53 protein-coding genes (2 of these 53 only partly in view) are annotated in these 54,748 nt (G+C 68.3%); 27 read left to right on the top strand and 26 right to left on the bottom strand.

The window, feature by feature from the left end; translation table 11 throughout:
* The 5 genes from DIE03_RS13405 to DIE03_RS13425 form a co-directional block, all read right to left on the bottom strand.
* Window positions 1-254 carry the 5' portion of an MFS transporter gene (locus DIE03_RS13405; RefSeq protein WP_124450940.1) on the bottom strand. Its footprint begins 1,069 nt before the window's first position, so the window shows 254 of its 1,323 coding nt (coding positions 1-254); it begins with the start codon at window positions 252-254; its stop codon lies beyond the left edge, outside the window.
* Between the two features lie 10 nt (window positions 255-264).
* A complete protein-coding gene (locus DIE03_RS13410) occupies window positions 265-1,317 on the bottom strand; it encodes a porin (RefSeq protein ID WP_124450942.1) in 1,053 nt (350 codons plus the stop codon).
* 87 nt (window positions 1,318-1,404) lie between these two features.
* Window positions 1,405-2,205 (bottom strand): enoyl-CoA hydratase/isomerase family protein, encoded by an 801-nt coding sequence (locus DIE03_RS13415; protein ID WP_124450944.1) that lies wholly within the window; start codon window positions 2,203-2,205, stop codon window positions 1,405-1,407.
* Complete coding sequence (locus DIE03_RS13420; protein ID WP_124450946.1) at window positions 2,202-3,422, bottom strand: CaiB/BaiF CoA-transferase family protein; 1,221 nt, start codon at window positions 3,420-3,422, stop codon at window positions 2,202-2,204. The genes DIE03_RS13415 and DIE03_RS13420 overlap by 4 nt, the downstream gene beginning before the upstream one ends.
* An 86-nt stretch (window positions 3,423-3,508) precedes the next feature.
* A complete protein-coding gene (locus tag DIE03_RS13425) occupies window positions 3,509-4,291 on the bottom strand; it encodes a crotonase/enoyl-CoA hydratase family protein (RefSeq protein WP_124450948.1) in 783 nt (260 codons plus the stop codon).
* A gap of 134 nt (window positions 4,292-4,425) precedes the next feature.
* On the opposite strand from DIE03_RS13425, the gene DIE03_RS13430 reads away from it, so the two are divergent.
* The 4 genes from DIE03_RS13430 to DIE03_RS13445 all read left to right on the top strand — a co-directional run bounded on the left by DIE03_RS13430 (window position 4,426) and on the right by DIE03_RS13445 (window position 6,984).
* Complete coding sequence (locus DIE03_RS13430) at window positions 4,426-5,193, top strand: IclR family transcriptional regulator (RefSeq protein WP_124450950.1); 768 nt, start codon at window positions 4,426-4,428, stop codon at window positions 5,191-5,193.
* 89 nt (window positions 5,194-5,282) lie between these two features.
* Window positions 5,283-6,335 carry a CaiB/BaiF CoA-transferase family protein gene (locus tag DIE03_RS13435; protein WP_124450952.1) on the top strand — a complete coding sequence of 351 codons (1,053 nt, stop codon included), beginning with the start codon at window positions 5,283-5,285 and terminating at the stop codon, window positions 6,333-6,335.
* 129 nt (window positions 6,336-6,464) lie between these two features.
* Window positions 6,465-6,713, top strand: coding sequence for a type II toxin-antitoxin system Phd/YefM family antitoxin (locus DIE03_RS13440; protein WP_124450954.1), 249 nt, complete (start codon window positions 6,465-6,467; stop codon window positions 6,711-6,713).
* Window positions 6,703-6,984: a type II toxin-antitoxin system RelE/ParE family toxin gene (locus DIE03_RS13445; protein WP_124450956.1), complete on the top strand. Its 282-nt coding sequence runs from the start codon at window positions 6,703-6,705 to the stop codon at window positions 6,982-6,984. The genes DIE03_RS13440 and DIE03_RS13445 overlap by 11 nt, the downstream gene beginning before the upstream one ends.
* A gap of 40 nt (window positions 6,985-7,024) precedes the next feature.
* Here DIE03_RS13445 and DIE03_RS13450 read toward each other — a convergent pair whose 3' ends face one another.
* Window positions 7,025-7,468, bottom strand: a complete 444-nt coding sequence (locus DIE03_RS13450; RefSeq protein ID WP_011353771.1) for a PaaI family thioesterase — start codon at window positions 7,466-7,468, stop codon at window positions 7,025-7,027.
* A 270-nt stretch (window positions 7,469-7,738) separates the two neighbouring features.
* Between DIE03_RS13450 and DIE03_RS13455 the strand changes: the two genes are divergently transcribed.
* Window positions 7,739-9,358 carry a methyl-accepting chemotaxis protein gene (locus tag DIE03_RS13455; RefSeq protein WP_124450958.1) on the top strand — a complete coding sequence of 540 codons (1,620 nt, stop codon included), beginning with the start codon at window positions 7,739-7,741 and terminating at the stop codon, window positions 9,356-9,358.
* Here the strand turns inward: DIE03_RS13455 and DIE03_RS13460 are convergent.
* Window positions 9,331-10,440, bottom strand: coding sequence for an AGE family epimerase/isomerase (locus tag DIE03_RS13460; protein WP_124450960.1), 1,110 nt, complete (start codon window positions 10,438-10,440; stop codon window positions 9,331-9,333). The genes DIE03_RS13455 and DIE03_RS13460 overlap by 28 nt on opposite strands.
* 115 nt (window positions 10,441-10,555) lie before the next feature.
* Here DIE03_RS13460 and DIE03_RS13465 point away from each other — a divergent pair, with 115 nt between their 5' ends.
* From DIE03_RS13465 to DIE03_RS13475, 4 genes are all read left to right on the top strand, one after another.
* Complete coding sequence (locus DIE03_RS13465) at window positions 10,556-11,254, top strand: MgtC/SapB family protein (RefSeq protein WP_124450962.1); 699 nt, start codon at window positions 10,556-10,558, stop codon at window positions 11,252-11,254.
* 92 nt (window positions 11,255-11,346) lie between these two features.
* Window positions 11,347-12,723 (top strand): flagellar hook-length control protein FliK, encoded by a 1,377-nt coding sequence (locus DIE03_RS13470; RefSeq protein WP_124450964.1) that lies wholly within the window; start codon window positions 11,347-11,349, stop codon window positions 12,721-12,723.
* Between the two features lie 175 nt (window positions 12,724-12,898).
* Window positions 12,899-13,054 (top strand): hypothetical protein, encoded by a 156-nt coding sequence (locus DIE03_RS38245; protein WP_185658149.1) that lies wholly within the window; start codon window positions 12,899-12,901, stop codon window positions 13,052-13,054.
* A 167-nt stretch (window positions 13,055-13,221) separates the two neighbouring features.
* Window positions 13,222-13,701: an N-acetyltransferase gene (locus tag DIE03_RS13475; RefSeq protein ID WP_124450965.1), complete on the top strand. Its 480-nt coding sequence runs from the start codon at window positions 13,222-13,224 to the stop codon at window positions 13,699-13,701.
* Window positions 13,702-13,840: 139 nt separating this feature from the next.
* Here DIE03_RS13475 and DIE03_RS13480 read toward each other — a convergent pair whose 3' ends face one another.
* From DIE03_RS13480 to DIE03_RS13490, 3 genes are all read right to left on the bottom strand, one after another.
* Window positions 13,841-16,936, bottom strand: a complete 3,096-nt coding sequence (locus DIE03_RS13480) for a heavy metal translocating P-type ATPase (RefSeq protein ID WP_124450967.1) — start codon at window positions 16,934-16,936, stop codon at window positions 13,841-13,843.
* A 190-nt stretch (window positions 16,937-17,126) separates the two neighbouring features.
* The gene (locus DIE03_RS13485) at window positions 17,127-17,450 is read right to left on the bottom strand and encodes a type II toxin-antitoxin system HicB family antitoxin (protein WP_124450969.1); all 324 of its coding nucleotides are present in this window, start codon (window positions 17,448-17,450) and stop codon (window positions 17,127-17,129) included.
* A complete protein-coding gene (locus DIE03_RS13490) occupies window positions 17,447-17,698 on the bottom strand; it encodes a toxin HicA (RefSeq protein WP_124450971.1) in 252 nt (83 codons plus the stop codon). The genes DIE03_RS13485 and DIE03_RS13490 overlap by 4 nt, the downstream gene beginning before the upstream one ends.
* Before the next feature lie 269 nt (window positions 17,699-17,967).
* On the opposite strand from DIE03_RS13490, the gene DIE03_RS13495 reads away from it, so the two are divergent.
* Window positions 17,968-19,404: a DUF1254 domain-containing protein gene (locus DIE03_RS13495; protein ID WP_124450973.1), complete on the top strand. Its 1,437-nt coding sequence runs from the start codon at window positions 17,968-17,970 to the stop codon at window positions 19,402-19,404.
* A gap of 148 nt (window positions 19,405-19,552) precedes the next feature.
* Entirely contained in the window at window positions 19,553-23,359 is a 3,807-nt protein-coding gene (locus tag DIE03_RS13500) for a DUF748 domain-containing protein (protein WP_124450975.1), read from the top strand.
* 53 nt (window positions 23,360-23,412) lie between these two features.
* Here the strand turns inward: DIE03_RS13500 and DIE03_RS13505 are convergent, their stop codons facing one another.
* Window positions 23,413-23,634 (bottom strand): hypothetical protein, encoded by a 222-nt coding sequence (locus DIE03_RS13505; protein WP_124450977.1) that lies wholly within the window; start codon window positions 23,632-23,634, stop codon window positions 23,413-23,415.
* Window positions 23,635-23,884: 250 nt separating this feature from the next.
* Here DIE03_RS13505 and DIE03_RS13510 point away from each other — a divergent pair, with 250 nt between their 5' ends.
* The gene (locus DIE03_RS13510; RefSeq protein WP_124450979.1) at window positions 23,885-25,567 is read left to right on the top strand and encodes an alkaline phosphatase family protein; all 1,683 of its coding nucleotides are present in this window, start codon (window positions 23,885-23,887) and stop codon (window positions 25,565-25,567) included.
* 81 nt (window positions 25,568-25,648) lie between these two features.
* Here the strand turns inward: DIE03_RS13510 and DIE03_RS13515 are convergent, their stop codons facing one another.
* On the bottom strand, window positions 25,649-26,545 hold the full coding sequence (locus DIE03_RS13515; protein ID WP_124450981.1) for a LysR substrate-binding domain-containing protein: 897 nt from the start codon (window positions 26,543-26,545) through the stop codon (window positions 25,649-25,651).
* Between the two features lie 162 nt (window positions 26,546-26,707).
* Here DIE03_RS13515 and DIE03_RS13520 point away from each other — a divergent pair, with 162 nt between their 5' ends.
* The 6 genes from DIE03_RS13520 to DIE03_RS13545 all read left to right on the top strand — a co-directional run bounded on the left by DIE03_RS13520 (window position 26,708) and on the right by DIE03_RS13545 (window position 31,394).
* A complete protein-coding gene (locus DIE03_RS13520; RefSeq protein WP_124450983.1) occupies window positions 26,708-27,559 on the top strand; it encodes an ABC transporter permease in 852 nt (283 codons plus the stop codon).
* Between the two features lie 7 nt (window positions 27,560-27,566).
* Entirely contained in the window at window positions 27,567-28,610 is a 1,044-nt protein-coding gene (locus DIE03_RS13525) for an ABC transporter ATP-binding protein (protein WP_124450985.1), read from the top strand.
* Between the two features lie 26 nt (window positions 28,611-28,636).
* Entirely contained in the window at window positions 28,637-29,725 is a 1,089-nt protein-coding gene (locus tag DIE03_RS13530) for an extracellular solute-binding protein (protein ID WP_034187686.1), read from the top strand.
* A 10-nt stretch (window positions 29,726-29,735) separates the two neighbouring features.
* Entirely contained in the window at window positions 29,736-30,566 is an 831-nt protein-coding gene (locus tag DIE03_RS13535; RefSeq protein WP_124450987.1) for an ABC transporter permease, read from the top strand.
* Window positions 30,567-30,642: 76 nt separating this feature from the next.
* A complete protein-coding gene (locus DIE03_RS13540; RefSeq protein WP_124451139.1) occupies window positions 30,643-31,098 on the top strand; it encodes a TIGR00725 family protein in 456 nt (151 codons plus the stop codon).
* Between the two features lie 101 nt (window positions 31,099-31,199).
* Entirely contained in the window at window positions 31,200-31,394 is a 195-nt protein-coding gene (locus DIE03_RS13545) for a YqaE/Pmp3 family membrane protein (RefSeq protein ID WP_124450989.1), read from the top strand.
* Between the two features lie 142 nt (window positions 31,395-31,536).
* Here DIE03_RS13545 and DIE03_RS13550 read toward each other — a convergent pair whose 3' ends face one another.
* Window positions 31,537-32,442: a LysR substrate-binding domain-containing protein gene (locus DIE03_RS13550; protein ID WP_124450991.1), complete on the bottom strand. Its 906-nt coding sequence runs from the start codon at window positions 32,440-32,442 to the stop codon at window positions 31,537-31,539.
* Between the two features lie 194 nt (window positions 32,443-32,636).
* Between DIE03_RS13550 and DIE03_RS13555 the strand changes: the two genes are divergently transcribed.
* Window positions 32,637-33,236, top strand: coding sequence for a hypothetical protein (locus DIE03_RS13555; RefSeq protein WP_260434875.1), 600 nt, complete (start codon window positions 32,637-32,639; stop codon window positions 33,234-33,236).
* Between the two features lie 170 nt (window positions 33,237-33,406).
* On the opposite strand, the gene DIE03_RS13560 is transcribed toward DIE03_RS13555, so the two are convergent.
* From DIE03_RS13560 to DIE03_RS13570, 3 genes are read right to left on the bottom strand one after another with little or no spacing between them, the layout of a single operon-like run.
* A complete protein-coding gene (locus DIE03_RS13560; protein ID WP_034187692.1) occupies window positions 33,407-33,586 on the bottom strand; it encodes a hypothetical protein in 180 nt (59 codons plus the stop codon).
* Complete coding sequence (cydB, locus tag DIE03_RS13565) at window positions 33,558-34,565, bottom strand: cytochrome d ubiquinol oxidase subunit II (protein ID WP_124450995.1); 1,008 nt, start codon at window positions 34,563-34,565, stop codon at window positions 33,558-33,560. The genes DIE03_RS13560 and cydB overlap by 29 nt, the downstream gene beginning before the upstream one ends.
* A gap of 29 nt (window positions 34,566-34,594) precedes the next feature.
* The gene (locus DIE03_RS13570; RefSeq protein ID WP_124450997.1) at window positions 34,595-36,007 is read right to left on the bottom strand and encodes a cytochrome ubiquinol oxidase subunit I; all 1,413 of its coding nucleotides are present in this window, start codon (window positions 36,005-36,007) and stop codon (window positions 34,595-34,597) included.
* A 464-nt stretch (window positions 36,008-36,471) separates the two neighbouring features.
* On the opposite strand from DIE03_RS13570, the gene ltaE reads away from it, so the two are divergent.
* A complete protein-coding gene (ltaE, locus tag DIE03_RS13575; RefSeq protein ID WP_124450999.1) occupies window positions 36,472-37,485 on the top strand; it encodes a low-specificity L-threonine aldolase in 1,014 nt (337 codons plus the stop codon).
* 104 nt (window positions 37,486-37,589) lie between these two features.
* On the opposite strand, the gene DIE03_RS13580 is transcribed toward ltaE, so the two are convergent.
* The 3 genes from DIE03_RS13580 to DIE03_RS13595 all read right to left on the bottom strand — a co-directional run bounded on the left by DIE03_RS13580 (window position 37,590) and on the right by DIE03_RS13595 (window position 39,850).
* Window positions 37,590-37,802 carry a DUF1059 domain-containing protein gene (locus DIE03_RS13580; RefSeq protein WP_124451001.1) on the bottom strand — a complete coding sequence of 71 codons (213 nt, stop codon included), beginning with the start codon at window positions 37,800-37,802 and terminating at the stop codon, window positions 37,590-37,592.
* Window positions 37,803-37,961: 159 nt separating this feature from the next.
* Entirely contained in the window at window positions 37,962-38,867 is a 906-nt protein-coding gene (locus DIE03_RS13585) for an HTH-type transcriptional regulator ArgP (protein WP_124451003.1), read from the bottom strand.
* Window positions 38,868-39,247: 380 nt separating this feature from the next.
* Window positions 39,248-39,850, bottom strand: a complete 603-nt coding sequence (locus tag DIE03_RS13595) for a hypothetical protein (protein ID WP_124451007.1) — start codon at window positions 39,848-39,850, stop codon at window positions 39,248-39,250.
* A 1,485-nt stretch (window positions 39,851-41,335) separates the two neighbouring features.
* On the opposite strand from DIE03_RS13595, the gene DIE03_RS13600 reads away from it, so the two are divergent.
* Entirely contained in the window at window positions 41,336-42,406 is a 1,071-nt protein-coding gene (locus DIE03_RS13600; RefSeq protein WP_124451009.1) for a rhodanese-like domain-containing protein, read from the top strand.
* A gap of 123 nt (window positions 42,407-42,529) precedes the next feature.
* The gene (locus DIE03_RS13605) at window positions 42,530-43,189 is read left to right on the top strand and encodes a glutathione S-transferase family protein (protein ID WP_124451011.1); all 660 of its coding nucleotides are present in this window, start codon (window positions 42,530-42,532) and stop codon (window positions 43,187-43,189) included.
* A 101-nt stretch (window positions 43,190-43,290) separates the two neighbouring features.
* Here the strand turns inward: DIE03_RS13605 and DIE03_RS13610 are convergent, their stop codons facing one another.
* Both DIE03_RS13610 and DIE03_RS13615 read right to left on the bottom strand, forming a co-directional pair.
* Window positions 43,291-43,983 (bottom strand): phosphatase PAP2 family protein, encoded by a 693-nt coding sequence (locus tag DIE03_RS13610; protein WP_124451013.1) that lies wholly within the window; start codon window positions 43,981-43,983, stop codon window positions 43,291-43,293.
* A gap of 436 nt (window positions 43,984-44,419) precedes the next feature.
* Window positions 44,420-45,652, bottom strand: a complete 1,233-nt coding sequence (locus DIE03_RS13615; RefSeq protein WP_124451015.1) for an MFS transporter — start codon at window positions 45,650-45,652, stop codon at window positions 44,420-44,422.
* A gap of 101 nt (window positions 45,653-45,753) precedes the next feature.
* Between DIE03_RS13615 and DIE03_RS13620 the strand changes: the two genes are divergently transcribed.
* A complete protein-coding gene (locus tag DIE03_RS13620) occupies window positions 45,754-46,752 on the top strand; it encodes a LysR family transcriptional regulator (protein WP_124451018.1) in 999 nt (332 codons plus the stop codon).
* 14 nt (window positions 46,753-46,766) lie between these two features.
* On the opposite strand, the gene DIE03_RS13625 is transcribed toward DIE03_RS13620, so the two are convergent.
* A complete protein-coding gene (locus DIE03_RS13625) occupies window positions 46,767-47,405 on the bottom strand; it encodes a 2-hydroxychromene-2-carboxylate isomerase (RefSeq protein WP_124451020.1) in 639 nt (212 codons plus the stop codon).
* A 148-nt stretch (window positions 47,406-47,553) separates the two neighbouring features.
* Entirely contained in the window at window positions 47,554-48,372 is an 819-nt protein-coding gene (locus DIE03_RS13630; protein ID WP_124451022.1) for an IclR family transcriptional regulator, read from the bottom strand.
* Window positions 48,373-48,544: 172 nt separating this feature from the next.
* On the opposite strand from DIE03_RS13630, the gene DIE03_RS13635 reads away from it, so the two are divergent.
* The 4 genes from DIE03_RS13635 (at window position 48,545) to DIE03_RS13650 (ending at window position 53,337) form a co-directional block, all read left to right on the top strand.
* Window positions 48,545-49,531, top strand: coding sequence for a hydroxymethylglutaryl-CoA lyase (locus tag DIE03_RS13635; RefSeq protein ID WP_124451024.1), 987 nt, complete (start codon window positions 48,545-48,547; stop codon window positions 49,529-49,531).
* Entirely contained in the window at window positions 49,528-50,820 is a 1,293-nt protein-coding gene (locus tag DIE03_RS13640) for a CaiB/BaiF CoA-transferase family protein (protein WP_124451026.1), read from the top strand. The genes DIE03_RS13635 and DIE03_RS13640 overlap by 4 nt, the downstream gene beginning before the upstream one ends.
* 83 nt (window positions 50,821-50,903) lie before the next feature.
* Window positions 50,904-52,211, top strand: a complete 1,308-nt coding sequence (locus DIE03_RS13645) for an MFS transporter (protein WP_124451028.1) — start codon at window positions 50,904-50,906, stop codon at window positions 52,209-52,211.
* 1 nt (window position 52,212) lies between these two features.
* On the top strand, window positions 52,213-53,337 hold the full coding sequence (locus DIE03_RS13650) for an amidohydrolase (RefSeq protein ID WP_124451030.1): 1,125 nt from the start codon (window positions 52,213-52,215) through the stop codon (window positions 53,335-53,337).
* Window positions 53,338-53,352: 15 nt separating this feature from the next.
* Here DIE03_RS13650 and DIE03_RS13655 read toward each other — a convergent pair whose 3' ends face one another.
* From DIE03_RS13655 to DIE03_RS13665, 3 genes are all read right to left on the bottom strand, one after another.
* Complete coding sequence (locus DIE03_RS13655; protein ID WP_124451032.1) at window positions 53,353-53,829, bottom strand: SRPBCC family protein; 477 nt, start codon at window positions 53,827-53,829, stop codon at window positions 53,353-53,355.
* Window positions 53,830-53,956: 127 nt separating this feature from the next.
* A complete protein-coding gene (locus tag DIE03_RS13660) occupies window positions 53,957-54,442 on the bottom strand; it encodes an SRPBCC family protein (RefSeq protein WP_124451034.1) in 486 nt (161 codons plus the stop codon).
* A protein-coding gene (locus DIE03_RS13665; protein WP_124451036.1) for a helix-turn-helix transcriptional regulator crosses the window boundary here: on the bottom strand, window positions 54,414-54,748 show its 3' portion. It continues 31 nt past the right edge of the window; only the last 335 of its 366 coding nucleotides appear in the window; the start codon falls outside the window, past its right edge; it ends in the stop codon at window positions 54,414-54,416. The genes DIE03_RS13660 and DIE03_RS13665 overlap by 29 nt, the downstream gene beginning before the upstream one ends.

A 54,748-nucleotide genomic window follows, 5' to 3' on the forward strand; every position in this document is an offset into this window, starting at 1 on the left:
AGCGCGTTGCTCGGAATCTCGAACGCCATGTAGCCGATGAAGAAGATGCCCGCGCCGAGCCCGTAGACGGCGTCGGAGAAGTGCAGTTCGGCCGCCATCTGCGCGTGCGCGAATCCGATGTTGATCCGGTCGATGAACGACAGCGTGTAGCAGAGGATCAGGAACGGCAGCAGCCGGCGAGAGATCCGCCGGTAGAGCGCCTGCGTCGCGCGCTCGTCGATGGCGGCCGCGTGAGTGGAAAGGGTTGGGGTCATGGATACTCCGTCAGAAGCGGTGGACGATGCCGAGCGCGAACACCTGCTCGGTGCCGCCCGGTTGCGGCTGCAGGCCGACCACGACCGTGTTGCGGGCGGCGCCGCCGTTCTTCATGTACAGATAGCGCGCGTAGAGCGACGTGCGCTTCGACAGCGGATGGTCGTAGCCGGCGCCGAGCGCGGTCGCGTCGTTCGCCGAGCCTTTCACGTCGCGGCGCACGATCGAGACGAGCAGGCGATCGAGCGCACCGACGTTGATCGATGCGCCGGCGCTCGCGGTCGAGAACGCGGGCAGGTGCGGCGCCGTTCCGACGCCGTACAGGAACGCGGCGTACAGCTTGACGCGCGCGAACGCGTAGTTGGCTGCGAACACGTAGTGTCGCGTCGTCGACGGCGAGACGACGGGCGCCAGGGTGCCGGCCGACGTGTCGCCCTGGAAGCCGGCGCCGAGGTAGAGCCCGCCGATCCGGTACTGGAGCCCGGCGCCGTAGTTGCGCCCGGCCTGCGTCGACAGCGCGTTCGGCGTCGGAAAGCCGTACGTGGCCATCACGCGCAGGCCGTTCCAGTCGGGGCTCAGATACGACGCCGCCTGGTTGAAGCGCGGAATCGGCGGCGTCGTGTTGCTCGTGATCGTGTCCGTCGACGTCGCGAGCAGCGCAAGCGGCGACAGCCGTTCGTTGAGCCCGAACGGATCGCCGTCATAGACGACGTAGAACGCGGGCGTGTATTGCCGGCCGAGCCGGAGGTCGCCGTAGCGCGTGTTCTGCAGCGACACGTAGGCCTGCCGGTAGAACAGCGTGCCGCCCTGGAACGATCCGTCGGCCGGCGAGAAGCCGCTTTCCAGCACGAACTTCGTCGACGTGCCGCCGCCGAGATCCTCGACGCCTGTCAGTCCGAGGCGGCTCGTCGACGAGCCGCCGCCGCTTTGCCGCATGCTCGACAGGCTGCCGATGCGATCGAATTCGACGTAGCTGTCGACGATCCCGTACAGCGTGACCGACGACGCGTGTGCCGACGTGGCGCACAGCACGCACGCTCCGATCAGGAGTGCTTTCCGTTGCATGAAGGTGTCTCCTTTCCATGTCTTTTTTGTGGCGCGCCCGCGTTCTGGGAGCGGTTGCGCGCGTGGTGCCGCCGTGCCGTGTCGGGTTCAGCGCCCCTTGAATACCGGTTTGCGCTTCTCGAGGAACGCGCGGGCACCTTCGATCCGGTCCTCGCTCGCATAGACGTCGGGGCCGACGTCCAGCCGCAGCGCAGCGGCCACCGGCAGCCCCTGGCTGCGCGTCGCGGTTTCCTTGATGCGGCGGATCGTGAGCGGCGCGTTAGCGGCGATCGTCTGCGCCAGTTCGCGCACGGTGTCGTCGAGTGCGGCGCCGGGGACGACGCGGTTCAGCAAGCCGGCGCGCTGCGCTTCTTCGGCATCGAAGCGGCGGCCCGTGAACAGCAGCTCCATCGCGATCGCGCGCGGCAGCATGAGCGGCAGCAGTACGCTCGCGAAGTTCGCACCCATCCCGACCCGCGCTTCGGGCAGCGCGAAGGTCGCGTGATCGGCCGCGATCCGCAGGTCGCACGCGAGCGCGATTTCGCAGCCGCCGCCGATGGCGTGGCCGTTGATTGCCGCGATCGTCGGCTTGCGCAGTTCGAGGATCAGCTCGTGCACGTTGCGGGCGAGCCCGCGCATTGGCTGCATCCCACGTATCTCGGGATCGCCGAGATCGACGCCCGCGCTGAACGCGCGTTCGCCCGCGCCGCGGATCACGATGACGCGGATCGTCGGGTTGTCGTCGAGCGTGACGAGTTCGTCGCACAGGCGCCGGATCGCTTCGGCGGACAGCGCATTGGCGACATGTGGACGATGGATCGTCAGCCATGCGATGCCGTCGTCGTCGTTGCGCAGGATCGACGGCGCGTCGTCGCCCGTCAGCGAGGAAAACGAGCCGGATGCGCTCATGACGTGCTCCCGGTGGCGTCGGCGCGCGTGTCGTGGAGCACGCCTGCCAGCCGCAGCGCATCCCGGCGCGCCGCGTCGATGCCGAGCGCGTCGAGCACGGCGTCAGTATCGGCGGCGAACGACTGGGGCGGCCGGCGTATCGAGCCGGGCGTGCGCGACAGTTTGGCCGGAACGCCCGCGCCGGTATACGTGTCGCTCTTGATGAACATCGCGTTGCGGGCCGCCTGCGGATGGTTGAAACCATCGGCGATGGTGTTGACCGGCCCCGTCGCGACGCCGGCGCGCATCAGTCGATCGACGACCTCGTCGGCGGGCAGCTCGCCGGTCAACTGCCCGATCAGCGCGTCGAGCGCATCGCGGTGCGCGACGCGCTGCGCGTTGGTCGCGAAACGCGGATCGCGGGCGAGCTCGGGCACGCCGAGCGCTTCGACCATCCTTGCGAACGTGCGGTTGTTGCCGGCGCCCGTTGCGACCGGCTTGTCCTTGCACGGATAGACGCCGTACGGCGCGATCGCGGCATAGACGTTACCCGTCGCGACGGGCACCTCGCCGGTCGCCATCCAGCTCGTGCTGACCGGATGCAGCATCGACAGCGCGGTGCTGAACAGGTCGATGTCGACATGCTGCCCGAGACCGGAGCGCGTTCGTTCGACCAGCGCCAGCAGGACGCTCGACACGGCACTCAGGCCGGCCGCAAAATCGACGACAGGAAACGGCACCTTGAGCGGCACGCCGCCCGGCTCGCCGTTGATCGACATGAAGCCGGCGAGGCCCTGCGCGACGGCGTCGTAGCCCGGAAACCGCGCGAGCGGGCCGTCGGTGCCGTATCCGGAGATCGAGCAGTGGACGAGGCGCGGGAAGCGTTCGCGCAGGCAGTCTTCGTAGCCCATGCCCCAGCGTTCGAGCGTGCCCTGCTTGAAGTTGTCGATCAGCACGTCGGCTGTTTCGAGCAGACGGAACAGCACGTCGCGTCCGTCGGGATGCGACAGGTCGAGCGCGAGATTGCGCTTGTTGCGGTTGAGTCCCCAGTAGTAGCTGGACAGGCCGTTCGGCATCGCGGGCCCCCAGTCGCGCGTTTCGTCGCCCTGCGGCGGTTCGATCTTGATGACGTCCGCGCCGTGGTCGGCGAGCGTCTGCGCGCAGAACGGTCCCGCATAGACGCGGCTCAGGTCCACCACACGCACGCCTGCGAGCGCGCCTTCGTTACTGCTGGTCATGACGATGTCTCCTTCGATGTGGATTCGATGCGCCGGCAGGCCGGCACGCACCGGCTGCGCGGCCGTGATGCGTCGCGGTCGCGGGTTCAGCCGCGTGCGGCGAACAGTGCGTTGACCGCCGCGCGATGTTCAGGGGTCGCGTGCGCGAACGCCTGGTACGACGCGGACAGGTCGAGCAGCGTCTCGAGACTCGCGTGGCGGCCTTCGCGCAGCAGCCGCTTGGTCAGGCGCAGCGCGGTGCCTGAATGACGGGCGATGCGGCCGGCCAGCTCATGGGCGTGCGCGAGGAGATCGCCGTCGGGCACGACGCGCGACACGAGCCCGCAGCGCAACGCTGCCTGCGCGTCCAGCGCATCGCCCGTGAACGACATTTCCGCGGCGACGGCGGCGCCGACGATCTGCGGCAGGAACCATGCGCCGCCGTCGCCGGGCACGAGGCCGAGGGCGATGAAGCTCTCGGCGAAGCGCGCGCGGTCGGCAGCGATGCGGATGTCGCACATGCACGCGAGATCGGTGCCGGCGCCGATCGCCGGGCCGTTGACCGCCGCGATGGCAGGCACTTCGAGATGCTGGAACGCCTGTGCAAGGCGCTGGATCCCGCGGCGATAGCTGGTCCGGATCGCGGCGGGATCGTGCGGGTCCGATTCGATGAACGCGCGCATCGCCTTCACATTGCCGCCCGACGAGAACGTCGTGCCGGCGCCGGTCAGGACCAGCACGCGGATCGATTCGTCGCGGTTCGCGTCGTCGCAGCATTCGGTCAGTGAGTCGATCGCATCGGTGTCCGAAATGGCGTTGCGGGTTTCGGGACGGTTCATCGTGACGGTCAGGATCGGGCCCTGCCGTTCACGGATCAGAAAGGCTGCCATGGTGTCTCCGTGTGTTCCGTGCCGCGGGACTTCACGCCGCGGGCCGAAGCCTAGTATCGTCACGACGGTTGGCGGCGGGAAATTCCGTTCCACATATGTGGAAGGCCCGTCCCGGTAGCTGCGGAGAGGGCGGGATGAGCGGAAACGTGGTCAAGAGCGCGGCGCGCGTGTTCGAGGTGCTGGAACTCTTCAGCACCTTGCAGAGGCCGCTGAGCGTGCGCGAGATCGCCACGCGCTGCGGGTATCCGGGGTCGAGCGCGGCGGCGCTGCTGACCAGCATGAAGGCACTCGGCTATCTCGCGTACGACGACGCCACTCACGCGTATGCGCCTACGGCACGGCTCGTCAATCTCGGCGAGGCGCTGGTCGATTCGGCGGCCGGCAGCCGGCGACACTGGCATGCCGTCGCGAAGCGGCTGGCGGCACGCACGCACGAGGCAGTCGTGATCGCGGTGCAGAGCGATCTGTACGTGCAGTACATCGATGCGGTGGAGGGCTCTCATACGATTCCGATCCAGTTCTACGCGCCGATCGGCACGCGTCGCGAGATCTGCATGTCGGGGCTCGGCTGGGCGCTGCTGAGCCTTCAGCCGGACAGCGCGATCCGCCGGCTCGTGTCGCGCAGCATCCGCCGGATCGGGAAGTCGGGCAGGACGATCGACGAGGATGTCGTGCTCGACAAGGTCGAACAGACGCGCCGGCTCGGCTACTCGTATTCGGCACATACGGTCACGCAGGGCGCCGCGATGATCTCGATGGTGATCGCGGACGGCTGGAACGGCCTGCCGCTGGCGATGGGGGTGGCCGGGCCCGTCGAGCGGATCGACGCGCGTCGCGACGCGATCGTGAAGGCGATGCGGGAGGCGCTGGACGCGCAGCGTCGGGATGCGGCGGCTGGCTGATCGGACGAGGCGGACGCGCGCAGGCATTCGCATAGAATCGGGAGGTTTCGCCGCTCTTGTGCCGGCTGCATTTCAGCGAGGTCGTCGCCATGTCATTGAACGCGCCGCTTGCCGGCATCCACATCGTCGAATTCGAAGGTCTCGGCCCCGGCCCGCTCGCGGGCTGGATGCTCGCCGGGATGGGCGCGCGGATCACGCTGATCGCGCGCCCGTCTGGCCGCACGAGCGCGCCGGATGCGCTGCGGGCCCGCGACGGCGACCTGCTGCGCGAAGGCAAGACGATCGTCGAGCTCGACCTGAAGGCGCCGGCCGGCCGCGCCGCCGCGCTCGACCTGATCGCGCAGGCCGACGCGCTGATCGAGGGCTTGCGGCCCGGCGTGATGGAGCGGCTCGGCCTCGGGCCCGACGATTGCGCGCGCCGCAACCCGAAACTCGTGTACGGGCGGATGACCGGCTGGGGCCAGCACGGCCCGCTCGCGGCCGCGGCCGGGCACGACCTGAACTACGTCGCACTGACGGGGCTGCTGTCGCTGTCCGCGCCGCGCGACGGCCGGCCGGGCGTGCCGCCGACCGTCGTCGGCGATGCGGGCGGCGCGCTCGGGCTCGCGTTCGGGATCGTCTGCGCGTTGCTCGATGTGCTCGGCGGCGGGCCGGGGCGCGTGGTCGACGGCGCGATCGTCGACATCGTGTCGATGCTCGGTTCGCTGGCGCTATGGGCACGCGCGAACGGGCAGCTCGACGGCGCGCAGCCGAGCCTGTTCCACGACGCGCCGTTCTACGACGTGTATCGCTGCGCGGATGGCGAATGCGTGACGATCGGCGCACTCGAGCCGCCGTTCTATGCATTGCTGGTCGAGCGCCTCGGGTTGACCGACATCGATCCCGCGTCGCAGTACGACCGGGCGCGCTGGCCCGCACTGAAGGCGCGTTTCGCGGCAGTGTTCGCGCAGCAGCCGTCCGCGCACTGGCGCGCGCTGCTCGAAGGCACCGACGCGTGCTTCGCGCCGGTGCTGAGCGTGGCTGACGCGGCCGTGCATCCGCACAACGCGGCGCGCGGGATCTATCGGACGGATGAACACGGGAACGTGCGGGCGAGGGTGGCGCCGCGGTTCTTGCCGTTGGCGGGGGAGGAAGCGGAATAGGCGCGGCGTCAGGGAGCCGACTTCCGTTTGTCGATGGCCGGGTGTCGAACGCATCGAGAGTGCCGATTTTGGTACTAAATTTAGTATCAAATCAAGTACAATTGATGTTCGATCGAACAAGGAGCAGATATGCCCCACACCATTCTGGCAAGCGTGACGGCTAGCGTTTCGGAGCTGAAGCGGAATCCGATGGGAACCGTTGCCGCCGGCGAGGGTTTTCCGGTCGCGATCCTGAATCACAACGAACCCGCGTTCTACTGCATTCCCGCGAAGACGTGGGAGGCGATGGTCGAACGTCTGGAAGACATTGAAGACAATGTGTTGGCCGATTCGCGCGCCAGGGAGAAGGTCGTCAAGGTCAAGCTGAATGACCTTTGAACTCGCCTTTCTCGACTCCGCATTGAAGGAGTGGAAGAAGCTCGATCGCTCCGTGCGCGATCAATTCAAGGTCAGGCTCGCCGAACGGCTCGAGCATCCTCGCATCCCGTCAGCCAAATTGCACGGCCACCCGGATCGCTACAAGATCAAGCTGCGCGGTGTCGGTTATCGCCTCGTCTACGAAGTGCGCGACGCGGAAGTCATCGTGCTGGTGGTCGCGGTGGGCCGCCGCGAGCGTGATGCGGTCTATCTGGCTGCGATGAAACGCTAGCGCGACAGGCAGCGCGGCATCGATGCCTGCGCTCGGCAATTCACGCCGTTTCCTCCGGCGCATCCGGCATCTTGCCGTCGCCGACGCGGTTGATCGTGCCTTGCGCGATCGCGACGAGCCGCTCGTGGTCGCCGTCGATGACGAACACATGGCACTGGCACGTCGCCTGATGCCGGCCCGCGTAGACGAGCTTCGCGCGGGCGACGAGCGTGCCGTTCACGGCCGGCCGCAGATAGTTGATCTTGTATTCGGCGGTGATCACGCGCGGGCCGAGCACGAGCGCGCCGGCGAACGTCAGCGCGTTGTCCGCGAGATAGCTGATGACGCCGCCGTGCACGAAACCGTGCTGCTGCCGAAGTTCCTCGCGCACCGGCAGGCACAGCGACACTTCGTTGTCGCCGATATGCATCAGCTCCGTGCCCAGCAGCATGCTGAACGGCTGCGCGCGCAATGCGCCGCGCGCGTGGTCCGTGATGTCGGTCATTGAACTTCCTTCGCAATGAGTGCCCGCTTGCGCTGAACTCTAGGAAGGGGGCTCCGGATAAGCAAGGAAATTCGTCCGCGTTTCGTGCAAATTCAGAAGCGATGCGACGCGATTATTGCGTCAAATACCGAAGATCTCGCGGTTTGCAGGCGATTCCGCGGGGATGCGCGGGCAACGCGAACTTTGCCGCCTTCCATTCCTAAAGTCCGACGAAGAAATGCCGCTAATGCCGGGGCATTGCCTCATCGTCCGCTCTCCAGGAATCTCCCCATGTTCGGAAAAATCAAGCTCGCGTCGGGTCTGCTCGGCGTGTTGACCGTGTTCTGCTTCTTCCTGCTCGCGATCGAAGCGCTCGGCTTCTGGACGCTCACGTCGACGCGCAGCGGCGTCGACGATCTGTCGAACGTCGCGATCGCGCAGGTCGATGCGGCCAGCCGGGCGACCGAGCAACTGCTCGACGCGCGCATCAACCTGTCGCGTGCGGGCACGCGGATGGTGCGCGGCGGCCCGAAGCCGGAAGACATCATCCGCCATGCGGGCGCGTCGCTCGCGCAAGCGGACAAGGCGTTCGCCATGCTGACGGCCGCGCAGGCGGTCGACGACACGAACCGCGCGCGCGTCGCCGCGCTCACCGAGCGCTATCGCGCGCTGCGTGGCGCGCTGGGCGAACTCGTGCAGTTCCTCGACGCCGACAACATCCAGGCCTTCCTCGACCAGCCGACGCAAAGCATCCAGGATGCCTATATCGCCGAACTGCACCGCTTCACCGACTATGGCAGCGCATCGAGCCGCGCGGCCCTCGACACGATCGACGGCGGCATGCGCTGGTTCAAGTCGGTCGGCATCGTGCTGCTGGTGGCGATGCTCGCGGCGAGCGCCGCGATCTACGCGGCTGCACGGCGCGCGGTCGTCGCGCCGCTGGAGGAAGCCGGCCGTCATTTCGAGCGGATCGCGCAGGGCCGGCTCGATGAAGCCGTGCGGGCCGGCGGCGTGTTCGAGATCGACCGCATGCTGCGCGGCCTCGCCACGATGCAGACGAGTATCGCGGGCACCGTGCGCACGGTGCGCCACGCGTCCGACGCGATTCACCTCGGCGCGGGCGAGATCGCGGGCGGCAACGCCGACCTGTCGGCGCGCACGGGCACGCAGGCCGCGTCGCTGGAGGAAACGGCCGCAAGCATGGAGGAACTGACCGCGACGGTCCGGCAGAACACCGACAGTGCACGCGCAGCCAGCGCGCTGGCCGATGCGGCGCTCGAAGCGACGAGCCACGGCGGCGGCGTGGTCGACAGCGTGATCGACCGGATGCGCGGCATCGCGCAGAGCTCGGGGCGGATCGCGGAGATCATCTCGGTGATCGACGGCATTGCCTTCCAGACCAACATCCTCGCGCTGAACGCGGCGGTCGAGGCCGCGCGGGCCGGCGAGCAGGGGCGCGGTTTCGCGGTGGTCGCGGGCGAAGTGCGCTCGCTCGCACAGCGCAGCGCGCAGTCGGCGAAGGAGATCAAGGCGCTGATCGAAGATTCGGTCGCGCAGATCAACGGCGGCGCGGAGCTCGTGGAGCGCGCCGGCGACGCGATGCGGACGGTGTCGGCGTCGATCACGCGCGTCGTGCAGACGATGTCGGAGATCACTGCGGCGTCGGTCGAGCAGACCGTCGGGATCGAGCAGGTAAACCAGGCCGTCACGCAGATGGACCAGCTGACGCAGCAGAACGCGGCGCTGGTCGAGGAAGTCGCGGCGGCGGCCGCGTCGCTGAACGACCAGACCGCGCACCTGATGCAGGCGGTGTCGGTGTTCGAGCTGGGTGACGGACGCGCCGCGCACGGCGAGCGCGCGGCGCCGTCGTTCGCCGGGACGCCTTACGAACCGGCCGGCAGCGCCGCGTAGGCGGTCGCGAGGTGGTAGGGCGTCGTCGACGGCATGTCGGCGCGCGCGACCTGCCCGTCCGCCGTCTTGCACTCGAACCAGCCGCGCGGATGCAGGAAGCGCGCGGCGAACCGCTCGATCTGCCGCGCGAGCGGCGCGGAGGCCGGCGTGCCGCCGTGCGTCGCGAGCGCACGCAGGTATTCGGTCTGCGCCCAGATCCGCTGCGTGCCGTCGATGCACGCGCCTTGCGCGTCGAGCGCCGCGCACACGCCGCCCGTCTGCGGATCGACGCCGTATTGCTCGGCGAACGCGAACGCGCGCGACAGCGCGGCGGGAAGGCCCGTCTGCGCGAGTCGCGTGCCGGCCGCATCGACCAGGTAAAACCACTCGAACTGATGGCCGGGCTCGAAACGGTTGTCGGCCGCCCCGAGCGGCAACTCGGCGACGCAGCCGGTCGCCGCATCGACGAACGTGCGCTCGACGGCGTGCGCGGTGCGCGCGAGCGCGTCGTCGAACGCCGCGTCGCCGAATGCGTCGGCGGCCGCGAGCCACGCTTCGGTCAGGTGCATCAGCGGATTCTGCAGCGCACCGCTGCCGGAGGGCGAGAAATCGGCATGGCGGGCCGCGTCGAGCAGCGCGTCGCCGGGGTGCGGCGCGAAGCGGTCCTGGATCAGCGCGGCGGTTTCCTCGGCCACCGCGCGCGCGGCGGCGTCGCCCGACGCCGCGTGCCAGGCGGCGCACGCGAACACGATGAACGCGTGCGTATAGAGATCCTTGGTCGTATCGAGCGGCGCGCCTTGCGCGTCGACGCTGTAGATCCAGCCGCCGTGGCGCGCGTCGCGGAAGCGCCGGCACAGTGCGTCGAACAGTGTGGCCGCGTGCGCGGAATCGCCGGCCTGCGCGAACACGAACAGTTGCCGCGCGCACGCCATGGCGCGATAGCGGGTGACGGGCAGCGGCGCGTGGGTGGCCGGATCGACGGCCTCGAACGGCAGTTGCAATGTCTGGTCGAACCCTGAACCCCGCCAGATCGGCAAGACGACGTGCGCGAAATGGTGGCGCAGCTGGGCGGCCTGGGCGGAAGCGGAGTCGGAAACGGGCATGACGGGGTTGAGCGCTTGGATCGAAACGTGTCGGCGCGGCCCGGAGGATCGGCGCGGCCGGGGCCAAGGATAAAACATTCCGCGCGGCCGGCACCAGAAAAAGGAGAGAAAGCGGATGCTCAGCAACCTGGAACTCGTGATGCGGCTCGTTCTCGCGGCGGCGCTCGGCAGCGTCATCGGCTTCGAGCGCGAGCGCCTGTCGTGGGCGGCCGGCCTGCGCACGCACATGCTGGTGTGCGTCGGCTCGACGCTGATCATGATCGTGTCGGCGTTCGGTTTTGCCGACGTGCTCGGCCGCAGCGACCACATCGTGCTCGACCCGTCGCGGATCGCCGCGCAGGTCGTGTCGGGCATCGGCTTCCTCGGCGCGGGCTCGATCCTGCTGCGCGGCGAGATCGTGCGCGGGCTGACGACGGCCGCGAGCCTGTGGTCGGTCGCCGCGATCGGCCTCGCGGTGGGCGGCGGGCTCTACGTCGCGTCGATTTCCGCGACGATCATCATCCTGATCATCCTGGCCGGCATCAAGCCGCTGGAGCGGCGCTACTTCACGGTGCGCCAGCGGCGCCAGCTCGCGCTGACGGTCGTGAGCGGCGCCTTGACGTTCGATTCGCTGCACGCGGCGCTCGGCCCGTCGAGTGCGCGCGTGAAGCAGTTCATCGTGCAGCGTGCCGACGACACCGGCGAGCACGACGAAGTGCGCATCGCGCTCGCACGGGTATCGGAACTCGAATACCAGGCGATCTGCGACAAGCTGCGTGCGCTGAAGGGCGTCACGCGCTTCGAAGAGGGCAACGGGCTGTCGGGCGACGAATAGGCTGAATCGGCAACGGACCATGCGACAATGGCCGATCACCGATTCCGTTCGACATCCGGCTCCGCGCCTGCGGGCCCCGCCATCCGATTTCCATGACCGAATCCGTTTCCTCGCCTCGCCCCCGCTCCCGTTCCATTCGTTCGTCGACCCGTTCCCGCCGGCGCTCGGCCGCTGCCGCGGGCAGCACGTCCGCGAGGGCGACGGCGCGGCCCGGCAATGCGCCGGCCGGCGATGCGCCGCGGGATGAACGGACGCTCGACCTGTTCGGCGATCCGGTGCTCGAGCCGGGCGAGCGTGCGCCGGTTGCGGCGCGCGACGAGGCCGTCGCGGAAGCCGACGCGGCGGCGGGTGCCGCGGACGGGCGCCAAGCCTCGCTGGACGGGTTCAGCGTGCCGGAGGGGGCGGCTGCGGCCTCGGCCGGGCACGCGGAAGCGGGATCGGAAGGTGCGGCGACGCCGGATGTCGTGGTGGCAGGCGAGGGTGTTGCGACGCCGGAAGGTGGTGCGACCGCGAACGTCGACGGCGCATCTGCCGGTGGCGGCGCCACGAAGGCAGCCGATTTGCCTGCGGCCGATGGCGTGGCAACGAAGGCTGGCGTGCCTGCGGCCGACGCCGCCGTGAAGGTGGCGGCCACGCTGCAATCGGCTGATGTCGCTGCGGCGAATGCGGCCGAAGCGCCACCGGCGGATGCCGAAGTCGCGAAGCCGGCCGCCGAGGTGGCGGCCGTCAAATCCCGCGAAGGAAAATCGGCCGGCGATGCCGTGAAGGAGCGCCGCCCGTCGTCGGGCGGCAAACGCCGGGCGGCTGCCGGCGCCAGCGAAGCGGCGCCGATGCAATCCGCGCCGGCTGCGACGAGCGTCGCCGCGGTACCGGAAGCGGCTGAATCGACCGGCTCGCCGGACGTTGCCGCCGCGCCTGCCGCGCCACAGACGCCGGTACAGTCCGCCGAGCCGGCAATTGCCACGAACTCCGCGCCCCCCAGGGAAGCGACCGCGCAGCCTGACATTGCGCCGCCACTCGTTGCCCAGCCTGTGGCTTCCGCTGCGTCCTTCGTCACGAAGCCGTCGGCGGAACGCACGCAACCGGCCGCGCCGGTCTTCGACCCGGACACGCACCTGCGCCCGCTGACCGACCGGTTCGCCGCGCTGCAGGCCGACGTGGACGGCCTGACGCACGCGGCCGATCGCGAGATGCGCCGCGTCAACCGCCTGCTGTTGGCGCTGGCTGTCGTCGTGCTGGCCACGCTCGTCGCGCTGGTGCTGCAAACGCGACAGATCGCGCACCTGAAACAGGACGTGGCCACGAAGCAGCAACGGATCGATCGCCTCGCGGCCGATCTGTCGACGCAGCAGGCGACGCTGATGACGCTCGAGGAACACCACGAAGCGCTCCTGTCGCAAGTCGACCGGCTGCAGCGCACGGCGAACCGCGAGGCGGCCGTCGCGAAGCGTGCTCGTCGCACGCGTTAATCGTTTCGACCCTATCCTGAAAGCCCGACGGAGCAAGGATCGCCGTTCCGCGGCGGCGATCGGCTGTCGCGCGCCTGCGGCAAACTGATGCGGCTCACTGGCAGAGTTCAGGGAAAACCCTTAGAATGGAGGTCATCTAAGGGAAAACCCTAGTCACATCTGTCAGGAGTCTCACATGAGCTTCATCCTCGCCCTGCTGCAAAAGATCGACGACCTGTTCGTGTCGCCGCACCTGCCCCTCGACGCCGAATACTCGTACGCAGCGCGTCATGCCGAAGCCGAGCGCGTGCGCCGTGCGCATCTCGTGCCGATCGTCCTGTACCGTCGCTGATTCGCTGATTCGCTGATTCGCTGATTCGTTGATTCGCTGATTCGCTGATTCGCTGATTCGGCGCGGCGCTCGCCGCACCCGCCTGCCCGCTTTCCACCGCCGCATTGCGCGCCGGTGCGACCGTCCCGCTACACTGGAAGTCCGATTCCCTCGACGGCGACCGGGCCATGCTGCAGATGCGGCCGATGACGGCCGGCGAATTCCATGCGTACCGCACGCGAGCCATCGACGGCTATGCGCGCGATCTCGTTTCATCCGGACAAAACGCTGCCGAAGACGCCGCCGATCGTGCGCGCGCCTGTTTCGACACGCTGCTGCCGGACGGCCTGCTGACCGCCGGCCAGATCCTCGTGATGCTCATCGACGGCGCCAGCGGCGACGCGGTGGGCGACCTCTGGTACGCGATCGTGCCCGAAGGGCCGAACCGCACGCTGTTCATCTACGACCTCGACATCGTCCCGTCCCGGCGCCGCCAGGGCTGGGCCACGCGCACGCTCGATGCGCTCGACGCCGAGGCGCGCCGGTACGGCGTCACCGAGATCGGCCTGTCGGTGTTCAATCACAACACGGCGGCCCGCGCGCTGTATCGCGCGTGCGGCTTCGCACCGATCACGACGACGTTGATCAAGCCGGTCGTTTCGGACTGAATTCACCGGCGCGGTACGCGCTACCGATCCGGCGTGCCCCAACCGGCCGACGTCGACAATCCTCCCGAACCTTACTGCTGGCTGCTGGCCGATGGCCGATGGCCGAACGGCCACTCTGCCGTCCGGCCATCGCCGCGCATCAGCGTGCGCGGCCTTTCCATCTCCGCAGCAGCAACGCGTTGGTCACGACGCTGACGCTGGAAAACGCCATCGCCGCGCCCGCGATCACCGGGTTCAGCAAGCCGAATGCCGCGAGCGGCACGCCGACCAGGTTGTAGACGAACGCCCAGAACAGATTCTGCTGGATCTTCCGGTACGTGCGCTTGGAGATGTCGATCGCGTCGGCGACGAGCGCCGGGTCGCCGCGCATCAGCGTGATGCCGGCCGTGTGCATCGCGACGTCCGTGCCGGTCGCCATCGCGATGCCGACATCGGCCGCGGCGAGCGCGGGCGCATCGTTGATCCCGTCGCCGACCATCGCGACGACCCCGCCGTGCGTGCGCTTCAGCTCGGCGACGACGCGCGCCTTGTCGTCGGGCAGCACTTGCGCATGCACTTCGCCGATGCCGAGCGACGCCGCGACGGCCGCCGCGCTGCCGCGGTTGTCGCCGGTCACGAGCGCGCTGACGACGCCGCGCGCCGACAGCGCCGCGATCGCGTCGCGGGCGCCCGGCTTCACGGTGTCGCCGAACGCGATCAGCGCGAGCAACGCGCGCGGCGCATCGGCACGCATCAGCCACGAGATCGTGTTGCCGGCGCGTTCGAGTTCGGCTGCGCGGGCGTCGAGCTCGGGCGGCACCGCGAGGCCGAGCTCGTCGCGCCAGCGCGTGCTGCCGAGCGCGAGCAGGTGCCCGCCGACGCGCGCTTCCACGCCGCGTCCGGCCACCGCGCGCGCGTCGACTGCGACGGCCGGCAGTGTGGTGTCGCCGCGCGCGGCCACGTCCGCATCGTGTGCCGCGACCACGGCCCGCGCGAGCGGATGGTCGCTCTGGCGCTGCACGGCCGCCGCGAGCGCGAGCGCTTCGTCGCGCGGCAGGCCGACGGCTTCGAAGGCCGTCACCGACGGCTTGCCTTCGGTCAGCGTGCCGGTCTTGTCGAATGCGATCACGGTCGTGCGCTGCGCGAGTTCGAGCGCTTGCGCGTCCTTGATCAGCACGCCGTGCCGCGCCGCGACGCCGGTGCCTGCCATGATCGCGGCGGGCGTCGCGAGGCCGAGTGCGCACGGGCAGGCGATCACGAGCACCGCGACCGCGTTGAGGATCGCGGTTTCCGTCCCGGCGCCGGCAATCAGCCAGCCGGCCAGCGTCAGCACCGCGATGCCGAGGATCGCCGGCACGAACACTTCGCTGACGCGATCGACGAGCCGCTGGATCGGCGCCTTCTCGGCCTGCGCGGATTCGACGAGGCGGATGATGCGTGCGAGCGTCGTTTCCGCGCCGATCGCGGTGGTTTCGACGACGAGCGCGCCTTCGCCGTTGATCGAGCCGGCCGTGACGAGGTCGCCGTCGTCTTTCGGCACGGGCAGGCTTTCACCGGTGATCAGCGATTCGTCGATGTGCGAGCGGCCCGACACGATCCGGCCGTCGACGGGCACGCGTTCGCCCGGCCGGATGCTGACCTGCGTGCCGACGCGCACCTGCGCCAGCGGTACGTCGCGTTCGACGCCGTGCTCGATGACGCGTGCGCGGTCCGGGCGCAGCGCGTTCAGCGCACGGATGGCCTCGGTGGTCTGGCGCTTCGCGCGCGATTCGAGCCATTTGCCGAAGCGCACGAGCGTGACGATCACGGCCGACGCCTCGAAATACAGGTGGCCGTGATGCGCGGGGTCGCGCAGCAGCATCCACAGGCTCAAGCCATACGCGGCCGACGTGCCGAGCGCGACGAGCAGGTCCATGTTGCCGGTGCGTGCCTTCACCGCATGCCAGGCTGCGCGGTAGAAGCGTGCGCCGAAACCGAACTGGACGATCGACGCGAGCACCAGCTGGAGCCAGCCCGGCAGCATCAGGTCGATGCCGAACGGCGCGACCAGCATCGGTGCGACGAGCGGCGCGCTCAATACCGCCGACCAGATCACGAGGTTGCGTTCGCGAACGGCCTCGCGACGCTTGCGGGCGTCGGGGTCCGGTGCGGCGCTGGCCGGCTGCGCGTCGGTGCCGGTCGTGGCGCCGGCTGACGGCGCGGCGGCGAGTGATGCACGGTAGCCGGCTGTGGTGACCGCCGCGATCAGCGTGGCGGCATCGAGTGCGCCGGCGCCGTGCACCGACGCGCGCTCGGTCGCGAGGTTCACGGATGCACGCGCGACGCCCGGCACGGCGGCCAGCGCTTTTTCGACGCGGCCGGCGCAGGACGCGCAGGTCATGCCGCCGATGTCGAGTTCGAGGTCGGTGGAGGCGGGCGAGGCTGCGGGCGGCGTGGCGACGGCGACCGGTGTCGCGCCGTAGCCGGCCTGTTTCACCGCTTCGGCGAGCCGTGCGGCGGATACGTCGGCCGACGCGTCGACGGTGGCGCGTTCGGTCGCGAGGTTGACCGACGCGTGTGTGACGCCCGGTACCTTCGCCAATGCCTTCTCGACGCGCGACACGCACGATGCGCAGGTCATCCCGTCGATATCGAGTTCGATGCTGGCGGGTGCGGCGGGTGCGGCGGGTGCGGCGGGCGTGGCAGGTGTAGCGGGGACGGCGGTCGGAAGCGTGAGATCGGCCGCCGTCGGCGTCGCGTCATAGCCGGCCTGCTTTACGGCATTCGCCAGTTGCAACGCGGAAACGCCAGCCGATACGTCGACGGTGGCGCGTTCGGTCGCGAGGTTGACCGACGTGCGCGTGACGCCCGGCACCTTCGCCAGCGCCTTTTCGACGCGCGACACGCACGATGCGCAGGTCATGCCCTCGATATCGAGTTCGATCGTGGCAGCGGTGGGGGGAGGTTCAATCGCTGCCGACGGTGTTTCGTCGCGCTGCGCAGGTGCCGCAGGCGCGGTCGCAACGGCTTCGACCGCCGCTTCACGCACGGCCGCGCCGTAGCCGGCCGCACGGATTGCATCGACGAGCCGGCCGGCTTCGACCGTGTCCTGCGCGGTGACCGTCGCCGCCTGCGTGTCGAGATCGACCGCCGCATCGACGACGCCCGGCACGGCGGCCAGCGCGCGCTGCACGCGGCCCGTGCAGCCGCCGCAGTGCATGCCGTCGACGCTCAGTTCGATCGTTTGCAGCGCTGCGGAGGCAAGTGGTTCAGTCATGTCGGATTCCCCAAAAGCGCGGTTCGAGCCGCGAATGGTTCCAGTATCAACATTCCCATGATGGCAAGGTCAAGCGTCGGCGACGATGCGACGCATGTCGATGTACACAGCGTGTCACAACGTGAAAAAAACGATCGCCCGGCTTCCAGACGGACAGCCGGGCGGTCGTGCGTTGCGCTTGATTACGTGGTCAGGCGCAGAGCTTGGCGCTCGCGAGGCGATTCAGGCTGACGCCTTGCTCGGCGGCCTGGATGACCAGCGCACGGTGCGCCTGTGGCGGGATGCGAACCTTGAATTCGCCGCTGTAGGTGCGGTCGGCGATCGGATCGGGCACCTTCTCGCCGTTCGTGGTCATGTCGCGCACGACATCGGCGACGAGCCGGCGAATGCCCGTCAGCGCGCCTTCCGGCGTGGCGTCGAGCCACGAAAGAGACGGAAACTCCGCACAGAGGCCGACGTGCTCCCCGTCCTCCGGGGACCACGTTACGCGGTACGTAAAGTGGTCTTGGGTCATGATTTCTGTTCCTTCGGTCGATCGAGCGCGTCGAGAACCTGTCGCACCGGGTACGCCTTCGCTTTCCCGCGATCATGCTGGATATTCACTCGAGGATCGCCTTGCCACGGTGTCTTGAAAATAGCGTGGCTGGAACCCGATTGGCGGGCCGCTCCGAAGTGTGCCTCGCAGACCTTGAACAGGTCGTTGAAACGCACATTCGCGGGCTCGCGCCCCATTTGATCGTGGATCTTCCATTCGCTTGCCATAGCAAATGGTGTCAATAATGACACCATTTGTCAGCGCTGGTCACGAACCCTCTGTCACCGCCGTTCCCGCCGGCAACCGAACTAGCGCCCGCCCTGTTATTCGGCATATTGGGGGATGCCCTTAGGCGCTATGATACCGGCCTGACATCAGCGCCCACCGTTGCGAACCGTAGCGAGACGGTATCCGGGCAGGCTGGGGTGCCTTGCATTCGCCGTTCGCGAGACGAACAAGGCGTTGACTGAAAAGAACGATATTCGGCCAGTAATCGATGATTGAAAACCTGCAGGAATCAGTTTCTCTGCGGCGCGCGTGCGCGTCGCTGGCCTTGGCGGCATTGCTCGCCGGGTGTGCGTCGCAACCGGACGCGATCCAGCGGAAAACCGGCTGGATGCGCGCGGAAGTCGCCGACTCCTATGTCTATGCGTATCCGCTCGTGCTGATGGACGTCGCGAAGGAAGCGGCGACGGGCGGCGACGGCGCGCAACCGGGGCAGGCGCCGCTCAACACGCTGCGCCACGCGCAGGCGCTGCCGCCCGTCGGTGCGGTCAATCCGCCGCTGCCGGGCGTCGATACCCTCGACTCGACCGGCTGGCTCGACGTCGCCGCCGAACCCGTGATCGTCACGCTGCCCGACACGCGCGGCCGCTACTGGGACGCGCGCGCGCTCGACATGTGGACGAACGTGCTGTGGTCGTCGTCGACCATCGCAGTACGCACGGCACGCGGCGGCGCGCGATCGCAAACGATTGCGTTTGCCGCGAAGGGCTGGCAGGGCACGCTGCCGAAGGGCGCGCTGCGGGTCGACGTGCCGTCCGCCAACGCGTGGCTCGAAGTGCGGCTGCAGACGAGCGGGGGGCGCGACCTCACGGACGTGAAGAAACTGCAGCGCGCGATTCGCGTGGTGCCGCTGTCTGTATACACAGGCGCGGCGCGCGGCGCGTCGGTCGCGGTTCATGCGGGCAGCGCGCCTTCCGAAGCGGCGGGCGGCGGCACGCCGGCCGAGCAGGTGGCCGCGCTCGACCCGAAGGCGTTCTTCACGCGCTTCGCGCAGGCGCTGCAGGACAACCCGGCGTCGGCCGACGATGCGCACGCGCAGGAACTGCTCGGCGACATCGGCGTGACGGCCGGCTATCCGGTGCTGTGGACCGGCGACCGCCTCACGGCGGCGACGGCCGGCGTCGCCGAGGCGCGTGCGCGGCTCGCGACGCCGCCGTCGAACCTGCTGAACGCGAACGGCTGGAACTGGATCGGCGACACGGCCGGCAAGTACGGCCAGGACTACACGCTGCGCGCGTACGCGGCCTACTCGCAGTTCGGCACCGCGACGCGCGACGACGAGACGCTCGCGGTCGTCCGCGTCGACAGCGACGGCCATCCGCTGAACGGTGCGAACCGCTACGTGCTGCATTTCGCGCCGGGCGCGCTGCCGCCGGCCCGCGCGTTCTGGACGCTCACGCCGTACACGACGAACGGCGCGCTGCCCGACGTCGGGTCGGCGCGTCGCTCGCTCGGCGATCGCGACCGGCTGCGCCGCAACCGCGACGGTTCGATCGACATCGTCGTGTCGGCGTCGCCGGGTGGTGCGCACGCAGGCAACTGGCTGCCGGCGCCGCGCACCGATTTCGCGCTCGCGTTGCGCCTGTATGCACCGAAGCCGCAGGCGAGCGACGGGTCGTGGATGCCGCCCGTCGTCGTCCGGAAATGAACGGATGACCGGCGCCACTGTCCGACCGGCGGGCGCGACGGCGCCCGAACCCCGTACCGTCACCTCCTGAGCCTATACTTTCGGGATAGCGTGCGCGGCCGCCCGGTTGTCCGGCGCGGCCCGGCATCCATTCCCGAGGCATTCAAGCATGGCAAGCGCAGACAAAGAAACCATATCCTCGACCCTCCATGCCCTCGGTGGCGTTGCACGTTCACGTCGGACCCGGCGTATCGGTATCGGCGTGCTGATCTTCCTCGTATTGTTCGGACTGCTCGGGTTCTTCGCAGCACCGCCATTGATCCGCCATGTCGCCGAACAGCAGTTGAGCAAGCAGCTCGACCGGCCGGCCACGATCCAGCGGATCGCACTGAACCCGTACACGCTGAACCTCGAAGCCGACGGCATCCACCTCGGCGAGCGCGGCGGCAAGGGCGACTTCGTCGACATCGGCAAGCTCGTCGTGAGGCCGTCGTGGTCGTCGCTGTTCCGCGGCGCGCCGATCGTCAATGAAATCCGGCTCGATTCGCCGCGCTTTCACATCGTCCGCTACGACGCGCAGCGCTTCAACTTCACCGACCTGATCGAGAAATTCTCCGCGCCGTCGCCGAAGCCCGCAAGCAAGCCGACGCAATTCTCGGTGTCGAACATCCAGGTCAACGACGGCCGGATCGACTTCGACGACCGCCTGCTGAACGAGCAGCACGTCATCGACAACTGGACGCTCGGCATTCCGTATATCGCGACGCTGGCGTCGAAGACCGACATCTTCGTCGAGCCGAAGCTGCGCGCGCGCTTCGACGGCAGCCCGATCTCGATCGACGGCAAGACCAAGCCGTTCGCGCAGTCGCGCGAATCGGAGATCGCGCTGAAGTTCGATCGCCTCGACGTGCCGAAGCTGATCTCGTACGTGCCGGCGAAGCTGCCGGTGGTCGTGACGAGCGGCCTCTTGAGCAGCAACCTCGCGGTCAATTTCGTGATGAGCGGCGAGACGCCCGCGCTGCGCGTGTCGGGCACCGTCGACCTGAACGACGCGAAGGTGACGGACCATGCGTCCGCGCCGCTGTTCGCCGCGCGCGGCGTGCACGTCGCGGCAGCCAGCCTCGAGCCGCTGCGCAACGCGATGCACTTCGACGAGATCCGGATCGACCAGCCGGTGGTCGACCTGGCGCGCGACAAGCAGGGCGTGCTGAACGTCGAGAAGCTCGTCGCGCAGCCGGCCGCCGCCCCGAAGGCCGAAGCCGGCAAGCCGGCCGCATCGGCCGCCGCCGCTTCCGGTGCCGCCGTCGCCGCGGCCAGCGGCGCCAGGGCCGACAGCGCCGCCGCCGCGAAGGAAGCGCCGCCGCTCGACCTGACGATCCGTCATTTCGCGATCGACGGCGGCACGGTCAACGTCGACGACCGCGTGCCGGCGACGCCGACCGCGATGTCGCTGACGAAGCTCGCCGCGACGCTCGACGGTTTCTCGCTGCAAGGCAAGACGCCCGCGAAATACACGCTGTCGACGTCGCTGTCGCGCGGCGGCGACGTGAAGGCCGAAGGCGCATTCAATCTCGCGGACAAGCAGGCCGACACGAAGCTGACGGTCGCCGCGCTCGCGCTGCCGGCACTGCAGCCGTACCTCGGCGAGGCGACGCGCGCGCGCGTGCTCGACGGCACGCTCGGCGCGACCGTCAACGCGAAGACCGACTGGGGCAAGACGCCGCTCGCCGCGGAAGTCGCCGACAGCACGATCGGCCTGAAGTCGCTGAAGATCGCTGCACCGGACAACAAGGCGCCGGCAATCGTGCTGCCCGACGCGAGCGCGAAGATCGCGAAGGTGGACGTCGCCGCGCGCATCGTGGAGATCGCAAGTGTCGACGCGAGCGGGCTCGCGCTCGACGTGAAGCGCCTGAAGGACGGCAAGATCGACCTCGCCGCGCTGGCCGAACCCGCGCAGGCGGCGGTACCGCAGCGCACGGTCGCGCGCAAGGCGCAGGCCGCCGCGCCGTCGTGGCACTACCGGATCGACGCGCTGAACGTGAAGGATTCGTCCGCGAACTTCACCGACCTGTCGACGCCGCGCCCGGTGAAGCTGGCGATCAAGCCGCTGGAGCTGTCGGTGCAGAAGCTGAGCGACGACATGACGAAGCCGCTGCCCGTGCAGTTGAAGGCGACGCTGAACCGCAAGGGCTCGCTGAACGTGACGGGCGACGTGACCGCGCAGCCGCTGAAGCTCGGCCTGAAGATCAACGGCAACCGCCTCGACGCGGCCGCGTTCGAGCCGTACTTCGGCAGCGCGCTGAACGCGACGATCGCGAGCGCGCTGCTCAACGCGCAGGGCAACCTGACGTTCGCGCAGGTGAAGGACACGCCGCGCGCGACCTATCGCGGCGACGTCGCGCTGGTCGACGTGCGGATGCTCGACAAGGCGACGTCCGACCCGTTCGCGGGCTGGCGCTCGCTCGCGCTGTCGAACCTGAAGGCGAACTACGACGAGAAGGGCACCGACGTCGATGCCGCGCGCGTGACGTTCTCGAACTTCTACGGCCGCGTGCTGCTCGATGCGCAGGGGCGGCTGAACCTGAAGGACGTGGTCGCGAAGGAGTCGGGCCCCGCGCAGTCGCTCACGCGCGACGCGAGCAAGGGCGAACCGGTGCCGCTGTCGCCGGGCATGACGCCGCCGGCCGCCGCGCAGGCTGCATCGGCTGCCGCCGCCCAGCAGGCATCCGTGCCGGCCGCTGCGCCCGCGACCGTGGTCGTGAAAGCCGCGCCGCCGCCGCAGAACCCGGTGCGGATGCACTTCGGCCAGCTGCTGCTCCAGAGCGGCCGCGTGACTTATACCGACAACTTCATCAAGCCGAACTACACGGCGAACCTGGTCGCGATCAACGGGACGGTCGGCGCGTTCGGCACCGATTCGACGACGTCCGCGCCGGTCGACGTCGCCGCGAACCTCGCCGGCAACGGGCCGATCTCGATCAAGGGCTCGGTGAACCCGCTGATCGAGAAGCCGGCGCTCGACCTGACGGCGACCGCGCACGACATCGAGCTGACCAACCTGACGCCGTACTCGGCGAAGTACGCCGGTTACCCGATCACGAAGGGCAAGCTCAACGTCGACCTGCACTACCAGCTCGCGAACGACCAGCTGTCGGCGAACAACCACATCTTCATCGACCAGCTCACGTTCGGCGATCACGTCGAGAACGACACCGCGACGAAGCTGCCGGTGAAGCTCGCGATCTCGCTGCTGAAGAACACGCGCGGCCAGATCGACGTGAACCTGCCGGTGTCGGGTTCGCTGTCGAACCCGGAGTTCAGCGTCGGCGGACTGATCTGGCATGCCGTGCTGAACCTGATCGCGAAGGCCGTCACGTCGCCGTTCACGCTGCTCGCGAATGCGTTCGGCGGCGGCGGCGAGGATCTCGGCTACGTCGAGTTCGCGCCGGGCACCTACGAGCTGACCGACGCGCAGCAGAAGAAGCTCGACACCGTCGTGAAGATGCTGACCGAGAAGCCGTCGATCCGCCTCGACCTGATCGGCCGCGTCGACCCGGCGCAGGACACGCCGGGGCTGCGCGACGCGTACGTCGAGCGGCTGGTGCGCCAGCAGAAGCTGAAGGACGTGGTCGGCCAGGGCGAGAGCATCGATCCGATGTCGGTGAAGGTCGACAAGGCCGAATACTCGAAGTACCTGGCGCGCGCGTACAAGGCCGCCGACTTCAAGAAGCCGCGCAACCTGGTCGGCCTGCAGAAGACGCTGCCCGATGCGGACATGAAGCAGGCGCTCGCCGATCACGCGCCGGCCGACGACAACGCGCTGCGTGCGCTCGCGCAGCAGCGCGCACAAGCCGTGCGCCAGTACCTCGACGGGAAGATCGATTCGAGCCGCGTGTTCGTCGTCGCGCCGAAGCTCGACGCGAAGGGCATCTCGGACAAGGGCGCGACGACGCGCGTCGACTTCGGGCTTCAGTAAGTCTTGCCGTCATCCGCCGCCGCGCCCGCATCCGCCGGGCGCGGCGGTTTTTTTCAGCGCGCGGCGATCGCCGGTTCGCGCTTGTCCAGTTCCTTCCTCGCGGCCAGCGGCAGACGCGCGTCGTCCCACTGCGTCAGCCATTCGATTTCCTTCGTGGTGAACACCGGCCCGTGGTTGCGCAGCGCGTACTGCAGCGCGTCGACGACGTGGTGGCGAATGATTTCGGGGGTACGTGCATCGTCCAGCACGAACCGGAGAGCTTCCAGGGTCGACATAGTCGTGCTCCGGGTCAGGGAAAACCCTTTATTACACGCCAATAGTCGCCGGCCAAGTCGAAAAAAATCCCGCCGCACGGGCCGGTGCACGCGACGGCCACCCATTGCGACCGATTCGTATCGCTTGCGATTGGTTACGTTTGACAGACAACAGAAAGCCGCGCTTCACGTGGCCGCCGCACGATCCGGCGATATTTTGCGCGCCTGATGGCAAGTCGTGCAGTTCAACGTCAATCGATGAGGTGGGGTGATGATTTCCAGGTTCGTCAAGCAACGAAAAATGGCGGTGATGGTGGCGGGCGCGCTGGCGCTCGCAAGCGTGGGCGCATATGCGGCGCAGCAGGACGGCAACAGCCAGGGCGAGGACAACGGCAACGGCCGTGCGAGCCGCGTCGTGAAGCACGTGCTGCTGCTGAGCATCGACGGCCTGCACGAACAGGATCTCGCGCGCTGCATCGGCGCGAACACGTGCCCGAATATCGCGGTGCTCGCGAAGAGCGGCGTGACGTACACGAATGCGTACACGCCGGGCCTGTCGGATTCGTTTCCGGGCCTCGCGGCACTGGTGACGGGCGGCTCGCCGAAGACGGCCGGCCTGTTCTACGACGTGTCGTATGACCGCAACCTGTATGCGCCGAGCGACACGACGTGCTCGGGCAAGCAGGGCTGGAACGTCGTGTTCGACGAGACGACCGGCATCGACGCGCAGAACGGCGGCGCGCTCGTGCATCTCGACGGCGGCGGCGCGTTCAATCCGCAGGCGATCCCGCATGCGAAGGTCAACGGCCAGTGCGTGCCGGTCTACCCGCACAACTACGTGAAGACCAACACGGTGTTCGAGGCCGTGAAGGCCGGCGTGCCGAACGCGCACACCGCGTGGGCCGACAAGCACGCGTGGGGCTACGACTGGCTGAACGGCCCGTCGGGCACCGGCGTCGACGACCTGATGCGCACCGAGATCAACTCGATCGACCCGGCGACCAACACCGCCTACACCGACGTCTATTCGCACACCGCCCGCTTCGACAACCTGCACGTGCAGGCGCTGATCAACCAGATCGGCGGCCGCGATTCGACCGGCACGAAGACCGCGCCGGTGCCGACGCTGTTCGGCGCGAACTTCCAGACGCTGAGCGTCGCGCAGAAGGCGCCGGTCGCGAAGGGCGGCGGCTATCTCGACGCCGACTTCACGCCGAACGGGCAGGTCGCGAACGCGATCACGTATGTCGATGACGCGATCGGCCACGTCGTCGCGGCGCTGAAGCAGGCGAACCTGTATTCGTCGACGGCGGTGATCGTCACGGCGAAGCACGGCCAGTCGCCGAGCGATCACACGAAGCTCGTGAAGAACGGCGACACGCTGACGAAGCTGCTCGAAGCGAACAACTTCATCGATCCGAACGGCAACTTCGGCCAGAACAACACGACGACGGGCAACCTGAACGACGGTTCGGGCCTGGTCGGCACGGGCTTCGTGCAGACCGACGACGTCGGCCTGATCTGGCTGCGCGACCGCAGCCAGCGCACGGCCGTGGTCGAGAAGCTGAAGGCGAACCTGGGCTGCAACGCGCCGGGGATCTGCGCGGACGGCCCGCAGGCTTACGTGCTGTACGGCGCGGCGCTGGCCGACCGCTTCGGCGATCCGGCCAACGGCCGTACGCCCGACATCGTCGTCCAGCCGAATCCGGGCGTGATCTACACGTCGAGCACGAAGAAGGACGAGGAGCACGGCGGCAACGCGCCGGACGACAGCCACCTCGGCCTGCTCGTGTCGTACCCGGGCGTCCATCGCGCGCGCACCGTGAACGATCTCGTCGGCACGAAGCAGGTTGCGCCGACGATCCTCGGGCTGCTCGGCGCCGACCCGCGCCTGCTGCATGCGGTCGTGGCCGAGAACACGCACGTGCTGCCGGGGCTCGGTATCGGGCGCTGACGCGGGATGCCGGATGCCGCCGCCGGGCGGCGTCCGGCGCAGGGCGCGCGCGGCCGTGCGGCGGCGCGCGCCGTTCCCGGCCTACGCACGTCCCGATTCGTCCAGCATCCAGTCCCTGAACCGCCGCAACGCATCGCTCGTGTCGAGGCGCTCCGGCGCATAGCAGAGATAGTGCCCCTGCGCGTCCACGTCGACCGGTGCATCGAACGGCTCGACCAGCGTGCCCGCCGCGAGGTTGTCGAGAATCAGGAAGCGCGGCACGAGGGCGATCCCGAGCCCGGCCTGCGCGGCCTGGATCAATACCGAATACTGCTCGAAGCGCGGCCCGGCCAGCGCGTTCATCTGCGACGCGCGATGACGCTCCGCCCATGCGGACCAGGCGATCTCCGCCTGTTCGTGCACGAGGCGCGGCGCCGCGACCGCGTTGGCGGGCGCGTGCAGCGCATGCCGCTCGGCGAATTCGCGCGAGCAGACCGGCACGAAGGTCCGCCCGCCCAGATAGTCGCTTCGCACGCCGTCCCATCCCCCGTCGCCGTAGCGGATCGCCGCGTCGAGTCCGAACGGAAACACGTCGCCGGGCGCGAGATGGCGGCGAAAACTCAGCGTGACGTCCGGTGCCGTGGCGAGAAAGCGCGTGAGCCGCGGCAGCAGCCACTTGGTCGTGAACGTCGGCACGCTCGCGATCGTCAGCAGGTCGCTGTTCTCGCGTGCGCTCAACAGTTCGATCGACGCGTTGCCGATTTCGCGCAACGGCCCGACGACGCGTGCGTGATACACCTGGCCCGCACGCGTGAGCGCGAGGCCGCGCCCCTCGCGCACGAACAGCTTCACGCCGAACAGTGCCTCGAGGTTCGCGATCTGCCGGCTGACCGCGCTCGGCGTCAGGCCCAGTTCGCGGGCCGCGTAGGAGAAGTTCAGGTACTTCGCGGACGCGGCGAATGCGTGCAGCTCCGCCACGTTCGGATACAGGTGCTTCATGGCGGGCTGTTCCGTCCTTGCACAGGTCGATGCGCGCTTTTTACGTTTTTTTCATGACGATGCCATGTCGAAACCGCACACTGCGCCGGCTTCGACAACGCAAGCGGGCCCCGTCCGGCGGGCGTCGTGCGAGGTATTCCCCGATCGTCAGCGAGTGAGTTCATGCATCCGTCAACCGCCCCGGCATTGGCCGACGGTGTTCCGATTCGTCGTAACAGAGCGGCGCATCCGCGTGTCGGCCGCCTGTTGCTGCAGGCGCTGCTCGCGGTGTTCGCGCTCTACCTGCTGCTGCCGATCGCATTGCTGCTGATCGGCGCGGTAGGCGAATCGTGGACGAACACGTTGCTGCCCACCGGCGTCACCGGGCACTGGTTTGCAGACCTGGCCGCGAACCGGAGCTTTACCCGCGCGTTCGGCGTGAGCTTCATCGTGGCGCTGGCGTGCTGTGCGCTCAACGCGGCGATCGGCCTGCCGCTCGCGTATGCGCTGCATCATCGCGCGCAGGCCGGCGGCGGGTTCGCGACGCGCATCGTGATGCTGATGCCGGTCGCCGTGCCGGCGCTGACGCTCGGCTTCGGCTACATCGCGATCTTCAGCGGCGACACGCTGCCGTGGCTCGGCACGTTGCCGCTGATGATCGCGGCGCACGCGGTGCTGACCTTGCCGTACCTGCTGCAGACGCTGCTCGGCGACTTGCGCCACCTCGGCCTCGCGCGGCTCGAGGCCTGCGCGGCGACGCTCGGCGCGACGCCGCTGCGCCAGTTCGTCACGATCGTGCTGCCGAACCTGCGGCACAGCCTGTTTTCCGGCCTCGTGATGGTGGCCGCGCTGTCGATCGGCGAATTCCAGATCTCGAACCTGATCGCCGGCTTTCGCTACCGGAACTATCCGATCGTGTTGCTGCAGGCGTTCTACGGCGCGACGGGGATGGCGTGCGCGGCCACCGTCGTGCTGCTCGTGCTCGCCGTGCTCGCGACGCTCGTGTCCGTCGGCACCGTGCAACGTCTGAAGTGAGTCATCCATGAGCCTCGAATTCGAACACGTCAGTTTCCAGTATCCGGGCGCCCGTCATGGCGTCGACGACGTCACGCTGTCCGCCGCGCAGGGCGAACTGCTCGCGGTGATGGGGCGCAGCGGGTCCGGCAAATCCACGCTGCTGAGGCTCGCGGCCGGGCTGCTCGACGGCTGGCGCGGCCGCATCGCGATCGGCGGCGACGACGTGGCCGGCGTGCCCGTGTGGCGGCGCGAAGTGGGGATGGTGTTCCAGCACTACGCGCTGTTCCCGAACCTGTCGGTCGTCGACAACGTCGCGTACGGGCTGCGGATGCGCGGCGTCGCGGCCGACGTCCGGCGCCGGCGTGCGCTGGACATGCTCGAGCGGGTCGGGCTGTCGGCCCATGCGGCGCGCGGCGTCGCCATGCTGTCCGGCGGGCAGCAGCAGCGCGTCGCGCTCGCGCGGGCGCTCGTGATCGAGCCGAAGCTGCTGCTGCTCGACGAGCCGCTCGCGGCGCTCGATGCCGGCATCCGCCATCAGCTGCGCGACGAGATCCGCGCGCTGCAGCGCGCGTGCGGCGCGACGACGCTGTTCGTCACGCACGACCAGGACGAAGCGCTGAGCATGGCCGACCGCGTCGCGATCGTCGACGGCGGCCGCGTGCTCCAGGCCGGCACGCCGCGCGAGCTGTACGAGCGCCCGGCCACCGCGCAGGTCGCGCGCTTCGTCGGGCATTCGACGCTGCTGCGCGGGCGGGTGCTCGCGCACGGCGAAATCGACGTGAGTTTCGCGACGCTGCGCGCGGAAACGGGCGCGCATCGGGCGGGCGACGAAATCGCGGTGCTGGTGCGGCCCGAGCACGTGCAGGCTGATCCGCCGGCACAGAGCGCGAACCGCATCGAAGGCCGTCGCGGGGAAGTGCGTTACTTCGGCGCGACGCAGCGCTACGACTTCATTCCGGACGGCTCGGCCGACGTGCTGCTGTGCGAAGGGCGCGAGCCCGCCGCGCGCAGCATCGCGATCGACCCGTGCCATCTGCTCGTGCTGCCGGCCTCGCCGGACGCGCGCTGACCCTTTTCGTTCAACGGAGATTCACGATGCTTGCAGGCTCCCCTCTTGTGAAGGCCATGCGCGCCCGCGTGCTGGCGCTGTGTGCGCTCGCGGCGCTCTCTTGCGCGGCGGCGCAGGCCGCGCCGCTGTATCCGGGCGAAGACGCGCTGTACGCGAAGGCGGCCGACGAAGGGCTCGTCGTGTCGTTCGATACCGGCCCCGAATGGGCGAACTGGAAGGCGCTGTTCGCCGAATTCCGCAAGCGCTACCCGAAGGTCGAGATCACGTACAACGACATCGGCTCGGCCGCGACCGTCGTCGCGCTCGACAAGTCGCGTCGCCGTCCGCAGGCCGATACCGCGTACTACTTCGCGGCATCGGCGCTCGATGCCGCGGGCAAGGACGTCGTGGCGCCGTTCCGGCCGGTGAACTTCGACAAGCTACCGGGCGTGTTTCGCGCGACCGATGGCCGCTGGTTCGCCGTGCATTCGCTGAACATCGCGTTCCTCGTCAACCGGAAGCTCGTCAAGAACGTGCCGCAGCGCTGGTCCGACCTGCTGAAGCCCGAGTACCGCAACGCCGTGGTCTATCTCGACCCGCGCTCGACCGGGCAGGGCCAGGTCGCGGTGTTCGCGGCCGCGTATGCGAACGGCGGCAGTGTCGAGAACCCGAAGCCTGGCGCCGACTTCTTCGGCAAGCTGAAGCAGGCCGGCAACGTGCTGCGCGTCGAGGGCACGACGCCGTACGCGAAGTTCGTGAAGGGCGAGATCCCGATCCTGATCGGCTACGAGAACGACGGCCTCAAGGCGAAGTATGCGGACGGCATGGGCGACGCGGCCGACATCGTGATTCCGCAGGACGGCAGCGTGTCGGCGCCCTATGCGATGAGTCTCGTGAAGAACGGCCCCAACCCGTCCGCCGCGCAGCTCTGGCTCAACCTCGTGATGAGCGACGTCGGGCAGGCGCTGTTCGCGCAAGGCTATGTGCGTCCCGCGGTGCCCGGCACGCCGGTCGCACCGGAGGTCGCGGCGAAGCTGCCGAACGCGCCGCAGGTGCGCCCGCTCGATGTCGCGAAGGCGGCGGCGCGCAAGGCCGAGGTCGACCAGCTCTGGTCGCAGGCCACGCTCGGCCAGTAAGGGGCGCGGGATGCAGGTTTCGTTACCGGAACGCGGCGTGCTGCGCCGCTTCGGCGCGCTGCCCGCCGCGGCCTTGCTCGCGGTGTGCTTCGTGCTGCCGCTCGCCGCGCTGGTCGATGCGGCGTGCGCAGGCGGCGGCCGTGCGTTTGCGGCGGTGTGGCGCGATCCGCTCGTCGCCGACGCGATCGCGCGCTCGCTGGCGCTGGCGATCGGCGCCGGCACGCTGTCGGTCGGCGTGGGCGTGCCGGTCGCATTCGCGCTGGCCGGGCAGTCGCCGGCGCGCCGCCACTGGTCGCTCGCGCTGCTCGGCGTGCCGCTCGCGTTCTCCGGGCTGGTGATCGCGTACGGCTTCATCCTCGCGTTCGGCCGCGCGGGCTTCGTGACCACGCTGCTGGCCGCGCTGGGCGCCGATCCGACCTTGGTCGGCGGGGCGATCTACACGATGCCGGGGCTCGCGGTCGCCTACGCGTACTACCTGATTCCGCGTGTCGCGCTGATGATCTATCCGGCGCTCGCGAATCTCGACCGGCGGCCGCTCGAGGCGGCGCTGACGCTCGGCGCACGGCCGTGGCGGGCCTGGCTCGACGTCGCGTGGCGCGAGCTGTGGCCGTCGGTCGCGTCCGCCTGGTGCCTCGTGACCGCGATCGCGCTCGGTACCTACGGCACGGCGATCGCGCTGGCGGGCACGCAGATCAACATCCTGCCGCTGCTGATGTACCTGAAGCTGTCGGACGGGCAAACCGATTTTTCGCAGGCGGCCGTGCTGTCGATCGTGCTGACGGCCATCTGTACCTGCGTTCTGGCACTGGGAGAAGGTCTTGTTCGCCAACGACGTCATTGAATGCGCGTGGTCCGAACCGGCGCGCGACGCGCTCGCGCGACTGGCGCAGCGGCAACGCGGCGTGCACCGGCACCGGATGCCGGTCGGCCTGATCGGCCCGCGCGACGCGACGGACGAGCAGATGCGGGTCGCGGAACGGATTGCGCACGCGGTGGCGTCGACGGGCGTCGCGCTCGTCGGCGGCGGCAAGCAGGGCGTGATGGAGGCCGCCGCGCGCGGCGCGCACGCGGCTGGCGGCTGCGCGATCGGGCTGTTGCCCGAGGACGATGCGACGCTCGCGAATCCGTACCTGAGCGTCGCGCTGCCGACCGGGCTCGGCATCACGCGCAATGCGCTCGTCGCGCGTGCGTCACTGTGCCTGATCGCGGTCGGCGGCGGGCTCGGCACGCTGTCCGAAATCGCGCTTGGGCTGCAATGGGGCAAGCCGGTGTTCACGATTTGCGGCGCGCCGCAGGTGGCGGGCGTCGAGTGCTTCGACGAAGCAGACGGGCTCGTCGCGCGCGTCGCGCAGTGGCTGGCCGATTCGGCGTAGCGCAAGCGGGCGTGTGGCGGATGCAGGCTTGAAATGAAGGGCGCAACCCGCCATATTGGCTGCGCATCACCCGTTCAACGACGCACCGAGAGGATTTGTTCATGCGCCTTCTGCTTGCCCTGCTGCTGCCGTGGTTCCAGTTTTTCACGATCGGCCGCCCGATCGCCGGGATCATCTGCCTGCTCCTGCAAATCACGATCATCGGCTGGCTGCCGGCCGCGATCTGGTCGGTGTATGCGCTGAGCCAGTACAAGACCGACCGCAAGATCGAGGCGGCGTTGCGCGAGCGGCGGTGAACGGCCATCGCGGCAGGGTGATCCAGCCGCGCGGTTCGCATTTGGCAGATTGCCGTAGCAATCTGCCTGACGGCGCCGGTCACAGACACGACATCGGCGCAGCTTCTCCCTGTTCGCGTACGCAGGTAACGCCCACCGCCGGCTACTGCGGAGGCGGCCCGTCCAGTTCCTCGGCCCGCGCGAACAGCCAGTCGACGAACGTGCGCAGCGCCGGATCGTCGTCGTTGCGGTACAGGCAATGAAACGGCGGCCCTTCCAGGTGGACTTCCGGAAACAGTGCGATGAGCCGTCCGCTCGCGAGATCGTCGCGCACCACCGCGCGCGGCGCGAGGCATACGCCGAGCCCGCTCGCGGCGGCCTGGACCAGCAGGAAGAACTCGCGATAGAACGGCCCGCGCAGCGTCTCGGTGACGTCCGTGCCGGCCCGGTGGAACCAGTATTGCCATGCCTGCGGCAGCCCCGCGTAGTGGAGCAGCGGCGCATGGCGCAGGTCCGCCGGCACGCGCGCCTGTTCGAGCACCGGATGGCCCGGCGCACACACGGGTAGCGCGACATTCGCGAGCAGCGGGCGCGACACGAAACCCTTGCGGCGCAGCTCCGGCGTATAGCGGCGGATCACGATGTCGCACGTCTCGTCGATCTGGTCGTGCTCCACGTCGGCGCTCGTGACGAGCTGCACGTCGATGTCGGGATGTGCGGTCTGGAACACGGCCAGTTGCGTCAGCAACCATCCATGCGTGAACGACACGGATGCATTGACCCGGATCGACTGGCCGCCGACGGGCTCGAACATTTGCCCGGTCGCTTGCGCGAGCCGGCCGAGGCAGCTCGCGACGTCGACGAGGTAATGCCGCGCGCGCGGCGTGAGCCGCAGCGAACGCCCGTCGCGTTCGAACAGCTTCTGCCCGAAGAACGATTCGAGCACGCGGATCTGCTGCGCGATCGCGCTCTGGGTGACGTTCAGTTCCTCGGCGGCGAGGGTAAGGCTCTGCAGGCGGCCGGCAGCTTCGAAGCTGCGCAGCGCATTCAGAGGCGGCAATCGGCGCATCGTGAGATCTCGAAGAAAAGCTACACAGTGGGTCTAAAAATCTCGTTTGTCGCGGCTTGGGCGCGTCCCTATGATGGCGCCGACAGGAGAAAACCGCGATGACGATCATAGCGCCACCCGATTGCCGATCAACCGGAATTCGCCGCCGTCTTCGCGACCGGCGCGCGGCGCGGCGCGGGATACGCGGCACGGCCGTGGCAGCGGTGCCGCCGGTGCGCGGTGGCGGTGCGCTGGCGCTCGCCTGCGCCGGGCTGCTCGCGCTGACCGGGTGCGCGGCGAAGCCGCAAAACGAACGCCAGATCGGCAGCGGCGGATCGCTGCTGCGCTACAGCTCCAGCCAGACCGAAGTCGACCTGACGGACAACGAGCAACAGACGCTGCGCATGATGACCGATCGCCGCTATGCGGGCGCGACGCAGGCGCGTGCGCTCGACGCCGTGGCGGCTGTGCTGCGCGCGCAGGGCTATGCGCCGGTGACGGTCGATCGCGATACGGGGCTGATCGAAGGCGGCCGTAGCGACACGCTGATTCCGAAGTGGCGGCAACTGCTGCGCGGCGCGCTGAAGGCGAAGATCGGCGGCTTGCCCGCGAAGCCGGATCACGAGCGCGTCAACGCCGTCGTCTCCGTCCGTGTGACGTTGGCGCGCGACGTGATCGTGCGGGCGCGCTTCGATCGTACGGTGTGGGACAGCAACGGCGATTCGCGGATGAAGACGGTTGTCGAGCCCGATTACTACCAGACCTTCTTCAGTGCAATGGACGAGGCGATGTGCACGACGTCGTGCGAGCGATGACCGGCACGCACGTGCCGATGCGAGGAAGCGGAGAGGCGGGAAGGAATGACGGGTGCGGCGCGCCTGACCGCGAGCGGAGCCGCAAGCCGGGGCGCCCGGCGCGTCGGCATGCAGCCATCAACGACAAAACGGCCGCCCGGTCCATCGTTCGTCCCGGGCGGCCGCTCCGCCTACTTCACCGCAAACAGCGTCAGGTTCATGAAGATCTTGAACGCATAGCCGAGCGTGACGGCGCCGATCACGCCGCCCGCCCACAGAACGACGAACCACATCCAGCCGCGCATCCGCGGCCGTGGCGCCTCGGGCGGGCGATCGGCGGAATCAGTGGTGGTAGTAATGCTGGTCTTCATGGCGCACCTTGCCTCGGAATACCCAGTAACCCATCGTCGTGTAGGCGATGATGATCGGGAGGATAACCGCTGCGCCGACCAGCGTGAAGGTCTGGCTCGAACGCGGCGCCGCCGCTTCCCAGATCGTCATCGTCTGAGGAATCGCATACGGGAACAGCGTGACGAGCAGGCCGACATAGCCGAGCAGCACCAGCGCCAGCGCGAGCACGAACGGCGTCATGTCGTGCCGGTCGCGCACCGCGCGGCGCATCCACACCGCGCATCCGGCGACCAGGAACGGCACCGGCAGCAGGCGCCAGAACAGCCCCGAATCGAACCAGCGCTGCGCGATGGCCGGATCCTGCAGCGGCGTCCACAGGCTGACGACCGCGATGAAGCCGAGCAGCACGACGGTCAGCGGCCACACGACGCGATGCAGGCGGCGCTGCAGGTCGCCTTCGGTCTTCGCGACGAGCCAGCAGCAGCCGAGCAGCGCGTAGGTCACGATCAGGCCGAGGCCCGTCAGCAGGCTGAACGGCGTGAGCCAGTCGAACGCGTCGCCGGCGAACACGCCGTCCTTCACGTTGATGCCCTGCAGGAACGCGCCGAGCGCAATCCCCTGGAACAGCGTCGCGCCGGCCGAGCCGCCGATGAACGCGAGATCCCACAGCTGCTTCGTGCGCCGCGCCTTCGCGCGGATCTCGAACGACACGCCGCGGAAGATCAGGCACACCAGCATGAAGATCAGCGGCAGGTACAGCGCGGACAGCACGGTCGAATAGACGATCGGGAACACCGCGAACAGCCCGGCGCCGCCGAGCACGAGCCACGTCTCGTTGCCGTCCCACACGGGTGCGACCGTGTTCATCATCAGGTCGCGTTCCTTCTCGTCCGGGAAGAACGGGAAGACGATGCCGATGCCGAGGTCGAAGCCGTCGAGCACGACGTACATGAAGAGCCCCAATGCGATGATCACGGCCCAGATTACGGTGACGTCCATAGGTTTTCTCGTATGCGAAAGGGGTGGGCTCAGACGGTCTCGATCAGTTCGTCGACGGCCGACATCGGGCGGCGCGCGGTGTGATCGGGGCGCGTGTCGGGCGTGTCGTCATGCTTCACGTCGGGCAGCGCGGGGCCGGCTTTCATCAGCCTCAGCATGTAGTACACGCCGGTGCCGAACACGAGGAAGTACACGATCACGAACGTCATCATCGACAGGCTGACCTGCTGCACCGACAGCGGCGACACCGCGTGCGCGGTACGCATCACGCCGTAGACCACCCAGGGCTGGCGGCCCGCTTCGGTCGTCACCCAGCCCGCGAGCAGCGACACGAAGCCGGTCGGGCCCATCACGAGCGCGAAGCGCTGGAACCACTTCGATTCATACAGGCGGCCACGGCGGCGCAGGAACCATGCGAGCGCGGCGAGGCCGATCATCGCGAAGCCGAGGCCGACCATGATCCGGAAGCTCCAGAACACGACCGTCGAGTTCGGGCGGTCTTCCGGCGGGAAGTCCTTCAGCCCGCGGATCTCGCCGTCCCAGCTGTGCGTGAGGATCAGGCTGCCGAGGTGCGGTACTTTCACCGCGTAGCGGGTCGTTTCCGCCTTCATGTCCGGAATGCCGAACAGGTTGAGCGCGGTGCCGCCCTTTTCGGTTTCCCACAGCCCTTCGATCGCCGCGATCTTCGCGGGCTGGTGCTTCAGCGTGTTGATGCCGTGCTGGTCGCCGATCAGGGCCTGCAGCGGCGCGAGCACGAGCAGCAGCCACAGCGCCATCGAGAACATCTTCTTCACGCCCTTGTCGCGGCGGCCCTTCAGCAGGTGCCATGCGCCCGTCGCGGCCACCACGAGCGCGGCGACGATGAACGCGGCGATCGCCATGTGGAACAGGCGGTACGGGAACGACGGGTTGAAGATGATCGCGAACCAGTCGGTCGGCACGACGCGGCCGTCGACGATTTCGAAGCCCTGCGGCGTCTGCATCCAGCTGTTCGACGCGAGGATCCAGAACGTCGAGATCAGCGTGCCGATCGCGACCATCAGCGTCGCGCCGAAGTGCGCGCGCGGGCTGACGCGGTTCCAGCCGAACAGCATGATGCCGAGGAAGCCGGCCTCGAGGAAGAACGCGGTCATGACCTCGTACATCAGCAGCGGCCCGGTGACGGCGCCGGCGAAGCTCGAGAAGCCCGACCAGTTCGTGCCGAACTGGTAGCTCATCACGACGCCGGAGACGACGCCCATCCCGAACGCGACCGCGAAGATCTTCGACCAGAACAGACAGAGGGTCTTGTAGTACTGCTTGCCGGTCTTGAGCCAGCGGTATTCGAGCACGGCGATGAAGCTGGCGAGGCCGATGCTCAACGCCGGAAAGACGATATGAAAGGAGACGGTGAACGCGAATTGCAGGCGGGCCAGATCGAGGGCCGAAAGTGCGGTGTCCATACCAGATGACCGAAGCTGACGATACCCGCCGGCGGGTGCCGGCGGACCCCGGCGGACAGGCGTCGGGGTTGGCTGGAGTATGTGCCGCGATGTTGCACCGCGAAATGCGCCAACTCGTCGCAGATGTCCAGCCCGCCGAGTGCGATTTCGGGATAAATCGTTGATTCGTATCAAGAAGGCCGCTCGCGGCGCGCGCGGCCGCGGCGTGGCGGTCTGACGCACGTGCGTCAATATGGCGCGCTGCGTCATCGGAACGGTTTTGCGCAGGCGAATATGCAGCGGCGGGTAGCGCGGCGCCGCCGATGCCGCTTGCAAGCGTCCAGCCGCCGCCGCCGCCGCGATATTGATGCGCGCGATTGCGGTTCACCGGCCGGCGCGCGCTGCGTGAATTGCGTACACTCTCAGTCTCGTTTCGGCAGGGCCGGACGCAGGGATGCCGGTCCGCGTTTACTCAGGGCATAGCGATGATCGATTTACGCAGCGATACCGTGACACGTCCGAGCCAGGCAATGCTGGCCGCCATGACCACCGCCGAGACCGGCGACGACGTCTGGGGCGACGACCCGACCGTGCTGCGCTTGCAGGCGGTGACGGCCGAGCGGGCCGGCAAGGAAGCCGGCCTGTTCTTCCCGAGCGGCACGCAGAGCAACCTGGCCGCGCTGATGTCGCATTGCGAGCGCGGCGACGAGTACATCGTCGGCCAGCTCGCGCACACCTACAAGTACGAAGGCGGCGGCGCGGCCGTGCTCGGCAGCATCCAGCCGCAGCCGATCGAGAATGCGCCCGACGGCACGCTGCCGCTCGCGAAGATCGCCGCGGCGATCAAGCCGCTCGACAATCACTTTGCCCGCACGCGCCTGCTCGCGCTCGAAAACACGATCGGCGGCCAGGTTTTGCCGGACGGCTATGTGCAGGAAGCCGTCGCGTTCGCGCGCAGCCGCGGGTTGTCCGCGCACCTCGACGGCGCACGCGTGTGCAACGCGGCCGTCGCATCGGGCCGCCCGATCGCCGAGCTGTGCGCGCCGTTCGACACCGTGTCGATCTGCTTCTCGAAAGGGCTCGGCGCACCGGTCGGCTCCGTGCTGGTCGGCAGCCGTGCGCTGATCGAGCGCGCACAGCGCTGGCGCAAGGTGCTCGGCGGCGGGATGCGGCAGTCGGGCATCCTCGCGGCGGCGTGCCTGTATGCGCTCGACCACAACGTCGAGCGGCTCGCGGACGATCATGCGAATGCCGCGCATCTCGCGGAAGGCCTCGCGCGCATCGATGGCGTGAAGGTGATGTCGCACGCGACGAACATGGTGTTCGCGCAATTCCCCGAAGCCGATTGCGCGCCGCTCGAAGCGTGGCTCAAGGAACGCGGGATCCTCACGCAGATGCTGTACGCGTCGCGCTTCGTCACGCACTGCGACGTGTCGCGTGCGGACATCGACACGTTCCTCGGCGCGGTCGGCGCGTATTTCGCGCAGCGTCGCGCGTGAAGCGGAATGCGCCGGCCGGCGACGGGCCGGCGCGCCGTGGCATGACGCACGATACGGAAGGGTGACGCGGCGCGTCGTCGGTTGATCTTCTCCGTGCCGGCGGATTACGCTTGCCGCGGCGTATCGACGGGCGGCGTGCCGTCATGGAACAGCGATTTCAGCTGCGTGCGCAGTTCGGCGCTGTCGGTGTGCTGGTGCACCGAGACCGCATGTTGCACGGCGGCCTCCAGCAGTTCGTTGTCGGAGTCGGCGGAAATTGCGACCGAGCAATTCGTCGCGCTGGGAAACTCGCGGCAATCGATAAAGCGGCGGGACATGATGTTCTCCTCACATGAAAGGGAACGGCCGGACCTGGATGAGCGGCCGCGCGGCGCGTTCGCGAGGCCGATGGAAAAAGTATAGGCGGCGCGGCCGGCTTTCTCGTCGCAGTGCGTACCGTGCCGGCAGTCTCGATCGCCGCCGCGCGCGCCGGCGCGCTACGGCAACGGCGAGAGCAGCCGGCGTGCCGCTTCGACCACGCGCGCTGACAGCGACGCCATCGTCGGCGACTGCACCGTCCACGCGTGCCAGTACAGCGTGACGTCGGTCGGATGTGCGGGCGCGAGATCGACGAGGCCCTGCGCATCGAGCGGCGTCGTGCCGATCAGCGGCTCCGGCACCATCGCGTAGCCGAGCCCGTGGCGCACCGCCGCAAAGTGCGAATGGGTGCCTGGCACGTAGTGGCACGGGTACGCGCCGTCCGGCAACCCGAACTTCTCCTTCAGGAACGACGACTGCAGCGTGTCGCGCCGCGAATACGCGACGACAGGCGCCTTGCGCGCGCTCGTGCGGTTCAGCCCGCGCGGAAACCAGCGCACCGCGAACGCGGCGGCCGCGAGCAGCCGGTAGCGCATCGTGCCGAGCGGCGTGGCGATGCAGCCGCGCATCGGCTTCGGCTCGGTCGTCACGCAGCCGACCGCCATCCCGCTTTCGAGCAGCGCAAACGTATGGTCCTGGTCTTCGATGATCAGCTCGAACAGGATGCGCTCGCCTGCGAGCACGGACGTCAGCGCGGGCAGGAACCAGGTGCCGAGGCTGTCGGCGTTCAGCGCGATCGTCACGGAGATCGGCGATTCGCGCTCGGCCGCGAGCGTGCTCTGCAGGTCGGCCTGCAGCAGCGCGACGCGGCGCAGGTGCTGCAGCACGCGCTGGCCGGCTACCGTCGGGCGGCACGGCCGCGTGCGCAGCACGAGCGGCGTGCCGAGGCTGGCTTCCAGTGCGCGGACCCGCTGCGTGACGGCGGATGCGGTCACGTGCAGGCGCACGGCCGCCTGCTCGAAGCTGCCGGTGTCGGCGACGGCCAGCAGCGCGGCGGCCTGCTTCGGATCGATCGTCAGCGACATGGATCGGATGGATCGAGACGGATGGTTGTGCTCAAAACGATGAAGCCCTGCTAGTCATGGCGTTGCGGCCGATTATGACGCGTGGCGATCGATTGAGACAGGGAAATCGGTCCAGCCTTGGGACAAGACGGTGACCGATTCGGCATGTCGTGCCGGATGGTCTGGCGCAAACGGTACGCACGGCGGAGAACCATGTCGTAACCCGGCCGTCCCCCAGTTCCTGCAGCCGCTCGAGCGGTGCGCCACGCTGAACGTGCCAACTGGCCCAGGTGTGCCGCACATTGCGGAATCGAAAATGCTCGACGTTCGCCCGAGCGGAAGGTGCGACGACAGGATGCACACTGCTGAGGGCAGTGCGCATCCCTCTGGGGTGTCGGCGATCAGTAGGCCGCCACCTTTTCAGTATTCCGTTGTTCAGCCGGCGCCCTGGATTTCGCCACTGCCGTGATAAACAACATGACGGCGATGCCGGCCGCAATCAGTGCCGGGTAAGCGGCCAGGATCTGGATCAACGAATACTTCCAGCTCAACGGGCGCCCGACGCCGAGCATCGCCGCATAGAACCACGACACGGCGGAAATCACGCCCACGAAAATGGCGACCATGCGCCGCTCGAAGGAAAGCTTCAGCAAGGAGCCCGCTTTCTCCAATGCCGGGAGGACCGCGGAGTGCAGAGCGATACCGTTGAACGTCAGCAAGGCGACGATGGCGATCTTGGCCTGCAGCTTGGGATTGCCGAGATACCCGAGACCCTGGGTCCGCATATCGAACGCAATGATCGCGATGCCGGTGATCCACAGCGCCGTCAGTGCCCACGTGACGGTGCGCTGCAGGCTGGGCAGGTGGACCTGGGCAAGATCGGAAGGTGCGTCGGAATCCAGCAGTCGCCTGACCATGGCAATGTCGCTGGTCAGCACGAGACCGATCGCGACACAGCAGGCGATGAGATGAACAAAGACGATTCCCATTCGTACGAATTCCATTTTCTGTCCTCTTTCGGCGCGTTGCGCAAAGTTAAGCCGTACCGTCGAAAACTGGGTGAATCTCGGCGATACGTTTAGTAGTGCGACGCAAATATCAAAATTCGGCCGTGGATTCCGCTATCAAACCGGCTCCAGTTCGGCACGACATGAACGGACTCGGCGCGCTCACGACGACACGTCGGGTTCCAAGGGGCTGCTTGTAATCGAATCGAAACCCGTTGCGAGTTCGACCGCTTGATCAAGCCCGCACGGCGTGCAGGCTTGCAGTGTCGGATGGCTGACCATCCAGGTATCCGGCACGTCGCGATTTGTAGAATGAAACGTCGCCCAACTACCGGACGCTGCTGGGCGACGGCCGAAATTTAAAACAGCACGTCCTGACGAATCAACCCGACTTGTTACGAAATGCAAATGACGTAACGAGCGGGAAATGAGTGCGAGAAGGGTCCGACCCATGCGCGACATCCACCAGTCCGGAGTATGCAGAATTGTTCTGACATGGATTCGGGCACCGATTAATGAGTCACTTCCTTTTACATTTTAGGGAAAACGCTAAAGGGGTCGTAGTTCAGAATGCGCGTTGTGAAATTTTTGTGTGTCGATTGGAGAAAATTAAGTCAATCAAAAAATAAAAAGAGTATCGATTTTCTCAGACGAAACGCCGGTGGCGCCGGGCATTGACGCACCGGCTGGTACCTGAAAAACTGCGCAGTTTGCCGATAAATCTCCCATCCCTCTCTTCGCGTCGGCTAACCGAGTTCAAATGGACGAAATAAGGTGATCTGGATTTCTGGCTCGCGCCTTGTAATTGATTTTCGATGAAAATAGATAAATCCGACTGGATCTGAATTTACCGTTGATTGCGACTGAAGAAGTCGAGTTTTATTCGCGACGATTCGGTCCTTGGTCAGTTTGAGCAGTCGCTACACATCAGTGATTGCGTGGTTCGATGCGGGTTGGTAGCAGCCATTGCCGATATTCCGTGGCGCAGGACAGCTGCGACCAGACAGCGCCTGCGATGAAGAACGGTTGTCCGGTAATTCAATAAAAACCAGATTGCCAGCGTCTTGATAGGCGCGGGACCAACGATTAAAAGTCAAACGTTTTCGTGACTATTCATGTGATCGATCGTCAGCGACAAGGCAGCGCACGCCACCGTCGGGGCTCGGCAAATCGTCCGCCGTGTGCCATTTGTCGTCGGAATCGATTGCCGTATATGGGACGCCGGTGGCGCGTGCATTTTGATCTACGCTATATCAAGATGCGAAACGCGGCAGGTGCGATGCCGGCTGCCCGGCGGCGATGTCATCCTGCCGACGTCGGTTCCGGACGACCATGTTCAACTGACGCAGCCGTGAACCTCCGGATCATGCGGTGCGGCAACATATACGGACGGCGCGGCACTCGAGCTCACGCGCGCACCGGCGACGCACGGCACGTGGGCTGCACAATACCAACCTGGACAGGCGACGGAGCGACTTCGCGATGATCTTCCGGCAACTTTTCGACCCGCAATCGTCGACCTACACGTACCTGCTCGCCGACCGCGCGTCGCGCGAAGCGCTGCTGATCGATCCGGTGTTCGAGCAGGTGCGCCGCGACGCGGCGCTGCTCGACGAACTCGGGCTGCGGCTCGTCGCGACCGTCGACACGCACGTGCATGCCGATCACGTGACGGGCGCATGGCTGCTGAAGCAGCGCACGGGCAGCGCGATCGCGATCTCGGCCGCGAGCGGCGCGCAGGGCGCCGACCGCTACCTGAACGACGGCGACCGCTGCGCGTTCGGCGCGCGCTACCTGACCGTGCGTGCGACGCCCGGCCACACGAGCGGCTGCATCAGCCTCGTGCTCGACGACGAATCGATGGCGTTCACCGGCGATTGCCTGCTGATCCGCGGCACCGGCCGCACCGACTTCCAGCAGGGCGACCCGCACGCGCTGTATCGCGCGGTACATGGCCGGCTCTTCACGCTGCCGGCCGCGTGCCTGCTGTATCCGGCTCACGACTATCGCGGGCTCACGGTGACGAGCGTCGGCGAGGAGCGGCGCTTCAATCCGCGCCTCGGCGGCGATCTCAGCGAAGACGATTTCGCGGGCTACATGCGCAACCTCGGGCTCGCGCATCCGCGCCAGATCGACGTCGCCGTGCCGGCAAACCTGCAGTGCGGCGTCGCCTCGAACGCACCCGATGCGCAGGCGGCGCCCGACTGGGCGCCGCTCGTCTATACGTTCGCCGGGTTCTGGGAAATCGACCCGCAGTGGCTCGAGGATCACCTGCCGGCCGTGCAGGTCGTCGACGTGCGCGAACCGGACGAATTCGCGGGCCCGCTCGGCCATCTGCCCGGCGCGACGCCGATTCCGCTCGGCGAACTGGCCGCGCGTGCCGGCGAGATCGCGCGCGACCGGCCGGTCGTGACCGTGTGCCGGGCGGGCGGGCGCTCCGCGCAGGCGACCGTGATCCTGCTGAAGGCCGGTTTCGACGCGGTCGCGAATCTGGGCGGCGGGATGCTGCGCTGGCGTGCCGAAGGGCGCGTCGTGAGGGACGGCCGGTCGTAGCGATCCGAAGAAACCGAAAAAAATTGCCGGGCCGATGTCGAAACGGCGCGGTGCCCTACGTCGTCAAGGTATCCGATCACGTGGCGCCGCATGACGTGGCGCCCCAACCCCGAGAGACACGCGATGATGCCGACCCTTTACGCCCATCCCTTTTCGTCCTACTGCCAGAAGGTGCTGACCGCGCTGTACGAGAACGGCACGCCGTTCGAGTACCGCCTGCTCGCGCACGACGATCCGAAGCCGATGCAGGAGCTGACCGCGCTGTGGCCGCTGAAACGCTTTCCGGTGCTGGTCGACGCGGGCCGCACGGTGATCGAGGCGTCGATCATCATCGAGTATCTCGGCCTGAACCATCCGGGCCCCGTGCGCCTGCTGCCCGACGATCCGCACGCCGCGCTCGAGGTGCGGATGATGGATCGCTTCTTCGACAACTACGTGTCGACGCCGCAGCAGAAGGTCGTGCATGACGCGCTGCGCCGGGAGTCGGAACGCGATGCACGCGGCGTCGCTGATGCGCGCGCGATGCTCGACACGTCGTATGCGTGGCTGGACAAGAAGATGGCCGATCGCGAATGGGCGGCCGGCGATCGTTTCAGCCTCGCCGATTGCGGCGCGGCGCCGTTCCTGTTCTATGCGGACTGGACGCACCGGATCGATCCGGCGTTCGCGAACGTGATCGCGTACCGCAAGCGTCTGCTGGCGCGGCCGTCGTTTGCGCGAGCGGTCGACGAGGCGCGGCCGTTTCGCTCGTTCTTTCCGCTCGGCGCGCCCGACCGCGACTGACATGCGCGGCCGTCGCGCGGCGTGCGGCTGCCGCGCATGGCCGGCAGCGCGTGCCGGGACGACGGAACGACAGCAGCAAGGGCAGCATCGGCACCGACCCGTCACATCGTATGTGTGACCGACTGCGCGAGCGTCAGCAGTTCGTCGAACTGCGTGATGAGCTCGAAGCACAGCAGGAACGCGAGCGTATAGGCCGGCGCGGGGAAGCGCCGGATCATCTCCAGCACCTGCGGCGCGAAGCGCGAGCGGATCGCGTCGCGCGTCAGCAGCCACGCGATCGCGATGCCGATCGCGGCGCCTGCGATCAGGTCGGTCGGGTAGTGAAAGCCGAGGTACGCGCGCGGCAGGCAGATGAACACGACCGAATACAGCAGCGCGACGATGCCGACGCGGCGCGCGATGATGAAGATGCCGGTTGCGATCGCCATCCACAGCATCGCGTGATCGCTCGGAAACGAGCTCCATGCCTGCAGCGTCGCGGCGCGCAGTCCGGCCGACGGGAAGTGCAGGTGCAGGTCGGGGTTGTAGATCGGCCGTACGCGGAACGGCAGCACCTGCGCGAGCAGCCGGCCGATCGCGAGCGCGACGAGCCCGCTCGCGATCGTCGCGACGACCAGCTCGCGTTGCCGCTCGCGGTTCGGGCCCGGCTGGAACCACAGCCAGCACAGGACGGGAATGAGCACGAAGCCCTTGAACGTGTACAGGCCGGCGATCACGCGGATCGCGTGATTCATCAGCGGGCCGAACGTCACGTGGGTGAGGAAGATCTGGATCGTGGTGTCGAAATTGTTCATGTTCTGCGACCCCGGCGGACGCGCAGCGCATGACGTGCGGCCGGCAGGATCTGGAAGCGCGCTCGCCCGGAGCGCAACGGGGGGCAAGTATGTCACCCGTTATTTCGAAGAAAATGCGAAAAAATACCGGGAATCCCCTGATAAAACGGGTTGGTGTGGTGGGGCCGGATGGGCGGGCGCCGTGCGGCGCGGCAGGGGCGAATCGTCCGACGTTTGCGCGCAAGCACGCATCGCCGTTATAAAAATAATTGGGTAAACTGGACAATTTTCCAGGCCGGTGCGGACTTTGCGCCGGATGAGCGATTGCCGTGCATACCGTGCAATTCGCGAGCGAATCTGCCGGCCCGCGCGGCGTCGCGCATGCGCCGATCGAAAATAAAAGAAAAGGCGGGCAAGCCCTGCAGGCCTGCCCGCCTCGCCGGTGCGATGCCGGATGTCAGTTGCGCCAGACCCGCACGGCGAGCGCGGCCAGCGATGTCGAGACGGCCAGCGCGGTCACCGCATTCCAGCCCAGTTGCGCGAGCAACAAACTGCCGATCGCGGCGCCGGCCGCCATCCCGATGAACATGCCGACGAACAGCACCGCGTTGAGGCGGCTGCGCGACGCAGGATCGATCCGGTACACGATTGCCTGGTGCGCGATCAGCGTCGCCTGCACGCCGAGATCGAAGCCGATCGTCGCGGCTGCGAGCAGCACGAGTTGCGCATGCGGCGACATCAGCGGCGCGGCGGCCATCGATGCGAACGACAGCGCCGCGATGCCGATGCCGATGCGCGTGACGCGCTCGGGGCCGTGATGGTCGGCCAGGCGTCCGGCGATCGGCGCTCCCAGCGCGCCGGCGGCACCCGCGAGGCCGAATGCGCCGGCCGCCGCGCTGCCCAGATGGAACGGCGCGCCGTGCAGCATCACCGCGAGCGTCGACCAGAACGCGCTGAAGCCGATGGCGAGCAGCCCCTGCGCGAGTGCGGCGCGGCGCAGTGCCGGATGATCGCGCCACAACGCGCCGAGCGAGGCGATCAGTGCGCGATACGGCAGGCGCGTGGTCGGCTCGAAGCGCGGCAGCCCGCGCGCGGCCACCGCGCCGATCGCGGCGACGCTGACGGCCGCGAGCGCGAACATCGCGCGCCAGCCGGCCGTTTCCGCGATGAAGCCGGCCACGACGCGCGACAGCAGGATGCCGAGCAGCAGCCCCGTCATCACCGTGCCGACGATGCGGCCGCGATGCATGTCGTGCGCGAGCGTCGCGGCGGCGGGCACGACGTCCTGCGCCATCGTCGCGGCGAGGCCGATCGCGAAGCTGGCCGCGAGCAGCAGCCCGAGCGACGGCGCGATCGACGCGAGCAGCAGCGCGACGACCAGCGCGGCAGCCTTGGTCACGATCACGCGGCGCCGGTCGAAGCGGTCGCCCAGCGGCGCGAGCAGCAGGATGCCGAGCGCATAGCCGAGCTGCGTGAGCGTCGGCACGAAGCCGATCGCGCGCGCCGACGCGCCGAGATCGGGCCCGAGCGCGCCGAGCATCGGCTGCGCGTAGTAGAGCGGGGCGACGCCGAGGCCGGCGGCGGCCGCGAGCAGCAGCACGAGCCGGCGATCGGGCATCGAATGGGCGGCCGGATGGGCCGGGGCGTGCGCCACACGGGGCGCGGCGTCGAGACGGGTCGGGGTGGACATGGTGTGCATCCTTGGCTGGATAACAGGATGGATGCGAGTGTGGCGGCACACGGTCGGGCACGGTAGTGCCATCTGGCGCAGATTTGTTATACGCTTCACGAATGACCGATAAATCCTCTCCTTTTCCCGCCACTGGCGGGTCTCGGCGCATTCAGGCCGTGCCGGTGGACGGCGCCGGCTATCGTTTCGAGCTGATGGAAACGTTCGTACGCATAGTCGAGGCCGGCAGCCTGTCGGCCGCCGCTGCGCAACTGCATACGACGCAGCCGACGATCAGCCGGCGGCTGCAGGCGCTCGAACGTTCGCTCGGCATGCGGCTGCTGCAACGGACGACGCACACGATGCGGCTGACCGTCGACGGCGAACGCTGCTTCAAGCAGGCGAAGGAGTTGCTGGCGAACTGGGCGGCGTTCGAAGCGGACTTGCGCGGCGCGCAGGAGGAGCCCGACGGGCTGCTGCGCGTCGCGGTGCCGCACGCGTTCGGGCAGGAGCGTTTCGTCGCGCCGCTCGCGCGGTTCCTGCGCGACTATCCGCGCGTATCGGTCGAGTGGCTGCTGCAGGACGAGGTGCGCGATTTCGTCGGCAGCGGCATCGATTGCGCGATCCAGGTCGGCGAGCCGACCGATCCGGGCGTGGTCGCGATCCGGCTCACGAAGGTGCCGCGTTTCGTGGTCGCCGCGCCGTCGGTGCTGAACGGTGCCGACGTCCCGGCCGACCCCGACGCGCTGGCCGCGCTGCCGTGGCTCGCGCTGCGCACCTACTACCGCAACGAGCTCGCGCTGACGCATGCAGTCACGGGCGATACGCGGCGCATCGCGATCCGGCCGCGCATCACGACCGCGAACCTGTATGCGCTGCGCAGCGCGGCGCTGCTGGGCGTCGGCGCGTGTGTCGGCTCGTCATGGATGCTCGCCGGCCATCTCGCGCGCGGCGAGCTCGTCCATCTCGCGCCCGAGTGGCAGGCCGCGCCGCTGCCCGTCTACCTGACCTATCCGCATGCGCAGTTCTATCCGTCGCGGCTCGTGCGGTTCGTCGCGATGATGCGCGAGGCCGTGCCGACGCTCGTCGAAGGGCGCGAGGGCGATCCGGCCGGCGCGTGACGGCCGCCGTGCCGTCAGTCGCGCCGGATGCCTTCCGGCAGCGCGCTGATGCGGCGTACCTCGGGCGAGTCGAGCCACGCGCGTGACGTCGCGCAGTCGACGAACATGTCGGTCGCGTCCTCGCCCCAGAACAGGTCGCCGTCGAGTGCGAAGGTCGGCACGCCGAATACGCCGTCGGTGATCGCCTGATCGGTGTTCGCGCGCAGCGCGTCCTTCACCGGCTGGGCTTCGACGGCCGTCACGCCCTCCGGAAAACCGACGGCTTCGCACAGCGCGGCGAAGCCTTCCGGCGTCGACACGTCGCGACCGTCGCGCCAGATATGCCGGAAGATCCGCTGGATCGCGTCGCGCGAGCTGCCCATCGCGATCGCGAGGCGCAGCGGCCTGATCGGATTGAACGGATGCGCGGGCGGCATCCGGAATGCGATGCCGAGCTTGTCCGCGCGGTATTGCGCGTGGCGATAGGTGAAGACGCGCTTGGCCGCGATCTCGGCCGGCGCCTTCTGCCCCCAGTGCGCGAGCAGCGCGCCGAGCACGATCGGCCGCGGCTCGAACGCGGCGGCCGGCGGCAACCGGTCGAACTGTTCCTGCTGCAGATAGGCGAACGGCGAAACGAAATCGAAATACCAGGCGGCGGGGCGTGCGGCGTTCATCGCGGGTGTCTCCTCGTGCATGTCCGGTTGGCGGCGGCACGCACCGCGCGCCCGCGGGCGTCGCGCGATGCGTGCATCGGCGGCCAGTGTCGCATGCGGCCGCTTTTCGCGCTCCCTCATGCGTCGCCGGCCCGGCGTAACCGGTGCGCTACGACGAGGCGGCGTCGTCCGCCGATGACGCGAGCCGCGCGAGACTGTCGCGCACGGCGGCTGCATCGTAGCGCGTGCCGGCGCCGCCGAGCGCGACGGTCGCCTTCTGCGCGAGCGACAGCAGCATCGCGAGCGCCGCCGCCATGGCCGGCGCGGCGGCGAGCCGAGATTTCGGGCCCGACACCGTCAGCGCGCCGACGCATTCGCCGGCCGCGTCGAACACCGGCACGGATGCCGATGCCGTCTCGGGGTCGCGCTCGCCGTAGGACGCGGCCCACAGCTGTTCGCGCACGTCGTTCCAGCGGGCGTCGTGCGTGTCGGTGAAGGCCAGCAGCACCTTCCCGGATGCGCCCTGGCGAACCGGAAATTCCTCGCCGACGCGAATCGACACGCGCACCGCGCGTGCGGGCTCGACGCGATAGAGCACCGAGCGCATGTCGCCCTGGCGCACGTAGAACGACGCCGTTTCGCCGAGTTCGCGGCTCAGCGCCTCGAGCAGCGGCTCGACCACCGGGCCGACGCGGAACGAACGCTGGTACAGCGCGGCGAGCCGCAGCGGCTCGTGCCCGATCGCGTACTGGCCGTCGTCGAGCTTGCGCATGAAGCCGCCATGCTCGAGCGCCGCGAGCAGGCGCAGGAGCGTGCTCTTGTACAGGCCGGTGCGGCGCGACAGCTCGGCGAGCGACAGCCGGTCGTCGGTCTGCCCGAACGCACGGAGGATCGCGAACGCACGGTCGAGCACGGCGACGCCGCTGGACGCTTCTTCGGCCGCCGGATCGCGAGCGTCGCCGGCAAGATCTGCTTGGTTCGTGGGCACTGCGGACTTCCTTCGAATGATGGTCGGTCGACTATATCGTTCTGTCTGACAGAACGCAAGTTCCGTAAAATCGCAATTTCACGGGTATACCCCGCTTATCGCCCATTCAATGTGCGCCTAAAGTTCTGTCAAACAGAACGGTGTTCTTTTAGATAGAACGGTGAGGTGTCGAATGAGCGTTTCCGAAATACCGAAGGTGCTGGTCAGCGAGGTCGGTCCGCGCGACGGGCTGCAGAGCATCAAGGCCGTGATGCCGACGGCCGGCAAGCTGCGCTGGATCACCGCGCTGGCCGCGGCCGGGCTGCGCGAGATCGAGGTGGGGTCGTTCGTGCCGGTCAGGCTGTTGCCGCAGATGGCCGACGTACGCGAAGTCGTCTCGCATGCGCTGGCGATTCCCGGGCTGCACGTCGCTGCGCTCGCGCCGAACCTGCGCGGTGCCGAAGGCGCATTCGACGCTGGTGTGCACAAGCTGACGCTGCCGGTCTCGGTCACGGAAGCCCATTCGCTGGCGAACATCCGCAAGACGCCCGCGCAGATGATCGACGAAGTGCGCGCGGTCGTCGCGCTGCGCGATGCGCGGTATCCGTCGGTACAGATCGAGGCCGGCGTGTCGGTCGCGTTCGGCTGCACGATCGCGGGCGCCGTCAGCGACGACGAGACGATCGCGATGGCCGTCGCGATGGCCGAATGCGGCGTCGACGAAATCGGCCTGTCCGACACGAGCGGCTATGCGAACCCCGCCCAGGTGCGCCGGCTGTTCGCGCGCCTGCAGCGCGAAGTCGGCGACAAGGCCGGTGGCGCACATTTCCACAACACGCGCGGGCAGGGGCTCGCGAACGTCGTCGCGGCGCTCGACGCGGGCGTGACGACGATCGACGCGAGCCAGGGCGGCCTCGGCGGGTGTCCGTATGCGCCCGGCGCGACCGGCAACATCGTCACCGAGGATCTCGTGTTCCTGCTCGAAGCGATGGGGTACGACACGGGCATCGACGTCGACGCGCTGCTCGCCGCGCGCGCGATCCTGCACGCGGCGCTGCCGTCCGAGGCGCTGTACGGCCACGTGCCCGACGCCGGGTTGCCGAAGGGGTTCCGCTATGCGGACGGCCGCGTGCCGACGGCGGCGCAACCGGAAGGATGCATGGCGGGAGTCGCGCAATGAACGATCGCCAACCAAATTCCGCGCTGCCATACGCAGGCGTGCGCGTGATCGAGATGACGCACATGGTGATGGGGCCGACCTGCGGGATGCTGCTCGCGGATCTCGGCGCGGAAGTGATCAAGATCGAACCGATCGCGGGCGACAGCACCCGGGCGCTGCGTGGTTCCGGCGCGGGCTTCTTCGGGATGTTCAACCGCAACAAGAAGAGCCTCGCGGTCGACGTGAAGGATCCGCGCGGGCTCGAGATCGTGCTGCGGCTCGTCGCGACGGCGGACGTGTTCAGCGAGAACTTCAAGAGCGGCACGATGGACCGCATCGGCCTCGGTTATCCGGCGCTGGACTCGCTGAATCCGCGCCTCGTGTACGTGTCGCACAAGGGCTTCCTGCCGGGGCCGTACGAGCATCGCACCGCGCTCGACGAGGTCGTGCAGATGATGGGCGGCCTCGCGTACATGACGGGCCCGGAGGGGCGGCCGCTGCGCGCGGGCACGAGCGTGAACGACATCATGGGCGGCATGTTTGGCGCGATCGGCGCGATGGCCGCACTCGCCCAGCGTGAACGCACCGGCCGCGGCCAGCAGGTGCAGAGCTCGCTGTTCGAGAACAACGTGTTCCTCGTCGCGCAGCACATGATGCAGTTCGCGGTGACGGGGCAGGCCGCGTCGCCGATGCCGAGCCGGATTTCCGCGTGGGCCGTCTACGACGTGTTCTCCGTCAAGGACAACGAACAGATTTTTCTCGCGGTCGTGTCGGACACGCAATGGGCGCTGTTCTGCGATGCGTTCGGCCTGACCGCGCTGAAGGACGACCCGCGCCTGGCGACCAACAACCTGCGCGTGCAGGCGCGCGAATGGCTGCTGCCCGAGCTGCGTTCGCGGCTGGCGTCGTACTCGGCCGCGGAGATCGGCGCGACCTTCGAATCGACCGGCCTGCCGTATGCACCGATCACGAAGCCGCAGGACCTGTTCGACGATCCGCATCTGCTCGCCACGGGCGGCCTCGAAGCCGTGACGCTGCCGGCCGATGCGAGTAGCGCCGGGCGGCCGGTCGAGACGCGCACCGCGCTGCTGCCGCTGACGCTCGCGGGCGAGCGCCTGCGGCTGCGCTCGGCGCCGCCCGCCCTCGGCCAGGACACGTGCGCGCTGCTCGGCGAACTCGGCTACACGCCGGACGATGCGCGTGCGCTGATCGATGCCGGCGTCGTTGCGGGGCGGTACGGTGCCGACGATGCAGCGAACGGCGACGGGCCTGGCGGCGCGCCGTCGGCGAACGAAGTGGCGAGCGCGTAGCGCAGCCGCGATTCATCGAACGAACAAAGGCGTCCCGGCCGCGCACCGTGCGGCAGAGGATCGCCGCCTCCACGGAGACAATCATGACATCCGCTTCCCCGGCAATGCCCGCCGATCGCGAGACCGACGCATCGGTCGAGCAACGCGCCGTGCGCAAAGCCGCGTGGCGCTTCATCCCGCTGCTCGCGCTCGCGTATTTCTTCAACTACCTGGATCGCACGAGCGTCGGGTTCGCGGCGCTCACAATGAACCGCGATCTCGGGCTGACCGCGACGCAGTTCGGCTGGGGCGCGGGGATCATGTTCGCGGGCTACTGCCTGTTCGAGGTGCCGAGCAATCTCGCGCTGTACCGCTTCGGCGCGCGCCGCTGGCTCGCCCGCATCATGATCACGTGGGGGCTGATGGCGGCCGCGACCGCGCTCGCGACCGGGCCGACCAGTTTCTACGCGATCCGGTTGCTGCTCGGCATCGGCGAGGCCGGGTTCTTTCCGGGCGTGATCTTCTTCCTCGCGGTGTGGTTTCCGCCGAGCTACCGCACGCGCGTGCTGGCGTGGTTCACCGTGTCGACGCCGCTGTCGTCGCTGATCGGCGGCCCGCTGTCGACGTGGCTGCTGCAGCTCGACGGCGCGCTCGGGCTCGCCGGCTGGAAGTGGATGTTCATCGTCGAAGGGCTGCCCGCGTGCGCGCTCGGTTTTCTCGTGCTGAAGCTGCTGTCCGATTCGCCGGCGAACGCCGCGTGGCTGTCGGACGACGAGCGTGCCGCGCTGCAGCGTGCATTCGAGCGCGACGGCGCGGCGGCCGGCCGCAAGAAGCAATTCGGCGTCGCGTTGCGCGACGTGCGTGTGTACGTGCTTGCGTTGATCTCGTTCGGTTTCACGATGGGCTCGTACGGGATCGGCATCTGGCTGCCGCAGATGCTGAAAGCGCACGGCATGTCGACGATGCAGACGGGCTGGCTGTCCGCGGTGCCGTACTTCTTCGCGACGGTCGCGCTGCTGTGGTGGGCGAAGCGCGTCGATCGTCGCGGCGGCCCCGTCGTGAACCTGGCGATCGGGCTGTTCATCGGCGCGGTGGCGCTCGGCGTGTCGACGCATTTCCTGACGCTCGGGCCGGCACTCGTCGGCATCACGCTCGCGCTGATCGGCACGATTGCCGGCCGCACGATCTTCTACACGCTGCCGTCGCGGTTCCTGTCCGGTCAGGCGGCGGCCGGCGGCCTCGCGCTGATCAACTCGATCGGTGCACTCGGCGGCTTCGCGGGCCCCTATCTCGTCGGCTACCTGAAGGACAGCTTCGGCACCTTCACGGCAGGCATGCTCGGCCTCGCGATCGTGCTGGCGATCACGACGCTGCTCACGCTGTCGCTGGTTGCGTTCGACCGGAGCGAATGACATGGACACGACGATTTCGATCAAGCGACGCCGGCTGCTCGGCGCGGCCGCCGCCTCGCTCGCGCTGCCCGCGTTCGCCGAGACGCCGGCCCACGATGGAGTTTCCCGCATGACGACGCAAGGCAACTATCTCGCGGTGCGCCCCGACTGGCTCGCGTCGGCGCTCGAACCTGCGCTCGAGCCCGACCTGCCGATCGTCGATGCGCATCATCACTTCTATGAACGGCCGGGCTGGATCTACATGCTCGACGACTACCTGCAGGACGCACGCTCGGGGCACAACATCCAGGCGTCCGTCTACATGCAGGCGCAGACGCGCTATCGCGATTCGGGCCCGGCCGAACTGAAGCCGGTCGGTGAAACGGCCTATGTCGCCGGTGTGACCGAGCCGCTGCAGCACGGCCCCATAGCCGTCGCGAAAGGCATCGTCGGCCATGCGGACCTGCGGCTCGGCGCACGCGTGCGCGACGTGCTGGAAGCGCATCTCGAAGCGGGGCGCGGGCGGTTTCGCGGCGTCCGGCACCTGACGACGTGGGATGCCGATCCGACGCTCGCCAATCCGCTGTCGGCGGTGCCGCGCGGGCTGCTGCTCGATCCCGCCTACCGGGCCGGCGTCGCGCAGCTCGCGCCGCTCGGGCTGTCGTACGACGCGTGGCTGTTCTTTCCGCAATTGCCCGAGTTGTTCGAGCTCGCGAAGGCGAACCCCGACACGCGGATCATCGTCAATCACTGCGGCGGGGTCGTGCGGATCGGCAGCTATGCGGACAAGCGCCCGGAGGTGTTCGAGCGCTGGTCGGCGTCGATGCGCACGCTCGCGCAGTTGCCGAACGTGTACGTGAAGGTCGGCGGCCTCGGGATGCGCATCAACGGCTTCGATTTCGAGAAGGGCGCGAAGCCGCCGTCTTCCGCGCAGCTTGCCGACACGTGGAAGCCGTGGATGATGACCTGCATCGACGCGTTCGGCCCCGGGCGCTGCATGTTCGAGGGCAATTTCCCGGTCGACAAGGGCTCGTATTCGTTCGTGAACGGCTGGAACGCGTTCAAGCGGCTGACCGCGCAGGCCAGCGCGGACGAGCGCGACGCGCTGTTCCGCGGCACGGTCACGCGCGCATACCGGCTCGGCTGACGTGCCGGCGCAGGCTCACGCCGCTTCCACCAGCGCCGCGAGCCGCGCCAGCGCCATCTGCCAGCCGGTTTCGTTGTCGGCGGCCGGCACGCCAGGTGGAACGCCGTCGTGCACGGCGTCCACGCGCGTGCCGCCCGCTTCGTCGGACAGCGTGATCGTGATCGTCATCGCGCCGCGCAGCATCGGGTCGTCGGTTTCGAACACGTCGATCTCGACGATCCGCTCGTCCGGCACGAGCGTGACGAAGCGGCCGTGATAGGTGTCGGTGCGCGCGCCGGACTTGCCGGTGCCGCCCGACGCCGCGTCGTAGCTCAGCGACACGCGCAGCGCGCCGCCTTCGCGCGCATCGTATGCATGCACGCGGCACGTCATGCCGTCGGGCACCTTCCACTGCTCGACCGCGTGCGGGTCGAGCAGCGCGCGGTAGACGCGCCCGCGTGGTGCGTTCAGGTGCCGGCTGACCCGGGTCGAATGCGTGTGCGTATGCAACATATTGCCTCCCGCGGAATGCGCGCGACGGTGCACGCCGGCGGCCGGCGTGTCGTCATGCTTCCTTCAGGAATCCTAGGCGCGGGCGCGGCGGCATGCAATGGCCGCCCGCGCGGGCATGCCCGGCCGCTCAGCGCAGGGCGGCCGCGAAGGCTTCGAGCTGCGTGATGCAGGTGTTCCAGCCCTCGAAAAACCCGAGCGCTTCGTGGCGCTCGCGGGTCGCGGCATCGGGATGCATCACGCGCGCCTCGTAGCGGCTGCCCGCATCGTCGTCGGCCATCGTGATGATCGCGGTGAAGCCCATCCACGGCGCCTGCGGCCGCCAGCCGCCGGTGAGCATCGACGTGAACACGATGCGCGATTCCGGCACGATGTCGAGGAAACAGCCGGGATTGTCGCTCGTGCCGCCGTCGGGGCCGCGCATGAACGTGTGGAAAGCGCCGCCCGGCCGCAGGTCGAAGGCGCGCACCTCGGTGGTCCACGGCTTCGGGCACCACCATTCCTTCAGCAATTCGGGGTCGGTCCACGCGCGCCACAGTGCGCGGCGCGGCGCGTGCAGCGTGCGCGTGATGACGAGATCGTGGGCTTCAACGGGTTCGACGTGGCTGGCTGACATCGTGCTCCTCCTGATGGTGGCGTTCGACGAATTCGACGAGACGGTCGGCGCGCGCTTCCCACAGCGCGCGTTGTGCGGCGAGCCATGCCTCGGCTTCGGTCAGCCGGCTGCCGACCAGTGCGCAGGTGCGCGAGCGGCCGGTCTTGCGGGTCTGCACGAGGCCGCTGCGCTCGAGCACGGCGACATGCTTCATGAACGACGGCAGCGCCATGTCGAACGGCGCCGCCAGCGCGGAAACGGTCCGCTCGCCCTGGCCGAGCGCGCTGACGATCGCGCAGCGCGTCGGATCGGAGAGGGCGTGGAATA

It is taken from the genome of Burkholderia sp. Bp8992 (genome assembly GCF_003853705.1).
In the GTDB taxonomy this organism is placed as follows: Bacteria; Pseudomonadota; Gammaproteobacteria; order Burkholderiales; family Burkholderiaceae; genus Burkholderia.

What these genes read in the sequence shown, in the direction of transcription:
- DIE03_RS13410 (WP_124450942.1), bottom strand. Translation starts at nt 1,317, where the DNA reads ATGCAACGGAAAGCACTCCTGATCGGAGCGTGCGTGCTGTGCGCCACG.
- DIE03_RS13415 (WP_124450944.1), bottom strand. Translation starts at nt 2,205, where the DNA reads ATGAGCGCATCCGGCTCGTTTTCCTCGCTGACGGGCGACGACGCGCCG.
- DIE03_RS13420 (WP_124450946.1), bottom strand. Translation starts at nt 3,422, where the DNA reads ATGACCAGCAGTAACGAAGGCGCGCTCGCAGGCGTGCGTGTGGTGGAC.
- DIE03_RS13425 (WP_124450948.1), bottom strand. Translation starts at nt 4,291, where the DNA reads ATGGCAGCCTTTCTGATCCGTGAACGGCAGGGCCCGATCCTGACCGTC.
- DIE03_RS13430 (WP_124450950.1), top strand. Translation starts at nt 4,426, where the DNA reads ATGAGCGGAAACGTGGTCAAGAGCGCGGCGCGCGTGTTCGAGGTGCTG.
- DIE03_RS13435 (WP_124450952.1), top strand. Translation starts at nt 5,283, where the DNA reads ATGTCATTGAACGCGCCGCTTGCCGGCATCCACATCGTCGAATTCGAA.
- DIE03_RS13440 (WP_124450954.1), top strand. Translation starts at nt 6,465, where the DNA reads ATGCCCCACACCATTCTGGCAAGCGTGACGGCTAGCGTTTCGGAGCTG.
- DIE03_RS13445 (WP_124450956.1), top strand. Translation starts at nt 6,703, where the DNA reads ATGACCTTTGAACTCGCCTTTCTCGACTCCGCATTGAAGGAGTGGAAG.
- DIE03_RS13450 (WP_011353771.1), bottom strand. Translation starts at nt 7,468, where the DNA reads ATGACCGACATCACGGACCACGCGCGCGGCGCATTGCGCGCGCAGCCG.
- DIE03_RS13455 (WP_124450958.1), top strand. Translation starts at nt 7,739, where the DNA reads ATGTTCGGAAAAATCAAGCTCGCGTCGGGTCTGCTCGGCGTGTTGACC.
- DIE03_RS13460 (WP_124450960.1), bottom strand. Translation starts at nt 10,440, where the DNA reads ATGCCCGTTTCCGACTCCGCTTCCGCCCAGGCCGCCCAGCTGCGCCAC.
- DIE03_RS13465 (WP_124450962.1), top strand. Translation starts at nt 10,556, where the DNA reads ATGCTCAGCAACCTGGAACTCGTGATGCGGCTCGTTCTCGCGGCGGCG.
- DIE03_RS13470 (WP_124450964.1), top strand. Translation starts at nt 11,347, where the DNA reads ATGACCGAATCCGTTTCCTCGCCTCGCCCCCGCTCCCGTTCCATTCGT.
- DIE03_RS38245 (WP_185658149.1), top strand. Translation starts at nt 12,899, where the DNA reads ATGAGCTTCATCCTCGCCCTGCTGCAAAAGATCGACGACCTGTTCGTG.
- DIE03_RS13475 (WP_124450965.1), top strand. Translation starts at nt 13,222, where the DNA reads ATGCTGCAGATGCGGCCGATGACGGCCGGCGAATTCCATGCGTACCGC.
- DIE03_RS13480 (WP_124450967.1), bottom strand. Translation starts at nt 16,936, where the DNA reads ATGACTGAACCACTTGCCTCCGCAGCGCTGCAAACGATCGAACTGAGC.
- DIE03_RS13485 (WP_124450969.1), bottom strand. Translation starts at nt 17,450, where the DNA reads ATGACCCAAGACCACTTTACGTACCGCGTAACGTGGTCCCCGGAGGAC.
- DIE03_RS13490 (WP_124450971.1), bottom strand. Translation starts at nt 17,698, where the DNA reads ATGGCAAGCGAATGGAAGATCCACGATCAAATGGGGCGCGAGCCCGCG.
- DIE03_RS13495 (WP_124450973.1), top strand. Translation starts at nt 17,968, where the DNA reads ATGATTGAAAACCTGCAGGAATCAGTTTCTCTGCGGCGCGCGTGCGCG.
- DIE03_RS13500 (WP_124450975.1), top strand. Translation starts at nt 19,553, where the DNA reads ATGGCAAGCGCAGACAAAGAAACCATATCCTCGACCCTCCATGCCCTC.
- DIE03_RS13505 (WP_124450977.1), bottom strand. Translation starts at nt 23,634, where the DNA reads ATGTCGACCCTGGAAGCTCTCCGGTTCGTGCTGGACGATGCACGTACC.
- DIE03_RS13510 (WP_124450979.1), top strand. Translation starts at nt 23,885, where the DNA reads ATGATTTCCAGGTTCGTCAAGCAACGAAAAATGGCGGTGATGGTGGCG.
- DIE03_RS13515 (WP_124450981.1), bottom strand. Translation starts at nt 26,545, where the DNA reads ATGAAGCACCTGTATCCGAACGTGGCGGAGCTGCACGCATTCGCCGCG.
- DIE03_RS13520 (WP_124450983.1), top strand. Translation starts at nt 26,708, where the DNA reads ATGCATCCGTCAACCGCCCCGGCATTGGCCGACGGTGTTCCGATTCGT.
- DIE03_RS13525 (WP_124450985.1), top strand. Translation starts at nt 27,567, where the DNA reads ATGAGCCTCGAATTCGAACACGTCAGTTTCCAGTATCCGGGCGCCCGT.
- DIE03_RS13530 (WP_034187686.1), top strand. Translation starts at nt 28,637, where the DNA reads ATGCTTGCAGGCTCCCCTCTTGTGAAGGCCATGCGCGCCCGCGTGCTG.
- DIE03_RS13535 (WP_124450987.1), top strand. Translation starts at nt 29,736, where the DNA reads ATGCAGGTTTCGTTACCGGAACGCGGCGTGCTGCGCCGCTTCGGCGCG.
- DIE03_RS13540 (WP_124451139.1), top strand. Translation starts at nt 30,643, where the DNA reads ATGCCGGTCGGCCTGATCGGCCCGCGCGACGCGACGGACGAGCAGATG.
- DIE03_RS13545 (WP_124450989.1), top strand. Translation starts at nt 31,200, where the DNA reads ATGCGCCTTCTGCTTGCCCTGCTGCTGCCGTGGTTCCAGTTTTTCACG.
- DIE03_RS13550 (WP_124450991.1), bottom strand. Translation starts at nt 32,442, where the DNA reads ATGCGCCGATTGCCGCCTCTGAATGCGCTGCGCAGCTTCGAAGCTGCC.
- DIE03_RS13560 (WP_034187692.1), bottom strand. Translation starts at nt 33,586, where the DNA reads ATGAAGACCAGCATTACTACCACCACTGATTCCGCCGATCGCCCGCCC.
- cydB (WP_124450995.1), bottom strand. Translation starts at nt 34,565, where the DNA reads ATGGACGTCACCGTAATCTGGGCCGTGATCATCGCATTGGGGCTCTTC.
- DIE03_RS13570 (WP_124450997.1), bottom strand. Translation starts at nt 36,007, where the DNA reads ATGGACACCGCACTTTCGGCCCTCGATCTGGCCCGCCTGCAATTCGCG.
- ltaE (WP_124450999.1), top strand. Translation starts at nt 36,472, where the DNA reads ATGATCGATTTACGCAGCGATACCGTGACACGTCCGAGCCAGGCAATG.
- DIE03_RS13580 (WP_124451001.1), bottom strand. Translation starts at nt 37,802, where the DNA reads ATGTCCCGCCGCTTTATCGATTGCCGCGAGTTTCCCAGCGCGACGAAT.
- DIE03_RS13585 (WP_124451003.1), bottom strand. Translation starts at nt 38,867, where the DNA reads ATGTCGCTGACGATCGATCCGAAGCAGGCCGCCGCGCTGCTGGCCGTC.
- DIE03_RS13595 (WP_124451007.1), bottom strand. Translation starts at nt 39,850, where the DNA reads ATGGAATTCGTACGAATGGGAATCGTCTTTGTTCATCTCATCGCCTGC.
- DIE03_RS13600 (WP_124451009.1), top strand. Translation starts at nt 41,336, where the DNA reads ATGATCTTCCGGCAACTTTTCGACCCGCAATCGTCGACCTACACGTAC.
- DIE03_RS13605 (WP_124451011.1), top strand. Translation starts at nt 42,530, where the DNA reads ATGATGCCGACCCTTTACGCCCATCCCTTTTCGTCCTACTGCCAGAAG.
- DIE03_RS13610 (WP_124451013.1), bottom strand. Translation starts at nt 43,983, where the DNA reads ATGAACAATTTCGACACCACGATCCAGATCTTCCTCACCCACGTGACG.
- DIE03_RS13615 (WP_124451015.1), bottom strand. Translation starts at nt 45,652, where the DNA reads ATGTCCACCCCGACCCGTCTCGACGCCGCGCCCCGTGTGGCGCACGCC.
- DIE03_RS13620 (WP_124451018.1), top strand. Translation starts at nt 45,754, where the DNA reads ATGACCGATAAATCCTCTCCTTTTCCCGCCACTGGCGGGTCTCGGCGC.
- DIE03_RS13625 (WP_124451020.1), bottom strand. Translation starts at nt 47,405, where the DNA reads ATGAACGCCGCACGCCCCGCCGCCTGGTATTTCGATTTCGTTTCGCCG.
- DIE03_RS13635 (WP_124451024.1), top strand. Translation starts at nt 48,545, where the DNA reads ATGAGCGTTTCCGAAATACCGAAGGTGCTGGTCAGCGAGGTCGGTCCG.
- DIE03_RS13640 (WP_124451026.1), top strand. Translation starts at nt 49,528, where the DNA reads ATGAACGATCGCCAACCAAATTCCGCGCTGCCATACGCAGGCGTGCGC.
- DIE03_RS13645 (WP_124451028.1), top strand. Translation starts at nt 50,904, where the DNA reads ATGACATCCGCTTCCCCGGCAATGCCCGCCGATCGCGAGACCGACGCA.
- DIE03_RS13650 (WP_124451030.1), top strand. Translation starts at nt 52,213, where the DNA reads ATGGACACGACGATTTCGATCAAGCGACGCCGGCTGCTCGGCGCGGCC.
- DIE03_RS13655 (WP_124451032.1), bottom strand. Translation starts at nt 53,829, where the DNA reads ATGTTGCATACGCACACGCATTCGACCCGGGTCAGCCGGCACCTGAAC.
- DIE03_RS13660 (WP_124451034.1), bottom strand. Translation starts at nt 54,442, where the DNA reads ATGTCAGCCAGCCACGTCGAACCCGTTGAAGCCCACGATCTCGTCATC.